Genomic DNA, 57671 nt, shown 5'->3' on the forward strand with positions numbered 1-57671 from the left:
GGATGCTGCGGGTACACGGGCTTCGCCGGGTACTCAGGCTTCATCGGATAGGCAGGCTTCACCGGGCGTTGCGGGTACACGGGCTTCGCCGGATAGGCAGGCTTCACCGGATGCTGCGGGTACACGGGCTTCGCCGGGTACTCAGGCTTCATCGGATAGGCAGGCTTCACCGGGCGTTGCGGGTACACGGGCTTCGCCGGATAGACAGGCTTCACCGGATGCTGCGGATACGCAGGCTTCACCGGATACGCAGGCTTCACCGGATGCTGCGGATACTCGGGCTTCACCGGCTTCACCGGCTTCATCGGGAACTCGGGCTTCACCGGATGCGCCGGTTTCACCGGGTGCTGCGGATACTCGGGCTTCACCGGGTGCTCAGGCTTCACCGGATGCTGCGGATACGCAGGCTTCACCGGATGCTGCGGATACTCGGGCTTCACCGGCTTCATCGGGAAGTCGGGCTTGACCGGATGTCGCGGGTACTCGGGCCTCACCGGCTTCATCCGGTGTTCGGGCCTCTCCGGCCACACCGGGAAGTCGGGTTTCGTTGCCTTCCACGGGTGCTCGGGTGTCACCGGGTACGGCGGGTGCGGGGTGGTGTGGTCCTGAGCGCAGGCGGTTCCCGCGTTTGCCAGCGCGGCTGCGGCGAGCGCTGCAGCCATGGTGGCTGACACCACAAGAGATCGCCTTCGCGGCGATGTCGTCATTCTCTCCACTCTCCTCGACTCGGTTCAGGGATTCGTGACGGCTGGTCAGAACCTAGAGCTGGACAGTGGAATGAATAGGAAATCGCTTTACATGAATAACGCTGTGGCGGTGATAAGCCACCGGATGGTGTAGCAGAGGAGGCCAGTTGGCCCGAGCGGCGGCGAGAGACCGGGCAAGGACGGTTTCCGCGACGCGGACGAGACAAGCGTGCCGGCTGTGCCCGCCGAGCAGCGGAGGGTCCGGGCACCCGTGCAGGGCAGCCCGGACCCGGACCCGTGTCTCACGCGGCGAGGGCGTGACCGGGGTGCAGTACCACCTTGGTGTAGCCCTCGATCCGCTTGTCGAACTTCTCGTAGGCCTGCGGCGCCTGCTCCAGCGGGAATTCGTGGGAGACCACGAAGCTGGGCTTGGCCCGCCCTGCGATGATCATGTCGCGCAGCTGGCGGTTGTACCGCTTGACGTTGCACTGACCGGTGCCCATCTGCTGGCCCTTCTCGAACATCCTGCCGATGGAGACCAGCAGCTGGCCGTGCTTGGCGTGCTCATCGGGTCCGCCCGGGTCCGAGGGCACGTACAGACCGGGTACGCCGAGCATGCCGGTCGGCCGTACCGTCTCGACCAGCGTGTTGAGCACGACGGCGGGTTCCTCGTGGCTGGCATCGTGCGCCTGTGCCTGGTACCCGACGGCGTCCACGCCCTTGTCGGTGCCTTCTCTGCCCGTGTGTTCCTTGATCTGCTCGGCCGGGTCGCCCTTGGTGAAGTCGATGGGGATCGCTCCGATCTCCTCCGCCTTGGCAAGCCGCTCGGGCACCCGGTCCACGGAGAACACCTTCGCCGCACCGCGCAGCAGCGCGGAATAGGCGGCCATCAGGCCGACGGGTCCGGCGCCGAACACGGCCACGCTCTCGCCAGGGGACACCTGCGCGAGTTCGCATCCGTGGTAGCCGGTCGGGAAGATGTCGGCGAGCAGCACGAAGTCGGTCTCGAATTCGTTGCCCGGCGGCAGTTTCAGGCAGTTGAAATCGGCGAACGGCACCCGGAGCAGCTCCGCCTGCCCGCCCTTGTAGGGACCCATCGCCACATAGCCGTAGGCTCCGCCGGCGAAGCCGGGGTTGACCGTCAGGCAGAACCCGGTCTTTCCGGCAAGGCAGTTCTTGCAGAATCCGCAGGCGACATTGAACGGCATGACGACCCGGTCGCCCTTGGACAGGGAGGTCACACCGGTGCCGACCTCCTCGACGATGCCCAGGTTCTCGTGCCCGAAGACGATGCCCGCCTCGGCCGCGGTGCGGCCCTCGTACATGTGCAGGTCGGATCCGCAGATCGCGGTCGACGTCACCCGTACCAGGACATCGTTCGGATGCTGGATCCGCGGATCATCGACGTCCCTCACCGTCACGCTGAAGGGCTTCTCGTAGACGACGGCCTTCACCTGGATCACCTCCGCGTCGAGCGCTGGACGACGGCGGCGAGGGAGAGCTGCTGCCGGGGGGACGCACACGAAAACGGAACCTCGGACTGTGCCGTGGCCCTCGCGCTCGCTTCACCGCCGGTACTTCCAGGTAACGCCCGTACGGCAGGGGTTGCAACCCACCCCCAGGGTGCCCGCCGCCACCCGTGCCTCATCGGTCCGGATCGGGCGAGCCGGCGGTGGCTCGCGTGCCACTCCTCCAGGGCTCGGGCGAGGCCGTCGGGGATGAGCCACTTGGTCCGAGTCAATCATGTGTTCGATTGTCGGCATGGGATCTCCGGGCCGGCGCTCCATGCGGCCACCGGCTGCACTGCACGGCTTCCGGATCTGCGGCTACGGGCTGCACGGCTTCCGGACCTGCGGCTTCCGGCTGCACGGCTCCCGGATCTGGCGGCTTCCGGCTGCACGGCATCCGTGCGGCTCCGCGGTGCGTTCCGTGCGGCAGCACGTCGTACAGGGGCGCTGCCCGGCCGCCGTGGGCGTGATCGTCGGCGGCCGGGGAGGCGGCCGCCCGTCAGGCCGTCCGGCGCGTGCGTGCGGCCTGCGCCGCCGTGCGGGCCGCGGCACGGTGGCGTCGTCCGCGACGGGTGGGCCCCCAGGGCTTGAGGATCGATATCGCTGTCATGAAGACGTAGGCGGACAGCGAGACGACCGGGCCTGCCAGAACCACGCCGGTGTCGGGCAGCGGTCCGCCCGCGGCCACGGCCGCCACCGAGGAGTTCAGGCCCGGACGCAGCGCGAACGCCGTGGCGGCGGTCGTGGCCAGCGTCAGCCAGAACTTCGTCCAGACCCATCGATGCCGCGCCAGTCCCCACGGCGTACCCACGGACAGCAGCACACCGCTGGAGAGCGTGAGGAACGCGACGGGGAGCAGCAGCCAGTCGGCGAAGAGCTTCATGGCCCGGACGGAGGCTTCCACGGTCACCGGCGATCCGGTGGTGGCGGCGGTGATCCCCAGTGCGAGCAGGCCGAGCGTGAGCCCGAGCCAGCTCGCGGAGGCGGCCACATGGACGACGAGAAAGGCCCGGCGCGCGGGTCGGCTCAGCATCATGTGCGACAAGGTGCCGGATGGGATCAGCCATGGCGTCTGACGGCCGGAGTAACCCCGTGTACTCGCCACGGCGTACGGGACCCGGCCCGGCGGTCGGCCCATTGGTCATGGCCTGTTGCCAGAATGGGAACCGGCTGGCGGTGAGGACGTCGAGCGGGGTGAAGAAGACCGCGAAAGGCAGTGGGACACCCGATCGAGGCCCCGCCGGTCCGGCTCGAGGAGACGCCGGGGCATCCCCTCGGATCAGGTCGAACCCGTGCACCACCTCTCTGGACGCGGCCCCGGACCTGGCCGGAGGAGGCGTTCGTTCAGCGGAGGCAGGGCGCGAGGAAAGGAGTGAGAGCCTCGGCCAGTTCCTCTGGTTTTTCGTCCATGAGGAAGTGGCCGGAACCGGGGATGACCGCACCGGTGACGTTGTCGGCGACGGTTTGCATCTCTGTCGCCACGAGGGCGCCGGCGCCGTGCTCACCTCCGACGGCCAGTACCGGCATCCGGAGTCTGGTCTTCTTCCGTTCGGTGTTCTGGGCGATGATCTCGTCGATGGCGCGGTAGAACTCGAAGCTGCTTCGCAGTGCTGCGGGGCTTGCCTTGATCATGTCGACGTACACCTGGACGGCTTGGGCCGGCACTGCGGTGGGTGTGGCGGCTTTGGTGGTGAATTGGTATCCGAAGTAGAGGTCTTCCCGGCCCTGGACCATCTGCTCGTTGATGCCTTCCACGCGGTTGAAGGGGAAGTGCCACAGGAGTTTGTTGAGCGGTCCTGGGAGCAGCAGTGGTCCGATGTCGGTGAGGCCGGGAGTGACCGTCTCCATGACGGCGAACCGTGCCACGGCGGTGGAGTGGTCCGAGGCGAGCGCGTAGCCGGTCCACGAGCCGACGTCGTGGGTCACCAGGGCGAAGCGGTCGTGTCCCAGAGCCCTCATGACCTGGACCGAGTCGTCGGCGAGGGTGCGTGAGTCGTATCCGGTGGGCGGCTTGTCCGACAGGCCCACGCCGCGGGGGTCGATGGCGACGACGGTGAAGTTGCGCGCGAGGACGGGCATCAGATGCCGCCAGGCGTACCAGAACTGGGGCCAGCCGGATATGAGCAGCAGGGCTGGGCCGTTCCCGCCGGTCACCGCGTGCAGTCGCACGCCGCCGACGTTGACGTATCTGCTGGTGAAGGTCTTCCAGAAGCCCTTCGGCAGGCCGGGCAGCTTCTGGACCGGACGTCGGGAGGCCGCGTGCGCCGCCCCCTCGATGAGCCACGGCGCGGGGGCGATGACGGCGCCGACGGCCGCCGCGCGCAGCAAGCCCCGCCGGTCGATCTTTGCGGTGTCGGCCGGCTCGTCGAACTCTGTGCCGTTGTCGTCGTTCACGAAAGGGGTTCCCTTCTCCAGCGGATCGGACGAGTCCGGGGTCAAGTGGCCGCCGCCGCCCGGACCGGTGGCTGCCCGGGCGGCGGCCATGGGGCGGCCGGGCTCAGATCTGGTTCTGGCCGCCGTCGGCGAACAGTTCGGTGCCGGTGATGAAGCTGCTCTGGTCGGAGGCGAGGAAGAGCACGGCATGGGCGATCTCGTCCGGGTCCGCGAGGCGGCCGAGCGGGACGCCGGCGGCGATGGCCTGCAGGAGTCCGGGGCCCTGGTCACCGAGTGCGGCCAGATTGGCGAGCAGGCCGGTGGTCTCGGTCGGGCCGGGTGCGATGGCGTTCACGCGGATGCCGCGAGCGACGAGTTCGCCCGCCCAGGTGCGGGCGAAGGAACGGATCGCAGCCTTGGACGCGGCGTAGACACTGAACGCCGGGGGCTGGCCGCTGCTGCCCGAGGTGGAACCGGTGAGGATGACCGAGGCGCCCGTGTTGAGGAGCGGCAGCGCCTTCTGCACGGTGAACAGGGTGCCCCGGACATTGGTGCCGAAGGTCTCGTCGAACTGCTCGGGTGTGATCTGTCCCAGCGGGGCCATGCTGCCGCCGCCCGCGTTGGCGAAGACCACGTCCAGGCCGTGGCCGTGGTCGGCGATGACGCTCATCACGCGGTCGAGGTGGGCGAGGTCGGCGACGTCGCCGCGGATACCGGTGGCGTTGTCGCCGACGGCCTTGACCGCCTCGTCGAGTTCGGGTCCGCGCCGGCCGGTGAGGAAGACCTGCGCGCCTTCGGCCGCGAAGCGCTTGGCAGCCGCCAGGCCGATACCGGAGGTGCCGCCGGTGACCAGCGTGGTCTTGCCGTCGAGCTGTCCCATGATCTTTTCTCCTGTGTGTGATGTGGTGGTGTCGGTGAGGGATTGAGGGCGGGTCGGCCGGTCAGGTGAGAGCAGGTGCCAGGTCGGCCAGTTCCCGCCACTGCCGGGTCGGCAGTTCGCTGTCACCGCTCAGCACGTGCACGGCGACGTGGTCGGCGCCGGCGTCCAGATGCGCCTGGATGCGGGCGGCGATGTCGGCGGCGGTGCCGTGGGCGACGACGGCGTCGATGAGCCGATCGCTGCCGCCGGGCACCAGGTCGGCGTCGTTGAAACCGATGCGCCGCAGGTTGCGGCGGTAGGCCCCGAAGCCGACGACTGCGCCGAGCTTGTCTCTGGCGAGGGCGCGGGCACGGCCCGGGTCGGCGTCGAAGACCACGGCCTGGTGCGGTGCGATCAACGCGGCCGGGCCGAGCCGGGCCCTCATGGTCGCGCTGTGTTCGGGGGTGACCAGGAACGGATGCAGCCCGGCCGTACGGGATGCGGCCAGCTCCGCCATCTTCGGCCCGAGCGCCCCCAGCAGACGCCGCCCCACCGCGACAGGACGGGCGGCACTGTCCAGGCCGTCGAGGAAAGTGCCCATCGCGTCGATCGGGTCACCGTAGGCCTGGCCCGCTCCGGCCGCGGCGTGCCGGTCGCTCACTCCCAAGCCGAGGAGAGTGCGCGGCCCGTGGTCGCCGTCCAGAGCGTGGAGGCGGTCCGCGACGTCCGCCGGAACCTGCCCCCAGATCCCCAGGACGCCCAGCGCGAGCGTGGCCTGCGGCGCCGCCGTGAGCAGATGCCCGGCATCCCCGAAGACGCCCCGGCCGTCCAGGCCGGGGATCCACAGCGTGCGCACGCCTTGTGCGTCCAGTGCTGCTACGGCCCGCTGGACCTCTGGGCGGCCCGCATCGCGCAGCTCCGAGCTCCACACCCCGAGTCGCCCGAGCATCGTCCGGACATCGTGGTCAGGCATGACGGACTCCCTCCGATCGAGTTTTGTACCGAGCGGTTCTAAACTCGAAGGTAGCGTGCCGACGCGCCGAGCGCAAAATTTTTGACCGAACGGTTCTAAACGCCGTAGCCTGGGACGACCGGACAGAACGGGGAGACACTCATGCCAGGCGGACGGCCCCGCACGTTCCAGGAGGAAGAGGCTCTCGACCGCGCGGTCGAGGTCTTCTGGCTGCACGGGTACGAGGGCACGTCCCTGACCGACCTCACCGAGGCGATGGGCGTCAACAAGCCCAGCCTCTATGCGGTGTTCGGGTCCAAGGAGGAGCTGTTCCACCGGGCGATCCACCGCTACGCCGAGCGGGACATGGCCTATGCGCGCGCCGCCCTGGCCGAACCGACGGCCTTCGAGGTAGCGCAGACGTTCCTGCGCGAAAACGCCAAGGCCCTGACCCGGAAAGACCGGCCCGCCGGATGCCTCACCATCCAGGGCGGCCTGGCCGGCGGTCGTGAGAACAGGGCTGTCTCCGACTTTCTGGCCGCCGGCCGCATGGCCGGCGAGGCCGCCCTGGCCGACCGGTTCCGTACCGCCCTGGCCGAGGGCGACCTGCCCGCCGGCACCGATCCCGACGCCCTCGCCCGCTACATCATGGTCTTCTCCGAGGGGCAGGCCGTCCACGCGGCCGCCGGCACCGCCCTCCCGCAACTCCTGCAGACCGCCGAGATCGCTCTGCGCGCCTTCCCGACCACCGGCGCCCCGGCCCCGGCCGAGGGACGCAGCGGCTCCCGAGGGTGAGCGCGGGCGCCCTCGAAGTTCGCAGTCCGGGAGCCGGTGCGGCTGCCCCAGCCGGAGGGCACTTCGGGCCGAGTGCGCCGGCGATCCACCCCAACGCGACTACGACCAGCGGGACGAACCGGGTTCTCAGTGGGCGCCGGCGGCGACGCGCTCCACGACGGGCCGCCAGGACTCCAGCGCCGCCACCTTCAGTCCCACCACCTTGCCCGCGTCGTCGGCGCGGCGCAGGGCGACCGCCGCCGCGAAGTCGGGGTCCGCCTCGAAGGCCGCCGCCTCCTGCCGCGTCATCGGGCCGCCCTGGCAGCCGAGCGTGCGGGCGCTCTCCGGCGACAGCGCCAGGTCCGGATCGGCGGCGGCGAGATAGCGCTTGGCCGGAATGTGCAGGGCGACCAGACGCGCGACCCGCGTCCCCAGCAGGCCCTCGACCGCCTCCGCGGCGTGCGTGCCGTGGCCCGCTTCGTCGTCGGGAACGAGGTAGTGGCCGATGTCGTGGACGAGCCCGGCCACCTGCAGCTCCTCGTCGTACGGGTGGCGCCCGGCCAGTACGGAGGCGACCTGGAGGCCATGGTCGAGGATGGCCACCGGGTCGCCGGAGCGGTCCGGGCGGTCCCAGACGTCCTCACACCCGGCCAGCAGCGCCATCAGCTCGTCGACAGCGGGGATGCCGGCAGAGGCAATACGGTCGTGCGTCATGCCGCCACCGTGCCTCAACCGGGGATACGGCAGGTGACGACAGGATGTCCTTTTCTCCCTGCTGCGGGTCTCGTACGTCATCGGCCCCGCCATACATCGGATGAGTTACCGACTCCGATGGGACCATTCCTGCAGGACGAGGTCCGAATCACCGACCGTACATAGATAAAACGGCCTCCCCTGCTCACGGCTGGAGTCGTTGACAGGTGTACGGAGCATCCCTAGGTTCCCCCATACACCCGATGTCTCGACGAACCGTCAGCTCTGGAGGACGATGATGACCTCGCAGCCGGGGAAGCGCTCACCGGTGGCCCGCCGAGCCGTGCTCGGCACCGCACTGGGCGGAGCGGCAGCGGCGGCCCTGCCCGGGACGGCCCACGCCGAACAGCCCGCGCAGGCAGTGGCGTCCGACGGTCCCGGTCCGGCGGCCGAGGGCGGCAGAGGCCCCTGGAGACTCCGTGACACCATGACCACCGAGGGCGCCTGGGAACGGTTCCTGCGCGGTCAGGACCTGCTGTGGGCCAAGCTGCCCGCTCTCTGGTACGAGGGTCCCTTCCTCGGCGACGGGCTGCTCGGCAGCATGATCTACCGGGAGCCGGGCACCGACCAGGTCCGCTTCACCGTCCAGCACGGCCGTGTCCAGGACCACCGGCCCGAGTTCGGCAGCGGCTGGGGCACCTGCCGTCTGCCGGTCGGGCATCTCACGCTCGAACCGGCCGGCACCATCACCGCCGTCAACTGGCGGCTGAGCCTGTGGAACGCCGAACTCACCGGCACCGTCACCACCACCGTCGGCACGCTCACCCTGTCCGCCCTCATCCATGACGAGGTCCTGGCCGTCCGCGTGACGGCCGACGGCGGCGAGCGGGTCGTCTGGACGTTCCATCCCGAGGAGGCCGTCAGCCCCCGGCGCATCAGCGAAGCCCCGCCCTCCGGTTACACGGCCAACCCGCCCTGGACCACGCACATCGCCCCCGACGGCACCGAGCAGGTGCTGCAGCCCCTCACCGGCGGCGGCCAGACCGCCACCGCATACCGCCGCACCGGCACCGACCTGCTGCTCAGCGTCGGACACAGTTCGCCCTCCGGCACCGCCGCGGAGGCCGCCTCGCTCCGCAATCTGCGGCACGCGCCGTCGTACGAAGTCCTGCGCCGCCGGCACACCCGCTGGTGGCACGACTTCTACCGCAAGAGCTTCGTCTCGTTCCCCGACCAACGGCTGCAGAGCTTCCACTGGATCCAGCTCTACAAGGTCGCCTCCGCCAGCCGCGCGGGCGGGCCCGTCATGGCCACCTCCGGACCATGGCTGGAGCCCACGCCCTGGCCCGCCGTGTGGTGGAACCTCAATGTCCAGCTGGAGTACTGGCTCATCCACGGCTTCAACCACCCGGAGCTCGACTCGCTCGCGAGCACCCTGCGGCAGAGCCAGGAACAGCTCATGGCCAACGTTCCCGCTCCCTACCGCACGGACAGCTCCGGCATCGGCCGCAGCAGCGACATGTTCGCCGACCGCGGGGTGGGCGAGCCGGGCACCGGCGCCGAGACCGGAGACCTCACCTGGGCCCTGCACAACGTGTGGCTGTCCTACCGGCACTCCATGGACAAAGCCCTGCTGCGCGACACGATCTTCCCGGTGCTGCGCCGGGCGATCGCCTACTACCTGCACTTCCTCACCCCGGGCAGCGACGGCAAGCTCCATCTGCCGAGCACGCTCTCGCCCGAATACCCCGTCGTGCCACCGCAGGACACCAACTACGACCTGGCCCTGATCCGCTGGGGCTGCCGGACGCTCATCGAGTCGGCCCGGCTCCTCGGCATCGACGACGAGTCGCTCCCGCGCTGGCAGGAGGTCCTGGCCAGGCTCACGCCGTACCCGGTCGACGAGAACGGCTTCATGATCGGCGCCGGCACCCCGTACGCGCAGTCCCACCGCCACTACTCGCACCTGCTGATGGTGTACCCCCTGTACCTCGTCAACTGGGACCAGCCCGGCAGCCGCGATCTGATCTCCAGGTCGGTGGCCCACTGGCACGCGCTGACCGGCGCCCACCGGGGCTACAGTTACACGGGGGCCGCCTCCATGTACGCGATGACCGGTGACGGCGACACCGCGGTCACCTATCTGCGGAAGTTCTTCGACCCCGCCTCCCGCTTCCCGTGCCGGGCCAACACGCACTACACCGAGGCCGGTCCGGTCATCGAGACGCCGTTGTCCGCCTCACAGTCCCTGCACGACATGTTCTGCCAGAGCTGGGGCGGCGTGATCCGCGTCTTCCCTGCCGTCCCGGCCGCCTGGGCGGACGTCACCCTGCACAACTTCCGTACCCAGGGCGCCTTCCTGGTCAGCGCCGTCCGACGGGCGGGGAAAACCCGGTTCGTTCGGATCAGGAGCCTGGCGGGCGAGCCGCTCAGGCTCCGGCACGGGCTCGGCGGGACCCCGACCGTGGTGCTGGACGACGGCACCCCGGCCCGCACCCGGGACCTGGGCGACGGCACCCTCGCCGTCGAGCTGGCACGGGACCGCGAGGTACTCGTCCACTCCGGTCCCCGGCCCGACCTCGTCGTCGCACCCGTGGCCATCACCGAGCCGGGGCCGCCCTGGGGACTGCCGTAGGCCCTGCCCCCGCCGCGTCGACAGGGAGGGTCCCGAGGATGGGCGTCGGGAACCCCGACGGCAGCGGGCCCCGCCGGTACGAGACCGACGGGGCCCGCTGGTCAGGCAGGGACGACCGCCGACCAGGTATGGATGAGCGCTGACCGGGTTCAGTCCGTGCCGGACTCCATCGCGGCGCGGTCCAGCAACGCCTCCTCGTCCGCGGCCTCGCCGCGCGAGGCGATCGCCTCGGCGCCGCCTCCGTCCATCGCGCCGATCAGACCGGTCGAGGCGGCCTGTGCGGCCCCGATCAGCGTCGGGTGGTCGGTGCCGACCATGCCCAGCAGTGCGTACTGCTCGAGCCGCGCACGGGAGTCGGCGATGTCGAGGTTGCGCATGGTGAGCTGGCCGATCCGGTCCGAGGGGCCGAACGCCGAGTCCTCGGTCCGCTCCATGGAGAGCTTGTCCGGGTGGTAGCTGAACGCCGGGCCCGACGTGTCGAGGACCGAGTAGTCCTCACCGCGCCGCAGCCGCAGGGTCACCTCGCCGGTGACCGCCGCGCCGACCCAGCGCTGCAGCGACTCGCGCACCATCAGCGCCTGCGGGTCCAGCCAGCGGCCCTCGTAGAGCAGCCGGCCGAGGCGCCGGCCCTCGTTGTGGTACTGGGCGACGGTGTCCTCGTTGTGGATCGCGTTGACCAGGCGCTCGTAGGCCGCGTGCAGCAGGGCCATGCCCGGCGCTTCGTAGATGCCGCGGCTCTTGGCCTCGATGATGCGGTTCTCGATCTGGTCCGACATGCCCAGGCCGTGGCGGCCGCCGATGGCGTTCGCCTCCATCACCAGGTCGACCGGGGAGACGAACTCCTTGCCGTTGACCGTCACCGGGCGGCCCTGCTCGAAGCCGATCGTCACGTCCTCGGTGAGGATCTCGACGTCCGGGTCCCAGAACCGCACACCCATGATCGGCTCGACGGTCTCGACGCCGGTGTCCAGGTGCTCCAGGGTCTTGGCCTCGTGGGTGGCGCCCCAGATGTTGGCGTCGGTGGAGTACGCCTTCTCCGTGCTGTCGCGGTACGGCAGCTCGTGGGCGAGGAGCCACTCCGACATCTCCTTGCGGCCGCCGAGTTCGGTGACGAAGTCCGCGTCCAGCCAGGGCTTGTAGATCCGCAGGTGCGGATTGGCGAGCAGACCGTACCGGTAGAACCGCTCGATGTCGTTGCCCTTGAAGGTGGAGCCGTCGCCCCAGATCTGTACGTCGTCCTCGAGCATCGCCCGGACCAGGAGGGTGCCGGTGACGGCGCGGCCGAGCGGCGTGGTGTTGAAGTAGGCACGCCCGCCGGAGCGGATGTGGAAGGCGCCGCAGGCGAGTGCGGCCAGGCCCTCCTCGACCAGCGCCGCGCGGCAGTCGACCAGGCGCGCGACCTCGGCGCCGTAGGCCTTCGCGCGGCCGGGCACCGAGTCGATGTCGGGCTCGTCGTACTGGCCGATGTCGGCGGTGTACGTGCACGGGACGGCGCCCTTGTCGCGCATCCAGGCGACGGCGACCGACGTGTCGAGGCCGCCCGAGAACGCGATGCCGATGCGCTCGCCGACGGGGAGGGAGGTGAGGACCTTGGACATAGGAAGACTATACTGCTCGATGCATCATTATGCAAAGCCGCACGGGCCATGTTGCAGTGACCCGCGTCACACCGCCCGGAGGCCCGGGGACCCCGCCGGCTGCCAGAGCTTCCGCTGGATCCACCAGAAGACCGGGCCGACGACTTCCGCACCGGACGCGCAGGCGGCGCCTCGCAGAGCGCTGGAGAGCAGCGCGCCCGAACGGCGGCGGCTCCAGGCCCAGGCCTGCCGCCGCACGTCCACGCCAGGGGCTTGGGATACCCGACACTTATACGGGTGGGCACACCTACCAGCGACGACAAAGACCTGCCGTTCGATGCCGCCCTGGCCGACATGGCCGACATGGCCGACATGGCCGACATGGCCGACATGGCCGACAACGTCTGCGGCATCACCGAAGAGGGCATCGATCCCGCCCTGGTGGCATCCCGCTCGGGCTCGCATGGCTGGAGGACATGGTCGGCCTCCTGGGTTTCCTACGAAGCGACCGCCGTTACCTTCGGCGACGCCGGATTCGGCGCACGATCCCCGAGCGCCGGAACCAGCGTGCCAACCGTCAACGGCGTGGCAGCCGGGGCGGTCGCCCACCGGCTTCGGCCAGGGCCGGTATGCCCGCAGGAAGGCTCTAGGGGTGCGATCACTGCCCGGTGGCGGTTTCCCGCTGTGCCAGGTGGTAGCCGAGGGGTGTTGCGACGTGCGCGACGGCCTGCCCTCTCCGCAGGGTCCGAATCAGGCCGGCGCGCCGCAGCACCGCGGCGTGCCGACTGGCTGCGGCGTCTGACACGCCGAGCAGGCAGGCCAGTTGCCGGCCGGTGACTCCCCCGGACATCACAATGCTCGCGAGTGCTTCCGCCCTGCCGGTGCCGAGCAGGGATTGAAGCGCTGCCTTGTGTCCCGGTTCGGTTCGTGAGGCAGTTCCGGCGGGGATCCGGATGGTCAGGAGATCGCCGGCGGGCTCGGCCAAAGTGACCTGTCGGCTGAGAGCCACCGCCTGGATCTGAAGGGATCCCTGGCCGAGTTCGAGGTCCGCTTCGAAGGCCGTCGGTAGTTCCAGTACTCCTCTGCGGAGCCTGATCCCGTGCCCGAGTTGCTGGAGCATCGCCGAGGCTCCGCTGCCGACGTAGACATGGGACAGGGCCACGGCCCGGGCCGCGACCGCGGATCGGATCCTCGAGTGATGCGGCTCGACGACGGTCGTGCGCAGCTGGTCGACGGCGTGGGCCAGGACCCCTTCCGCTCGCTCGTCGCCCTCGGCGAGGGCTTTGGTGAAAGGCGTGGGGCTGCGGCAGGCGAACAAGTGGGAGAGGTACAGGCAGCTGACGCCCGCAGCAAGATCTGGAGAGGTGCTGCGCGAGTAGAGCTGCGCCAGAGGGTCCTGGGGTTGCCCGGCGCGGGCGTGCGCACGGCCGGCCGCCGTCAGCTCGGCATCGAAGTCCGGAAGGGTGCGGACACCGACCCTGCCCAAGCCCTGGGACCCGAGATGAATCCGTATCAAGGTTGCCCCCTGCGCACTTGACGCCATCATCAGGACTTTTGCGCGTACATGGCGAAAGCTACCTGAGAGCGCGCGCAACCGAAACGATGCGTACACGCCACGGGGCGGCGCTGCAGGGGCAATGCGAACTGGTCACGGTGCGCCGCCCAGCCATCGCCCGTCGTAGCGCGCGGAGTCCATCACGCGGCCGAACGAGCCCACTGGAACGGCAACTCCGCGTGCCGTCACCGACACCCGAGAGAACGAGAGAAGGGGACAGTTTCATGAACACGACAGTCGGGAGATCCACTCGCCGGCGAGCCCGGCGAGTCTCGGCCACGCTCGCCGTTGTCGGCACTCTCTTTGCCGCCGGTGCCACGATGGCGCAGAGCGCGTCCGCCAACACGGGTGGCGGTGGCTGCCGGGACAAGGGCTATGTCTCTGAGACCTACGGCATAACCGAGCTGCCCTGCTCCTATGGAGACGGGAGCCGCGGGGTGCGAGGGGCGACCAACTACAGGAACCCGAACAGCGTCAGCATCTTCCCCTGCGCCCAACTGCTCAAGGTCAACCCCGACCATTCCACCACCCAGGTCGGCGACTTCGGCTGCCTGGGCCAGTGGGTGAAGTCGACTGAGCGCGACGGGTCGATCCAGTTCAATACGAGCACCATCGGTGTCTCGAACGGTACCTACGTCGTACAGGCCGGCTACTGGGAGTACGACGAGAAGGGCAACCTGGTGTACATCGTGGGAGCTCAGGGCACCCCGGTCCAGGTCTACGGATAGTCGCTCCTCGGCCGCCCCTTGCCGGCCGAGCCGAAAGGGTGAGGCGAAGCGGGCGTGAAATCCGGCCGTAGCAGCGGTGCCGCACGAGCAGTGGTCGTGCGGCACCGCACGTGGCCAACCCACGCGGCATGGCGACGTATCCGGCTAATGTCCGGTCGAATTCCTTCCCGTACTGATCGTGGGCAGGCACGCCGCTGTGCGGACGAACAACGGCCCAACCAGGGCCACCATCAGAGGAGGAAGCACACCCATGCTCAAACTCGGAATGTCCAGGCGTGCCATCGCCATGGCTGCCGCCACCGTCGCCCTCGCCGGCGTCACCACCGTCAGCCTCGGCGGCATCGCCAACGCCGGCGTAGCCGCCCCGCCCCCAGCGACCACGGACTGGTTCTCGCTCTACCTGCAAAACGACTCCGGGGGTCGCTATTTCCTGGTCTGCAACAAACAGTCGACCGGCACCACGGTGATTCTCAGCGCCTTCGACTACCAGGGGAACAAGCTGACGTTGCGGGATGTCAACACCGGCTGGAATCCCGGTGGCAAGAGCGTCAACTTCAACCCCGGCGGCTGCGAGGAATTCAACGTACTCGGCGGCGTCACCGGCCCGATCGAAGCGAGCATCCAGTCGGGCAAGTCGGTCTACTGGACGGGCTGGGCGTCCTACAACTGACCTCGTCCGCTTGTCTGAAACTGAGATGACGACGCCCTCCCCGGCAGGCGTCGAGAAGGACTCTTTTCATGCCCCGATCATGTGACTGTCGGCGGCCCTTGTCGTCGCTCCGAGCATGGGGCGGGACGAACACGGTGATCCGCCGGATGCCGAGTGGGAGCGGCTGCTGCCGTTCCTGCCGGTCAGCAACAGGCGTTGTGGCCGGTGGCGGGATCACCGGCAGGTGATCGACGGGATTCTGCACCGGGTACGGACCGGTGTGCAGTGGCGGGCGGCTGCACCATGACCAACGAGCAGCCGGGCAGTGAGCCGCTGGTCCTGGAACTCCTCGGCCCTTCACGGGATGCCCACGCTCTACGGGCCGCGTTTCAGCCGGTCAGTGAATTCCGTCGGTCGGCCCACACGGCATTCCGGGTCGGGAGCCGGATCCGGCTCCACCCGGCGAACAGGGACCGGTGGACCGGGTGGTGGCTCATCTTTCCACGCACGAGCGGAGGCCGGGACCCGTGGGTCCTGGCCTTCGTCCATGAGCAACACTGGTGCACCCCACCGCCGCGGTAGAACTCGGCACTCCCTATGACACCCATAGCGCCCCGGGGGGCGTGTCGGCGAGGTCCTGTCCTTGGCTCGGCCCGGGGACCGGCTCCGTCCTGCGGCCACTTCTGCCGTGCCGTCAGCAGGTACACACCGCCCTTCGTGCCGGGCGCAATTGTGCTCCGGCACGCGCCCGTGCCGGAGGCCGGGCGGAGCCGGGTGCCCGAGCGCGCCGTGTGGGCTGCCCGTTCGGTCAGATGTAGCCTTCCCTCACGGCATGGGCCACGGCGTGTGCGCGGTTACGCAGGTGCAACCGGGTGGTCAGCCCATGGATGACGTTCTTGACCGTGCGTTCGGAGTAGGACAGCTTGCCGGCGATCTCCCCGGTGTCGAGGCCTTCGGCGACCAGCCGCAGCACATCCACCTCGCGTGGTGTCAGTCCCGAGGAGGGCGTGCCGGAGCGGCCCGCGCCGTCGCCATGGAGCGTGCCCACCCGGTGGATGAGCCGGCCGAGCAGGTCGGCGGGCAGGTCACCGTCGCCGCGGGCGGCCGCGAGCACGGCCTGGACCAGCCGGTGCGCCGTGGCCTCGTGGCGCCACACGATGGCACCGACCCCGCACTCGATGACGTCCAGGAGTTCGCTCTCGCGCAGCGCGCCCACCACGAGGACGGCGCGCACCCCCTCGCCGCGCACCAGCCGGCGCAGCCGGGTGAGCACGGGCCCGTCCAGTGCGTCGGCGACGAGCAGGGCCACCGTGCCGGGACCGGCGGCGGACTCGTCGCGCAGGTCGATCTCCGGGTGCGGGCGCAGCTGGCCGGTCGCCCCCTCGCGGGAGATCGGGTCAGTGGCGTGCACCGCCACGGGAATCCGGGCCGCCGGTCCGGCCGGACCGGCGGTCGTACCGAAGCCGGTGATCCTCGATGAGCTGAACACCCGTGTCCCCTCTGTCCGCACGCCCGCCACGGCTGCGGGTCCGGTGACGGGCGGGTCTTGTCCACATTCCTGCGGCGCCGGGGGCGGGCGCAATCGTGGAGCACCACGAACCGCACCACGAGATCGGCCGTACGACAACCACGAGGGCAGGGGTGCCTTCGGTTCCGCCGTAGGGGCGCCGGAGTCTCGTGGTTCTTCTCACGCCGCGGGCAGGGCCACCGTTGCCCGGCGCCAGCCATCCTCGTACGTGAGGGCCGTCACATCCGCGCAAGGAGGCAGGGATGTCCCAACCGGTACGTGAGCTGCGGGAAGCCGTCGGACTGCTGGCTGCCGAGGCCGCACGTGCCCGGTCCGGCACCGGCCGTCTGGTCCTGCTGCGCGGCGCCACCGGCACGGGCCGCACCACGGTCCTGGAGGCCGCCGCCGAGGACGCCGCCGCGCACGGCATGCGGGTGCTGCGCGCCCGCTGCTCCCCCGGCGGCGCCACGATCCCCTTCGCCACCGTCCTCGAACTCCTCGGCTCGGCCTGCGGGTTCGCGGACGTGACGACGGACGGCGACGAGCGCACGACCGGGGGCAGGCTGTGGCAGGTGCTGCGCTCCCGCGCCGGACAGGGACCGCTGCTGGTCGCCGTGGACGACGCGCACCTGGCCGACGGGGCCTCGCGCCGCTGGCTGGTGGAGGCCGCCCGGCACATCGACCGCCTGCCGATCGTCCTGGCCGTCACCGAACGCAGCCAGTACGACGTCGACCCGCCCGCCAACGGCATCGCCCACTCCCTCTCCCCGACTCTGCTCAGCACCCACACCCTTCCCCCGCTGACCGCCGACTCCGCTGCGGCGCTGGTGCGTTCGGCGTTCCCCGGTGTCTCCGCCGGCTGGGTCGCCGACTGTGTGCGGGCCGGGGCGGGCAGCCCGCTGCTGCTGCGCGCCCTCCTCGACGACCTGGCCGGGGGCAGCCACCCGCTCGTGCCGGACACGTCGGCCGCGCTGTACCCGGGGGCGTATCCGGCGGCGGTGCAGTGGTGGCTGGACAGCGCCGGGCCCGGCACCACCGAGGTGGCGCGGGCGCTGGCGGTACTCGACGAGGGCCTGGACAACCGGCCCGCGCCGTGTGCCGGCAAGCCCGCGATCGGTCTGCCCACGCTGCTCGCCCGGCTCTCCGGCGCCGACCCGGCCCGGGTCGCGGGCTGGGTCACCGCCATGACCGGCTTCGGTCTGCTGCACCGCGACGCAACCGGCCACACCCGCTACGCCCACCCCCTGCTGCGGGACGCGATACTCACCGGTGTTCCCGCGGACCGGCGGCGGGCCGCGCACCGGGCGACCGCGGAGGCGATGCTGTACCACGGCGCCCCCGCCGAGATGGTGGCCCGTCAGCTGCTGCTCGCCGATGCGGTGGACGCGTCCTGGACGGTGCCGGTGCTGCAGGACGCCGCCTCCCTGGCGCTGCGTGCCGGGCGCGCCGACGAAGCGGTCGCGTTCCTGCGCCGGGCCCTGGACGAACCCCTCTCCGACGACCGCAGACAGCGGGTGCTGACCGAGCTGGGCTCGCTGGAGTACGCGGCGTCCGGCTCCTCGGCCGGCATTCCGCGGCTCACCGAGGCGCTGCGGCTGCCGGGGGCACCGCAGGACCGGGTGCGCGCGGCGGTCGCCCTCGGCACGGCGCTGACCGGCCGCGGCAAGACCCGCGCCGCCGTCGAGGTGCTGCGCTCGGTGGACCAGGTCGGCGACCGTCCCGAACTGGTGCGGGCCCTGCACACGGCCTCTCTCCAGCTGGCCGACAAGGAACAGGAGTTACGCCAGGAGGAGTACCGACGGCTGCTCGCCGCCGCCGGGCGCTCGCCGGAGCTGGTCGGCACGGCCGGACAGGCGTTCCTGGTCAAGTACGCGGCCACCGCGGGCCTGACTTCGGCGAAGGACGCGATGGAACGCATCCGCGGCCTGCTCGCCGAACCCGCCGACATACTGGCCGAGCCCTTCCTGCTGGGGACGACCGCCGCGGTCGCCCAGTGGGCCGACCAGCTCGACGAGGCCGAACGGCTCGTGGACCGCGGCCTGGCCGGCCAGCGCCCGGACGTCCTGCACCCCATGCAGGAGTCGCTGCTCAACACCCGTACGGACATCGCGGCGGCGCGGGCCGACTACACGCGTCTGCTGGCCGCTGCGCCACCGGCCACCGCGACCCCCACCAACACTCATGGCCACGTCCTGATCGCGCTCGTGGAGACGGGCCGCACGGCCGAGGCCGAACGCCTGGCCGCGGCCTTCGACCTGCGCACGGCGCCCGAGTCCTGGGAGCTGAACCGCTTCCTGTACGCGCGCGGTGTCCTGCGCGCCGCGACCGGCGACCCGGCCGGCGCCCTGCACGACTTCCTGGAGTGCGGCCGCCGCCAGTCGGCCCGCGAGGTGGTCAGCCCGGTCGTCACCCCGTGGCGCACCGCCGCAGCCGAGTGCCGCCTGGCCCTGGGCCTGCCGCGGGAGGCGCTCGCCCTGGCCGAGGAGGAGCTGCGGCTGGCCCGGGTGTGGGACACCCCCCGCACGGTGGGCCGGGCGCTGCGCGTCCTCGGCACCGCGACCGGCGGCCGCCGCGGCCTGGACCTGACCGAGGAGGCGGTACGACTCCTGCGGGGCGGCCCGGCCGCCACGGAACTGGCGGCGGCGCTGCTCGCCCTGGGCCGCAGGCTGACGGTCTCCGGGGAGTTGTCCCGCGCCCGCGACAGCCTGCGCGAGGCGGCGGAGCTGGCCGAACGCCTGGGCGCCGTACGGCTGCAGGGGCTGGTCGAGCAGGCGCTGCGGGCGGGCGGTGCGCGCCGTACCGCCGCCCGCACCGGCACCGCCTCGCTCACCGACAGCGAACGCCGCATCGCCGAACTGGCCGCCGAGGGGCGCACCAACACGGAGATCGCGGAGCTGCTGCACCTGGCCCGCCGCACCGTGGAGACCCACCTGACGCACACCTACCGCAAGCTGGGCATCCGCCGCCGCGGCGCCCTGAGGACGGCACTGGCCGGGGACACGGCCGGCGGCCGGGCCTCGTGAGCCGGAGGATGTCCCCGTCCCCGGGCGCACAGCCGGAGGATGTCCCCGTCCTCGGGCAGGCGGCGGACGCGGCGGACGCGGCGGGCGTGCGGCAGCAGTGGTGCACCGCAACGTGCCGTGCTCAGGACCGGCGCACGGCCGCGGCGGGCGGGCGTTCCCGCAGGGCGCCGTACCCGATGAAGTAGGCGGGGAGGCGGCGCGCCCAGCGCGAACCGGTGAGCAGGTGCGCGACGCGCTCGGCCCGCTTCGCGCTGCCGAAGGGCGGCCGGCCCTGCAGGACGGGAGCGATGACGCGGGCGTGGGCGAGCCGCTGGAACGCCTGGGTGGCGACCGTCGTGGGCCGGCGCCGGCGCTGCACACCGCGTACGTCGTGCAGGCGTACGGTCCCGCGGCGCAGCGGCTCGGCCAGATGGCGGGCGGTGGCCACGGCGTCCTGGACCGCGAGGTTGATCCCGATGCCGAAGACCGGGGACATCGCGTGCGCGGCGTCGCCGATGCACAGCAGGCCGGGGCGGTGCCAGCGGCGCAGGCGGTCCAGGCGTACGTCGAGGAACTTGATCTCGTCCCAGGAATCCAGGGTGTGGACGCGGTCGGCGATCCAGGGGACGGCGGCGGCGAGGTCGGCCAGGAAGCGGTCGAGGCCGGCGGCGCGGCGCTGCGTGTCGGTGCCCTTGGGGATGAGTACGGCGCACTGCCAGTAGTCGCCGCGGTCGATCATCGCGATCAGGAAGCGGTCGCCGGCTTCGCCGACGAGTCCGCGCGGGTCGCCCTCGTGGCGGGGCAGTCGCAACCACCAGGCGTCCATCGGGCAGGGGAAGCTGCGCAGTCCCAGCTCCGGCAGGAAGCGGGCCAGTGACGCCCGGCCGTCGCAGGCGACGGTGAGGACGGCGTGCAGCTCACCGGTGCGGCCGTCGCGGGTGCGGTAGCGCACCCCGGTCACCCGTCCGGATTCGACGAGGAAGGAGGTCGCTTCGGTGTTCATCCGCAGCTGGAAGCAGGGTTCGCGCCGGGCCTCGTCCGCAAGCAGGTCCAGCAGGTCCCACTGGGGCACCATCGCCACGTAGTTGTAGGGGCCGCGCAGCACGGTGAGGTCCCCGACCGTGGCCATGGAGCGGCCGGCGCCGACCGGCAGCTGGACGGTGCGCACCCGGCGCTGCGGCAGCCGGGCGAAGCGCTCGGCCAGACCCAGGTCGTCCAGCAGGGCCAGGGTCGAGGGGTGGACGGTGTCACCGCGGAAGTCACGCAGGAAATCGGCGTGCTTCTCCAGCACGGTCACCTCGACGCCGGCCCGGGCCAGCAGCAGGGCGAGCACCATGCCCGCGGGGCCGCCGCCCACCACACAGCACGTGGTCCGTTCCATGGCCGTTCCGCCCTTCGCGAGACCATTAATTCATCAATCGATGAATATTATACTCCTCGCGCTGCGCCGACCGCGGTTCCCGGCGGGCTCCGCGCGCCGGGCCGCCCGCCTCCCGGGTGCACGAGGACGGTGCGACGGAACATGCCGCCAGGTGGAGCAATCACCGGCGTGCCGCGGCCGGGCACAGCAGGCTGGACCTCTTGCCGGGGTCGTGTGACAGGAGTCCGCAGTGCGAAGGCCGCGTAAGCCGAACCGCCGGGCATGTCGTCCGCCGGCACGTCACGCCTCCCGGGCCGCCCAGGCAGCTGCCACGGCGTGCGCGCACAGGAGCGAGGGGTGAAGCACGCGCGCACCGGACGCGTGGGCCGGGCCCCGGAGGCCGCCACGGCCGTACAGCCCCGGCTGCCCGCACCCCCGGCATGGATGCGCTGGCTTCCGGTCCTGTACGTCGTGGCCGTTCTGGCGCTCGAACCCCTCACCCCCGTGGACTGGCCGGTGAGTTTCGTGCTGATCGCGGTGCCTCTGGTGACCGCGTTCGCCCACGGACCCGTGACGGTGGCCGGTGCGACGGTGTTCGCCCTGCTCCTCGAAGGGGTGCTGGCCGGCACTCCGTGCTGCGCGGGCCGGGCCGTCGGGTATCTGTGGGACCGCCACTACGTGGCCTCGTACATCTGCACCGCGCTGGTGGGCGCCCTCGGCACGATCCTGGCCGCCCACCGGACCCGCCGTGAGCGCATGCTGGCCGATGTCCGCTTCGTGGCCGAGATCGCGCAGCGCGTGCTGCTCCGACCGGTTCCGCACCGGATCGGCAACCTCGTCCTGGAGAGCCTGTACCTCTCCGCCGACGCGGAAGCGCGCATCGGCGGCGACCTCTACGAGGCCGTCCCCACGGCGTACGGAGTCCGGCTGCTCATCGGCGACGTGCGCGGAAAGGGCCTGCTCGCGGTCGAGACCGCCGCCGCCCTGCTCGGCGCGTTCCGCGAGGCCGCGCACGACGAAGCCGATCTTCCCGCCCTGGTGGGCCGTGTGGAGACGAGCATGGACCGCAGGGCGACACAACTGGGCGGAAGCGAGCTGGGCGAACGGTTCGTGACCGCGGTCTTCGCCGAGGTCCCCACCGAGGGCCAGGTCGTCCGCGTCGTCAACTGCGGGCACCCGCCGCCCGTTCTGATGCGCCACGACGAGGTGCGTGAGCTGGACCGTGGACGGTCGGCCCCGCCGTTGAACCTCGGCATGCTCGTCGAGGACCCGTACCAGGTCGACGTCTACGACTTCCGGCCCGGCGACCGGCTCCTGCTGTACACCGACGGCATCACGGAGACCCGCGACTCGGACGGCACCTTCTACCCCCTTCTCCAGCGCCTGCGCGACTGGGGTCCGCTCCCGCCCCGCGAGCTGCTGGAGCAGCTCCACAACGACCTGCTGGCCTACAGCCACAACCAGTTGCAGGACGACACCGCAGCGCTCACCGCCTGTCTGCTGGCCGACGAGCGCGGCGCGCCGGCTCCGCCCGTGGACAGGGCGGGCGGGAGCGGCGGGCCGCGTTGACGCCGGCCGGCCCCACGGCGCGCACGGCGGCGGCCCGGACGTGCCGGCCGCGTCGACGCAGCCGGGCGCCCCGGCCCGCGGCGCCGGTCCCGACGAGCCGGTGATCGCCGGATCTCCTGGATGCGCGGACGGGCTTCCCCGGTCTCACCCCGGACCGCGTGGTAGCGTCCCGTCCCGGGCCCGGCCGTGGCCGCCCGAACGAGGTGTGCGCCGTACCCGGCCCGCCAGGACGAGGCACGCACGGAGACATCGTGGACACCGGCACACACCTGATCGACTTCGCCCACGCCGCCCCTCGGGCACGCCCGTTGGACGTGAGGTGGATCCACGGCTCGCCGTCGGCCAAGCACAACACCGACCCCGACATCCAGGTCCACGCCTACGACGAGCACACGTTCGTCCTGCGGCAGAACATGGCGGTCCACTACGAGGCGCCGTTCCTGTTCCTGCTGTGCGGCAACGAACGGGCGGTGCTCATCGACACGGGCGCCACCGGGTCCGCCGCGTTCTTCCCGCTGCGCCGGGTTATCGACGGGCTCCTCGCCGACTGGCTCGCCCGCCATCCCCGGGACGGGTACGAGCTGCTCGTGCTGCACACCCACGGGCACGGTGACCACGTCGCCGGCGACGGCCAGTTCACGGGCCGCCCCGACACCACGGTGGTGGGCGCCGACCGCGCCGCCGCATGGCCGTACTTCGGGTTCGACACGGACCCGGACTCCGTCGCCCGCGTCGACCTGGGCGGCCGGGTACTGGAGTGCCTGGCCACCCCGGGCCACCACGAGGCGGCCGTGACGTACTACGACCCCGCCACCGGCCTCCTGCTCACCGGTGACAGCGTCTATCCCGGCCGGCTGTACATCGAGGACGTCACCGCTTTCGCCCGCAGCATCGACCGCCTGATCGAGTTCGCCGACCGGCGGCCGGTCACCCATGTGCTCGGCTGTCACATCGAGATGACCACCGAGCCGGGCGTGGACTACCCGGTCCGCACCACCTACCAGCCCGCCGAGCCCCCGCTCCAGCTGGCCCCCGGCCACCTTCGCCGGATCCGTGAGGCGCTCACCGAACTCGGCGACGATCCCTCCTGGCGCGCCTACGACGACTTCGTGCTCTGCCCCCACGGCTGAGCGGCCGGGAATCACCGCCTCCGGCCGCTCAGGCACGTGCTCAAGCGGCCGTCGCCCCGCCGCGTTCCTCCCCGTCGCGCTCCTCCCCGCCGTGTTCCTTCCCGTCGTGTTCCTTCCCGTCGCGGTGGATCGGCCTCCTCGAGCCGGTCAGGGGAACGCCCGTGCCGCCCCGCCCGGCGGCGACGATCTCCGCCGCGATCGACAGGGCGGTCTCCTCCGGTGTGCGGGCGCCGAGGTCGAGACCGATCGGCGAGCGCAGCCGGGCCAGCTCGCGCTCGCTCACGCCTTCTTCCCGCAGCCGCCGGTTGCGTTCCTCGTGGGTGCGGCGCGAGCCCATCGCGCCGACGAAGGACACCGGCATCCCGAGGGCCGCCTTCAGCAGTGGTACGTCGAACTTCGCGTCGTGGGTGAGCACGCAGAGCACCGTGCGGGCGTCGGTCCCGGTGCGCCGCAGATAGCGGTGCGGCCAGTCGACGACGACCTCGTCGGCGTCGGGGAAGCGGGCCCGCGTGGCGAAGACCGGGCGGGCGTCGCAGACGGTCACGTGGTACCCGAGGAACTTGCCGGCCCGCGCCAGTGCCGAGGCGAAGTCCACCGCGCCGAAGACGATCATGCGCGGAGGCGGCACGTTCGACTCGACCAGCAGGGTCAGACCGCCGGGACAGTGCGAGCCGTCCTCGGCGATGTCCACCGTGCCGGTCCGCCCGGCCTCCAGCAGGGCCCGGGCCTCGGCCGCCGCCCTCGGGTCCAGCTCCGCGTGACCGCCGAGACCGCCCTCGTAGCTGCCGTCCTGTCGCACCAGCAGGGCGTGGCCGACGAGTTCGGCCGGGCCGCGGGCGACCCGGACGAGAGCCGCCGGTTCGCCCCGGCCCGCGGCCTCCAGAGCCGATGCCAGGACCGGCCGGCCGGGCGTTTGCCCACCGACCGGCGTGATCAGCACCTCGATCGTGCCGCCGCAGGTCAGTCCTACCGCGAAGGCGTCCTCGTCGCTGTAGCCGAACCGCTCCGTCACGCTCTCGCCCGTCCGCAGCGTCTGCAGGCACAGGTCGTACACCGCGCCCTCCACGCAGCCGCCGGAGACCGAGCCGACTACGGTGCCCGCACTGTCCACGGCGAGGGCCGCGCCGGGCCCGCGCGGTGCGCTGCCGCCCACCGCCAGCACGGTCGCGACGGCGAAGTCCCGGCCCTCTTCGACCCACCGGAGCAGTTCCCCTGCGATGTCAAGCACGTGGTTCCCCCGCCAGGATGACGCGGTCCGGCCTGATCGGCAGCTTCCGGTGCCGTACGCCGGTCGCGTGCCAGAGGGCGTTGGCGATGGCGGCCGCGGCGCCCACGATGCCGATCTCGCCGATGCCCTTGATCCCGACCGGGTCCTCCGGGTCCTCGTCGTCGATCCAGTCGGCCTCGAGATGCGGTACGTCGGCGTGCGTGGCCACGTGGTAGCCCGCGAGGTCGGCACCGACGACGCCGCCGAACGCGCGGTCCCGCACCGCCTCCTCGTGCAGGGCCATGGAGATGCCCCAGATCATCCCGCCCAGGAACTGACCGCGCGCGGTCAGCGGGTTGACGATGCGGCCCGCCGCGAACATGCCGAGCATGCGCCGCACGCGTACCTCGCCGGTGCCGACGTCCACGGCCACCTCGGCGAACTGCGCCCCGAAGGAGTGGCGTTCGGCGGGCGCGAGGGCGCCGATGGCCGCGGTGGTGTCCGACCGCACGGTGATCCCCTCCGGGGGGATGTCACCGGTCAGGGCCAGCCGGTCGCGCAGTTCTTCGGCCGCGGCCGTGACCGCCCAGGCCCACGAACGGGTGCCCATGGAACCGCCGGCGATCATCGCCGGTCCGAAGTCGCTGTCCCCGATACGCACATGGACGCGCTCCGGCGGCACGCGGAGTGCGTCCGCGGCGACCAGGGTGATGGCCGTACGGGCGCCGGTGCCGATGTCGGCCGCGGCGATCCGGACGGTGAAGGTGCCGTCCGCGGCGGCGCTCACGGCAGCCGTGGACGGTCCGGCGCCCGCCTGGAAGGAGGCCGCCGCCGTGCCGGTGCCCAGCAGCCAGCGGCCGTCCCGGCGCACACCGGGGCGCGGGTCCCGGTCGGCCCAGCCGAACCGGCGGGCGCCCTCGCGGAAACAGGCGGTCAGGTTGCGGCCGGCGAACGGCAGGCCGGAGACCGGTCCCTTGTCGGGTTCGTTGCGCAGCCGCAGCTCGATCGGGTCGATGCCGCACTTCTCGGCGAGTTCGTCGAGCGCCGCCTCCAGCGCGAACGATCCCGGTGCCTCACCGGGGGCACGCATCCAGGTCGGGGTCGGGACGTCGAGCCGTACGACGCGGTTGGCGGTGTGGTGCGCATCGGCGTCGTACATCACCCGTGCCACCCCGGCGCTCGGTTCGACGAACTCGTGCACGGTGGAGGTGAGGCTGAGCGAGCTGTGCTCCAGTGCGCGCAGCCGTCCGCCGGTGTCGGCGCCGAGCCTGACGCGCTGGACGGTGGGGCTGCGGTAGCCGGCCAGGGAGAACATCTGCCGGCGGGTCAGCACGACCCGCACGGGGCGCTGCAGGACGGTCGCGGCCATCACGGCGGCCACCTGGTGGACGCGGACGCCCTTGCTGCCGAAGCCTCCGCCGACGTGTTCGGAGCGCACCCGCACCGAGGCCGGGTCGAGCGAGAAGAGGCTCGCGAGTTCGCCGACGACCCAGGTGGCGCCCTGGTTGGAGTCGACCACCTCGAGCCTGCCGCCGTCCCAGCGGGCGGTCGCCGCATGCGGTTCCATGGGGCTGTGGTGCTCTTCGGGGGTGGTGTACTCGGCGTCCACGACGACGGCCGACGCGGCCAGCCCGGCGTCGAGGTCCCCCTTCTGCGTGACGGCCGGCACATGGCCGTCCAGCGTGTAGGCGTCCGGGTGCTCGCCGGTGAAGCCGACGTCGTGGGGCTCCTGCTCGTAGTGCACCACGAGGGCCTCGGCGGCCTCCCTGGCCTGCTCGGAGGTCTCCGCGACGACCAGCGCCACCGGCCAGCCGAGGTGCGGCACCCGGTCGTGCTGGAAGACGGCGCAGGTCGGGTCGGGCTTCGATCCCATCAGGCCGGCGTAGTCGGTCTCCAGGCGCAGGGCGTTGCGGTGGTCCAGGACGGCGAGGACGCCGGGCATGGCGAGGACGGGAGCGGTCTCCACGGCGCGGATGCGGCCGCGGGCGACCGTGGACAGCACCAGCCAGCCGTGCGCGAGGCCGGCGAAGGGTATCTCTCCCGCGTAGCGGGCCGCTCCGGTGACCTTGTCCCTGCCCTCGACGCGCGTGTGCGCGGTGCCGACGGCGGACACCGGCGTGCGGGTGCCGGTGGTGACGGTGGTCATCGGGCGGCCTCCTCGGCGAGTTCGGTCAGTACGGCCACCATGAGGTTGCGCATCAGGGTCACCTTGTATCCGTTGTGCGGCAGCGGCCGCGCCGCGCTCAGCTCGGCGTCCGCCGCCGCGGCGTAGGTCCCGGGTCCGGCCGGCGCGCCGCGCAGGACGCGTTCGGCCGCGACGGCCCGCCACGGACGGGAGGCGACCGCGCCGAGGGCGAGGCGGACGTCCCGGACCATGCCGTCGCGGACGTCGAGCGCGGCCGCGACCGAGCCGATGGCGAAGGCGTACGAGGCGCGTTCGCGGACCTTGCGGTAGCGGGAGTTGGCGGCTGCGGGCGCGGGCGGCAGGGTGACGCCGGTGATCAGCGCGCCCGGCGGCAGGGCGGTCTCACGGTGCGGGGTGTCGCCGACGGGCAGGTAGAACTCCCGGAGCGGCAGCTCGCCCGGCCCGTCCGCGGTCTCGAAGCGGACGACGGCGTCGAAGGCGGTGAGGGCGACGGCCATGTCCGAGGGGTGTACGGCCACGCAGTGGTCGGACGCGCCCAGGATGGCGTGCTGGTGGTGTTCGCCCCCGACGGCGGGGCAGCCGCTGCCGGGGACCCGCTTGTTGCAGGGCTTGGTGACGTCGGTGAAGTAGCCGCAGCGGGTGCGCTGGAGCAGGTTCCCGCCGACCGTGGCCATGTTGCGCAGTTGCCCGGACGCGCCGGCCAGCACCGCCTGCGCCAGCGCCGGGTAGCGGCGCCGGACGTCGGGGTGGGCGGCCAGGTCGGCGTTGGTGACGGTGGCGCCGATGCGCAGGCCGCCGTCCGGCGTCGGCTCGATCTCGTCGAGCGGGAGTTCACGGATGTCGATGAGCCGGGCGGGCCGTTCGACTCCGGCCTTCATGAGGTCGACGAGGTTGGTGCCGCCGCCGAGGAGGCGTGCGTCCGGATCGGCGCCGAGCAGCGCGACGGCGCCGGCCACGTCGCTCGCCCGCTGATAGCCGAACTCCCTCATGCCACGGCCTCCTTCACCGCTTCGCCGGTGGTGTGCGCCGCGGCGGCCGGGTCCGCGTGCGTCCCGGCCTCGGCGGCCCGGGCCACCGCCTCGACGATCGAGACGTACGCGCCGCAGCGGCACAGGTTGCCGCTCATCCGCTCCCGGATCTCTTCGGCGGTCAGGGGTGGTGGTCCCGCTTCGGGCCTGATGTCGTCGGTGACGGCGCTCGGCCAGCCCGCCGAGTGCTCCCGGATCACCCCGATCGCGGAGCAGATCTGTCCCGGAGTGCAGTAGCCGCACTGGTAGCCGTCCAGGTCGAGGAAGGCCTGCTGCACGGGGTGCAGCTGCTCACCGTCCGCCAGACCTTCGACGGTGGTGATCTCGCGCCCTTCGGCGGCTACGGCCAGTTGCAGGCAGGCCACGGCCCGCCGCCCGTCCAACAGCACCGTGCAGGCACCGCATTGGCCCTGGTCGCAGCCCTTCTTGGGGCCGGTCAGATCGAGCCGTTCGCGCAGTGCGTCGAGCAGAGTGGTGCGGTGGTCGACGGGCAGTGTGTACGTCTCGCCGTTGATCTTCAGGGTGATGACACTGGACGTCGATAGGGCCATGGGAAGCTTCTTTCGCGTTTCCAGGACAGAGGTGAGTCCGGGACGGTTCCAGGACAGAGGTGATTCCGGGTCGGAGGGTGCGGCGGCCGGGCACCGGACGCCGCGGACGGCGCCTGGGACAGCCCGTTGGGCAGGGGCGGTCCGAGCTTCGTGACGCCCGGTCCGAAGGTGCCGGCCGCCGACTGCTGCGGGGCCGCGGCCACAGCTATCGTGGACGTGACCGGACAGCTGTCCGCTACGTGAAAACTTAACGGACACTTGTCCGCTTAGCAAGGGCGGGGTTCAGCCACGAACCCTCTAGGAGGACGAGTGCAAGAGAAGAAGGACGCACCCCTGCGCTCGGACGCACAGCGCAACCGCGAGCGCATCCTGGACGTGGCGCTCGCCGAGCTGACGGCCTGCGCGGACACCCCGCTGAGCGCGATCGCCAAGAAGGCGTGCGTCGGGCAGGGCACGTTCTACCGCAACTTCCCCAACCGCGAGGCACTCGTCCTGGAGATCTACCGCCACGAGATGCAGCAGGTCGCCGACAGCGCGGCCCAACTGCTCAAGACCCTGGCGCCCGAGCAGGCTCTGCGCGCCTGGATGGACCGGCTCGCCGAGTTCGCCATGGCCAAGGCCGGCCTGGCCGACGCGATACGGCAGGCCACCAGCACGCCGGGAAGCCCGGCAAAGCCGGCCCACACGCCGGTGACCGCCGCGGCGGAGCTCCTGCTCCGCGCCAACGAGGAGGCCGGCGTCATCCGGCCCGGGGTCACCGGGGAGGACTTCCTCCTCGCCATCGCGGGCCTCTGGCAGCTCGACCCGCGCGACGACTGGCAACCACGCGCCGCCTGGCTCCTCGACCTCGTCATGATCGGCCTGCGAGCGGGGGCGGCGCCGGGACGGTGAGCGGCGCGCCGTGGGCCAAGGGCCGACGGGCACGGTGAAGCGCGGGGGCGCCCGGCCGGCGGGTGCCGCAGGGTTGCCCCGCCGGTGCGCACCGCACTGCCGGCGGTGGGACGGCCGAGGCGGAGAACCGAGAGTGCTGCACGCACACCTCTCGGCCGTTTCGCATTCCGGGACGGAGAGACCGTCGCCCCGTGCACCTACGATGGCTACCAGTGCCACATGCAGTTCCTGCTGCACGCTCGCCGACCGGGTGGGACCGGGACCCCGTGGCGGCGCGGCGACAGCCACCGAGTGCCCCGGCAGCGGCCGGCCGGCAGAAGGAGGGCGGCATGCCCGTGGCGGACATCGACGCGGACACCGAGGTGGAGGTCCTGATCGTCGGCGGCGGGCCGGTCGGGCTCACCGCCCGCGTCCTGCTGGAACGCTGGGGCGTACGGTCGTTACTGGTCGACAAGCGCCGGAAGCTGTCGCCCTTCCCCCGGTCCCGGCTGGTCAACGTGCGCTCGATGGAGATCTACCGCCGGCTCGGGCTCGCCGCCGGGATCACGGCCCACGCGTTCGCACCGGAGTACGGCCGGGTACGCTTCCGCGACACCCTGTACGACCGCGACTTCGCCACGGCGGCGATGACCGGGGTGAACGCGCCGGTGCCGGAGAGCCCCGTGACCGGTGTGGTCACCTCGCAGGACCGGCTGGAACCCACCCTGCTCGCCGCGGCACGGGCCCCGGTGCGGTTCGGGGTCGAGCTGATCCGGCTGGCCGAAGAGGCCGACGGTGTCCTGGCGCTCCTCGCCGACCACGAGCGCGGCGTACGGACCCGGATCCGTGCCCGCTGTGTACTCGCCGCCGACGGCGCCAACTCCACCGTCCGGGACCTGCTCGGCATCGGCACCACAGGCCCGGGAGCGATGGGGGGTTTCACCACCGTCGTGTTCGACGCCGACCTCGACCGCTGGTGCGCCCACCGGCCTGCCGGGGTGTACTTCACCGCGCACGGATCGTTCGCCCCGCTCTACCCCGAAGGCGGCTGGGCCTGGTTCGGTCCCACGCCCGAGGACGTGGCGGACGCCGACTGGCCCGGCCTCGTCGCGCGTGCCCTCGGTCCCGGCGCCGGCGTGCAGGCCGAGGTGGTGCGGGTGCAGCACTGGGTCATGAACGCGTTCGTCGCCGAACGCCTTCGCCGGGGCCGGGTCCTGCTGGCAGGCGATGCCGCGCACGCGGTACCCATCTTCGGCGGCCTGGGCATGAACACCGGCCTCGCCGATGTGCACAACCTGTGCTGGAAACTGGCCGGCGTGCTGCGCGGATGGGCCGGCCCGGGCCTCCTGGAGACCTACGGGGCGGAACGGCAGCCCGTCGCCCACGAGACTCTCCGTCAGACGGTCGCCAACACGCAGCTCATGCTCCGTGTCCAGAGCCGGCGCCGCGAACAGCTCCGATCCGGCCAGGGAGCGTCGGCCCGGGTCGAACTTCCCTGGTCCGAGCGGTACTTCGCCCAGCTCAATCTCGTACTCGGCGTCACCTACCGGTCCGAGGCCGTCCTCACCGACGACGACGCCTCACCCGACCCGTCCGGCACCGGCACCGGCACCGGCAGCACCAGCACCAGCACCAGCACCAGCACCAGCACGGACTACGTCCCGACCGCGGAGCCGGGCCGTCGCATGCCGCACCTCTGGCTCACCCGCGACCGCTCCACGCTCGACGCCTTCGGCGAATGGTTCACGCTGCTCTGCCCGGACCCCGCTCCATGGGCGGCGGACACCACCGCACCCTGGCCGCTGCGCATCGAGACCCTGCCCGGGGAGCACGCCGACCGCTGCGGCATCGGCCCGCGCGGAGCGCTGCTCGTCCGACCCGACGGTCACATCGGCGCCCGCTGGCGCGACCGGCCACCGGACGGCACCGCCCTTCACCAGGCCCTCGCCGCGCTCACCTGCTCACTCCCCTCCTGATCCCACGGCCCCTCGGGGCGCCGTCCCCAGCCCGGGCCCCGGCGGCCTGCCGGCGGTAGCCTGCTCGTGAGGGCAGCCATGGCCGATGAGGTGCGCATCCGGCTCCTCGGCGGTTTCACCGTGGCGGTCGAGGACCGTCCCGTCGCCGCCGGGGCGTGGCGGCTGCGCAAGGCCCGGAGCCTGCTGAAACTGCTGTGCCTGGCACCGGGCCACCGGATGCACCGCGAGCGGCTCTACGACCTGCTGTGGCCGGGCCTCGACCGGACGGCGGCGTCCAACAACCTGCACCAGGTGCTGCACGCCGTACGGCGGGCGCTGGCCTCCACGGGCGCGCCGGGCGATGTCGTCGTGCTCCGCGACGACCTGGTCCTGCTCGGCCCCGACGGCGGTGTGCGGATCGACCTCGACGCGTTCGCCGAGGCGGCACAGCGGGCCTGCGACGGCGGCCGGGCCGCGGACTACCGTGCCGCGCTCGCCCTGGCCGCCGCCGGACTGCTGCCCGAGGACCGGTACGAGCCCTGGGCGAGCGAGGCGGCCGAGGCCCTCCAGACGCGGCGCACGGCACTGCGGCTGGGGCTCGGCGAGGCGCTCGAGCACGATCACCACAGCGCCGAGGCCATCGACGTCCTGCACACCCTGATCGCCGAGGAACCTCTGCACGAGCCCGGCCACCGGGCGCTGATGCGGGTCCTGGCCGACGCCGGGCGACGCCGCGAAGCGCTGGCCGCCTACGAGCGGCTGCGGGAGGCGCTCCGCCGTGACACCGGGGCCGACCCCGACCCGCAGACCCGCCGCCTCTACCGCGAGCTGCTCGCCGGCTCGGTCGAGGAGCCGGTCGGGGAGCGGGAGCACCGGCCGCGGGCCCCACGGCACAATCTGCCGGCACCGGCAACGGCTCTCATCGGCCGGGAACGCGAGATGGCCGAGGTGGCCAGGCTGCTCGGGCGGAGCAGGCTGCTGACGCTCACCGGGGCCGGCGGCTGCGGCAAGACCCGGCTCGCGCTCGCCGTGGCGGCCCGCCGGCGCGACGGTTTCCGGGACGGTGCGTGGTTCGTGGATCTCGCCGGGCTGGCGGAACCGCACCTCGTGCCCGAGGCGGTCGCGGCGGCGCTGGGTCTGCAGCTTCCCCAGTCCGGCGGGGGCCGTCAAGCACTGATCGCCCAGCTCCGCGGCCGGGAGATGCTGCTGGTGCTGGACAACTGCGAGCACCTGGTCGATGCGTGTGCCGCCCTGGCCTCGGAGGTCCTGGCCCGCTGCCCGGACGTCTTCGTACTGGCGACCAGCCGGGAGCCGTTGCGCAGCTATGGAGAGCGGACCTTCAGGGTGCCCTCCCTGGGTCTGCCGGATCCGCGCCGGCTGCCGTCGGTGGACGAGACGGGCCGCTTCGCCTCGGTGCGGCTGTTCGTGGAGCGGGCGGCCGAAGCGGCCCCGGGATTCCGGCTGACTCCGGCGAACGCCGAGGCCGTGGCGCAGATCTGCTTCCGGCTCGACGGAATGCCCCTGGCCCTGGAGCTTGCGGCGGCCCGGGTGCATGTGCTGGCCCCGCGTCAGATCGCCGAGCGGCTGGACGACGCGCTGGCCCTGCTGGGCCGGGGCAGCCGGCGTGGCGCGACCCGCCAGGAGACGCTGCTGGCCACCCTGGAGTGGAGCCACCGGCTGCTCGACGACGACGAACGGCGCCTGCTGCGCCGGCTGGCGGTCTTCGCGGGCGGGTTCTCGCTGGCCGCGGCCGAGAAGGTGTGCGCGGACGGTGCGCGCGGCACCTCGGTGCTGGACCTCCTCGGCCGGCTGGCCGACAAGTCCCTGGTGTGCGTGGAGCCCCGGCAGGAAGAGGTCCGCTACCGGCTGCTGGAGACGATCCGGCAGTACGCCGCCGACCGTCTGCGGGCCGCCGGGGAACAGGAGGCCACCGAGGCCCGGCACCGGCGTTTCTATCTGGCGCTCGCCGAGGCGCAGGACCACGAGCCGCCCACCGGGGTCTGCGGCTCCACGTCGCTGGAACTGGAGGCCGACTACGGCAACCTGCGGGCCGCCCTGCGCTCCTTCCTGCGCCACGAACCGGACAGTGCGCTGCGGCTGGCCGTCGCCCTGCGCTCGTTCTGGGCCGAGCGCGGGCGCCTCGCCGAGGGCCGGCGCTGGCTGGAGGACACCCTGGCCGCCGCTCCGGCGCCCACCCCGCAGCGGGCGAGCGCGCTGATGGGGCGCGCCGTGCTGGCCATCCGCCTCGGCGACGTCTCCCCGCTGGACGACATCGCCGAGCAGATCGTCGGGATCCAGCAGCGCCGGCAGGACCCGGCGGCGCTGGCGTCCGCCCACTGCCGGCAGGCGATCCTGCTGTCGATGTGCGGCACATGGGACCGCGCCCGCAGCGCCCTCGGCCGGGCCCGCGCCCTCGCCCGCGACGCAGGCGCCCCCTCGGTCCTCGCCGTCGCCGCGTACCTCGACGGTGTCTGGGCCGTCTGCCGCGGCGAGGGCCCGGTGGCGCGCGGGGCCTGCGAGGAGAGTCTGCGGCTGCTCGACGACGTCGAGGCGGCGAGCAGGCCGTTCTTCCCGGTCATGACGCCGGGTTACGCGGTCGAGGACGACGCGGCGGAACAGGTGTCGCTGTTCTTCGAGGAGACGGTGCTCCCCGGTCGTACGGTCGGCCCGTCCCGGGCCCGGGGCTATGTTCTGGCGAATCTCTCGTGGGCGAGCCGGCTGGAGGGCGACACCGGCGCCGCCGCCGAGGCGGCCGGGCGGAGTGCCGACTGCTTCCGCGCGCTGGCCGACCCGCACGGGGAATCCTTCGCCCTCAACGCGCTCGGCAACATCCACCGCAGCCGGGGCGACCACGAGGCGGCACGGAAGTACCTCGATGCGGCACTGGCGATCAGGCGCCGCGTCGGCGACCGCCGGGAGGAAGGGATCACCCTGGGTTGCCTCGGCCTGCTCCAGCTGGCCGAGGGGGACACCGCGGGCGCGCTGGCGACCATCGCCCGCGTTCTCGCGGGCTTCGAGGAGACGGACGACATCCCGGGCAGCACCAGCAGCCTGCTGCATCTCGGGCTCGTCGCCCGCGCGGCGGGCGACGCGGCGCGGGCCCGCGCCCTGCTGACCCGCGCCCTGCGCCTGGAGCGCATCGCCGGGTCGGCCTCCGCCGCCGGCTGGGTCGCCGTCATGCTGGCGCGGCTGCAGTGGCAGGAGGGCGACCGGGCCGCCGCCGAGGCGACCGCGGTCCGGGCCGGTGACCTGTTCGCGCGCCTCGGCGACACCCACGGCCCCGCCGTCCTGCGCCGGTTGCTGTCGCCGGCCCGCACCGGCCGGAGCCGTTGCTGAGTGAGCCGTTGCTGAGTGAGTGCTAAGAGGCACTGCCTACGGTCCTGAACATCAGCGCAAGCACTCGTACCGAGGAGCCGACCATGTCGATCGACACGGCAAAGGGCGTCCTGGGGGACGCCACCGTCGCCGAACTGGAGGCGGCCCTGCGCGGCACCGTCGTCCGCCCCGACGATGCCGGCTACGACCAGGCCCGCGCGGTCTGGAACGGGGCCCACGACAAACACCCGGCGCTGGTCGTGCGGTGCGCCGGGACCGCGGACGTGGTCCGTGCCGTCGAGTTCGCACGCAGCGAGGATCTGCTCGTCGCCGTGCGCGGCGGCGCCCACAGCATCGCCGGGTTCTCGACCTGCGACGACGGCATCGTCATCGACCTGTCGCCGATGAAGGGCGCCGTGGTCGATCCCGAACGGCGCCGGGTCGTCGCCCAGGCCGGGATGACCTGGGGCGACCTCGACCACGAGACCCAGGTCTTCGGTCTCGCCGTGACCGGCGGTCTGATCTCCACCACGGGTATCGCCGGCTTCACGCTCGGCGGCGGGGTGGGCTGGCTGCTGCGCAGCCATGGTCTGACCTCCGACAACCTCACGGCGGCCCAGGTCGTCACCGCGGACGGCCGGGTGGTACGGGCGGACCCGCAGGAGCACCCCGAGCTGTTCTGGGCGTTGCGGGGCGGCGGAGGCAACTTCGGTGTGGTGACCTCGCTCGAGTACCAGCTGCATCCGGTCGGGCCGCAGGTCCTGGCCGGCCTGATCGTCTACCCCCTGGAACAGGCACGGCAGGTGGTCACCGGCTGGCGTGAGCTGACCGGCCGCATGCCCGACGAACTGACGACGGTGGTGAACCTGACGACGGCCCCTCCCCTGCCGTTCCTGCCGGAGGAGGTCCACGGGACCCGCGTCGCCGTGCTGGTCGCCATGTACGCGGGCGATCCCGCGGCCGGAGAGGCGGCGGTGGCTCCGCTGCGGACGCTCGGGACACCCATCGCCGACCTCATGGGCCCCATGTCGTACACGAGCATGCAGTCACTGCTGGACCCGTTGTGGACGGCGGGTGCCCACAACTACTTCACGTCGGCGTTCATCGAGCCGTCCGACGCCGCGCTGGAGGCCGTGCTGCGACGCCACCTGACCACGCCCACGCCCACGAGCGAGATGCACATGCACCAGCTGGGCGGCGCCTTCGCCCGGGTGCCCGCCGAGTCCACGGCGTTCAGCCAGCGGGATGCGAGCGTGCTGTGCAATGTGATCGCGCGCTCCCCCGACGCCACGGACTTCGATGCGCATGTCGCGTGGGCCCGTGCCACCCGTGAGGAGATCGCGCGGCACGGCCACGGGGCCATGTACGTCAACTTCACCGGTGACGCGGCCGAGGACAAGGTGCGTGCCTCGTATCCGGGCGCGGTGTACGAACGGCTGGTGAGGGTCAAGGACACCTACGATCCGACGAACCTGTTCCGCCTCAACCAGAACATTCGCCCTTCGAGCGCCGCCTGACCGGGTTCCCGGGGCCCGGCACTGCGGTGCAGCGGTCCCGGCCGGTGCGTGCGGGAACGGGACCGTTCGTCCGTGGTGCCGAAGGTCCGCAGCCCGGCCCTGCTTCCCCTTCCCGCTCCTACGGCGTCGGCGGGGCCGGCACCGCGGCCGCCAGGTGGTCGCGGAACCAGCGGTGCCCGGGATCGTTCGAGTTGCGGGGATGCCAGGCCATTCCGATGTCGAGGGGTGCCAGGTCGAGCGGGACGGGGAAGGTGCGCAGTCCCAGTGCGGTGATGGTGTCGGGGATCCAGTCGGCCAGCGTGAGCGCGACGAGATCGGTGTCCCGGGCGAGCATCATCGCACTCGTGTGACTGGGTACCACGACCGCGATCCGGCGCCGGAGCCCGCGTTCCGCGAGCGCGCTGTCGATGGGTCCGAGACGCTTGCCGTGCCGGGAGATGCCGATGTGGTCGGCCGCGGCGAAGCGCCGCGCGGTGATCCGCCCCTCGAAGAGGGGATGCCCGCCGCGGGCGACGCCGACCAGCGTCATCCGGGTGAGGTGCCGGGTCCGGATCTCCGGGTCGAGGTGTCCGAGGACGCCCAGTTCGACGTCCACCGTGCCCTGCCGCAGCGCGGGGCCGCCCTCCACCGCCTCCGGCAGGAAGACCACGTCCACGTGCGGCGCCCGGGTGTGCAGGCGTGCGGTCAGGGTCCCGGACAGGCCGACCAGGAGCAGGTCCGTGGTCTGCACGGTGAACGTGCGCTGGAGGTGCACGGCGTCGAAACCGGCTCCGGGCCGCAGGACGTTGTCGCAGCCGCGCAGCAACGCACCCACCTCCTCCCTCAGTTCCAGGGCACGCGGGGTCGGGACCATCCCCTGGCCCGCGCGGACCAGCAGAGGGTCTCCGACGGCACGGCGGAGCCGGGCCAGGGTGCGGCTGACGGCCGCGGGTGAGGTGCCGAGTCGCTCCGCGGCGCGGGTCACGCTGTTCTCCTGGAGCAGGGCGTCCAGGACGCGCAGCAGGTTGAGATCCATTGACGGCGCTCCTGAGCTGCATTTTTACGTCTGAGTCAATGATTGGGTGCCTATCTTTGCATTGTTGCGGAATCTTCTGACGCGGAGAGTTGGCCGTGCCGGCGAGAACGCCGGGCAACCCCTCCACCGTGTTCAAGGAACCCTCCATGAAACAGTCCCCCCGCGCAGGCCGAGAGGGCGACGTCCTGGCCGTGGTCGGCCAGAGCGGACCGTCGGTCTCGTTCTTCGACGCCGCCTTCGACCGCCACCTGGGTTCGGTCGAAACCCTCGCCGAGCCGCACGAGTTGTGCTTCGACCCGACCCGGCGACTGCTGTGGTGCACGATGACGTACCGCTCGGGCTATTACCACGCGAACAGCGGCCGGCGCACCGAACTGACCGTCATCGACCCCGACTCCCGCCGCATCGTCGAAGTCGTCGATCTCGCCCCGGAACACGCGCCGCACGGGCTCGCGCTCGACCCCGTGCGCGGCCGCCTCTACGTCACCGTGGAGGGCGCGGCGGACCGGCCCGGCGGTGTGGTGGTGATCGACACAGGGACCCGCCGGCCTCTGGGCCGGATCGACACGGACGCGCCCGGTTCGCACTGGGTCGCCGTGGACGCGGCCGGACGGACCGCGTGCGTCGCCAACAAGGAGGCGCCGTTCGTGTCGGTCCTCGACCTGGAACGGGAGACGCTCACCGCGAAGGCGCAGGTGCCCGGCAGCGAGGGGCTCGCCGTCTCCGCCGACGGCACGCGCGCCTATGCCGCCGCGCCCTACCGGGGCTCGTTCACCTCCGACGGCGGACCGGCCCCCGGAATCCAGGTCATCGACACCCGGACGGGATCCGTCGTCGCCACCCTGCCCACCGAGGACTCCGTCATGCCGGTGCACCTGACCTCCACGGGCCGGCTGCTCGCGGGCGAGGTGTGCGTGGACCGTGACCCCTCGGGCCGGGTCACGGGCATGGCGCCGGGGCGCCTCACGGTGTTCTCGGCGGACACCCACCAGCAGTCGGGCGAACTGGAGGTGGGCCTGGTCCCGCTGACCATCACCTCGTCGCCCGACGGCCGGATCGCCTATGTGGCCTGCTACGCCTCCGCCACCGTCGACATCGTCGACCTGGAGACGCTGCGGCGCCTGAACCGGCTGGACATCGCCGCGCTCGGCGAGTCCGGCGCCCACGGCCTTGCCTACATCCCGCGCACGTCCTGAGCCACGGCACGCACGGACACGCAGAGAAAGGGAAACGAACCCACATGATCGTCATCACCGCACCCACCAGCACCATCGGCCGGCTGCTCGTCGACGACCTGCTCGAACGCGGGGCGCGGCTGCGCCTCGTCGCCCGGGACCCCTCGCGGCTGGCACCGCAGGTGCGTGAGCGGGCCGAGGTCGTCGAGGGCTCGCACGGCGACGCCACCGTCGTCGACCGGGCGTGCCAGGGTGCCGAGGCCGTCTTCTGGCTCGCCCCGGACGACGGGGACGCACCGAACACCGACGCCTCCTACGTCGATTTCACCCGCCCTGCGGCCGCGGCGTTCGCCCGGCACGGCGTCGAGCGCGTCGTCGCCGTCACCGCGCTGGGCCGCGGGACTCGACTGGCCGCCCACGCCGGCGTGGTGACCTCGTCCCTGGCGATGTGCGACCTGATCGCCGCCTCGGGCGTGGCCCTGCGGGCGGTGGCCTGCCCCTCCTTCATGCACAACCTGCTCAACCATGTCCGCACGATCGCGGAGCAGGGCATGTTCTTCATGATGATCGACCCTGATCTGAAGGCCCCCGTCGTCGCCGCCCGTGACATCGCCGCCACCGCCGCACGGCTGTTGCTCGACGACTCGTGGACCGGGTCCGGCCAGGTCGCCTGTCTGGGACCCGAGGACCTGTCGCCCGACGACATGGCGCGGATCGTCTCCGAGGTCCTCGGCACCGGGATCGGCTACCGGCAGATCACGGGCGCTGCGTTCAAGGAGCGCATGACCGGCTTCGGGATGAGCGACGGGATGGCCCAGGGACTGGCCGACATGTTCGAGGCGAAGAACAGGGGCCTCGACAACGCCGAGCCGCGCACCGCGGAGTCGACGACTGCGACGACGTTCCGGCAGTGGTGCGAGGAGGTCCTCAAGCCGGCCGTCCTCGCCTGATTCCGCGGCCCGGCGCCCTTGCGCCCATGGTCACTGCGCGCCGGTGCCGTCCGCCGGCGCGGAGCCGTCGGGCGGGACCCGGCCCTTCACTCCGTCGGCAGCGCGTCCGGCAGGCCCAGCGCGGCGGACACCTGACGCCAGATGGAGGTGAGGGCCGAGTCCAGGGTGACCGTCGGATCGCGCAGCATGAGGCGGATGCCGTAGCCGTCGCTCAGCGACAGGACGAGTGTGCTGAGGCCGTCGACGTCGGTCGGCGTGAACTCACCGGACGTGATGCCCCGCCGTACGGCGTCGGCGACCCAGGCGTGCAGCTGTGCGTACAGGTCCACGGCGAAGGAGCGGGTCGTCTCGTCGCGCAGGGCCCGGGCCCACAGTTCCTGCCACAGCCGCCAGTCCTGCTGCAGTTCGGGATCGGTCGGCAGCAGGCTGCGCAGGATGCGGGAAAGGATGACCGCCGCCGGTGCCGTCTCCGCGTCGCGGTCGAGGCCGACGGCGGTGTGGGCGAAGGAGTGGGTCATCGCCTCGGTGAACAGCTTCTCGCGCGTGTCGAAGTGGTAGTGCAGCAACGCCGTCGACACGCCGGCCCGCTCCGCGACCATGCGCATCCGGATCTTCTCGAAGCCGATCTCGGCGATGACCTCGCACGCCGCGGTCAGGATGCGCTCGCGTGTGTCTGCCGTGCGCACCTTGGTGGACACCCTGCCGCTCCCCTCGTCCGGTGGTCGTACGCCATGACCATCTTCCCTCACCGCAGCCTCGCCGGTGCCGCCGCCGCACGCTGCGGCTGTGCGTCGTAGGCGTGGAAGCCCCGCCCGGACTTGCGCCCCAGCAGACCGGCCTCCACCATCCGGGACAGCAGCGGGGGCGGCGCGTACTGGGGCTCGCGGAACTCGGCGTACAGCGATTCGGCGATGGCCCGCGTGGTGTCCAGGCCGATCAGGTCCGTCAGGGCCAGTGGACCGAGCGGGTGCGCACAGCCGAGGACCATGCCGCGGTCGACGTCCTCGACGCTCGCGCTGCCCGACTCCACCATGCGTATGGCGGCCAGGAGGTACGGGACGAGCAGCGCGTTCACGACGAACCCGGCCTTGTCCCGGGTCCGTACGACCTCCTTGCCCAGGGTGTCGGTCACGAAGCTCTCGGCCCGTGCCGCGGTGGCGGGCGAGGTGAGCAGCGACGGGACGAGTTCGACGAGCGGCAGGACCGGTACGGGGTTGAAGAAGTGGACGCCCACGACGCGGTCGGGGCGGCCGGTCGCGGCGGCGAGGCGGATGACCGGGATGGAGGAGGTGTTGGTCGCGAGGATGGTGTGCTCGCCGGTGACCACGGAGTCGAGGCGGGTGAACACATCGAGTTTCAGCGCCTCGTTCTCCGCCACGGCCTCCACCACCAGGTCGTGGTCGCCCAGCGCCTCGATGCGGTCGGCCACGGTGATCCGGGCCGCGGCGGCCTCGCGCAGCCCGGCGTCGATCCTGCCGTGCGCGGTGGCCCGGTCCAGCGAACGGGTGATGCGCAGCAGTCCCGCACGGGCCGCCTCCGCATCGCGTTCCACGACCGTGACCTGCAGTCCGGCGCGTGCGCAGACCTCGGCGATGCCGGCGCCCATCAGGCCGCAACCGACCACTCCCACCCGCTCGATGTCGGTCATCCGTCATCCTCTCCGTCGTATGGCGATCTGTACCGGCCGGGTCCGCTGCCCGTCCGGACGGAGCCGGACGGGCAGCGGACCGGGGCACGTGGGGACCCGGCCTCAGGCACGTGTCAGGCGACCGGCAGGTCCAGGACCCCCGAGCCGCGCCTGATCAGTTCGTTGGCGATGATCAGCCGCTGGATCTCGGAGGTGCCCTCCCAGATCCGGTCCACGCGCAGCTCGCGGTAGAGCCGCTCGACGGCGTAGGAGCGGTCGTATCCGCGGCCGCCGTGGATCTGCAGACAGCGGTCGATCACCCGGCCCGAGGCCTCGCTCGCCGAGAGCTTGGCGATGGCCGCCTTGGCGTGCAGCGTCTTGCGGTCCTCGGCCGAGGCCTGGTCGATCTCCCAGGCGACCTGGTGGGTGTAGGCCCGGTTGACGGCGATGTCGACGGCGCAGTCCGCGAGCATGCCCTGGATCAGCTGGTACGAGGCGATCGGCGCCCCGAACTGCTCGCGCTCCACGGCCCAGTCACGGGCCAGTTCCAGGGCCCGTTCGGCGGCGCCCGTCGTGCGGGCGGCGATCATCAGGCGCTCCTCGGTGAACCAGGAGCGGGTGATGTCGTACCCCTCGCCGATGCCGCCGAGCACGGCGTCGTCGCCGACCTGGACGTCGGTGAAGGTGAACTCGGGGTGCTCGTAGACGAAGGTGTGCATGAAGCGCGGTACGCGCGTCATCTCGATGCCGGGTGTGTCCTTGTCGACGAGGAACAGCGTCGGGGCGCGGTCGGGGCCCGCGGCGGCGAGGACGATCATGAAGTCGGCGTGGTCGCCGACCGTCACGAACCACTTCTCGCCGTTGAGCACCCAGCCCCGGTCGTTCTTGGTGGCGGTGGTGGCGAGGTTCTGCGGGTCGGAGCCCGCGCCGGGCTCGGTGACGGCGTAGCAGTCGCGCCGCTCGCCCCTGATGACCGGGACGAGGAAGCGCTCGCGCTGCTCGGGCGTGCAGAACCGGAGGGCGTTGGCGGGGCGCCACACCATGTCCCACAGGGCGCCGGTGAGCCGTCCCAGTTCCTCCTGCACGGTGGCCTGTTCGGCGATGGTGAGTCCGGCGCCGCCCCATTCGGCCGGCATGTTGACGGCCTGGAGGCCCGCGTCGAGGACCGCGTCGCGGATCTTGGCGTGGGCGCTCGCGGGCAGGCCGTTGTCCTCCTCGCACTGCAGCTCGTAGGCGGCGATGACGTCGGTGAGGGCGCGCGCGTCGGCCTTGAGCTGTGCCTGGCGCGGAGTGAGGCGGAAGTCCATGGAAGTCCTCGCTGTGGGGTGATGGGTGGAAGGGGCGCGGGGCGGTTTCAGTGCGTGGGCAGGGCCAGGGCGCGGGTGCCGCGCTTGATCAGTTCGTTGGCGATGATCAGCCGCTGGATCTCGGAGGTGCCCTCCCAGATCCGGTCCACGCGCAGCTCCCGGTACATGCGCTCGACGGGGTAGGTGCGGTCGTATCCGCGGCCGCCGAAGATCTGCAGGCAGCGGTCGGCGACCCGGCCGGCGGCCTCGCTGGCGGCGAGCTTCGCGGTGGAGGCCTTGGCGTGCAGCGTCTTGCGGTCGGTGTGCGGCTGGTCGGCCTCCCAGGCGACCTGGTGGGTGTAGGCCCGGTTGACGGCGATGTCGACGGCGCAGTCCGCGAGCATGCCCTGGATCAGCTGGTACGAGGCGATCGGCGCCCCGAACTGCTCGCGCTCCACGGCCCAGTCACGGGCGAGTTGCAGCGCACGCTCCGCCGCGCCGACGGTGCGGGCCGCGATCATCAGGCGTTCGTCGGTGAACCATTCCTTGGTCAGTTCGTAGCCGTTGCCGACGCCGCCGAGCACGTCCTCGTCGGCGACGAAGACGTCGGTGAAGGTGAACTCGGGGTGCCCGTTGACCGCGGAGTGCATGAAGTGCGGGACCCGGGTCATCTCGACGCCGGGCGCGGCCCGGTCCACGAAGAACAGCGTGGGCAGCCGCTCGGGCCCGGCGTCCGCCTGCACCAGCAGGAAGTCGGCGATGTCGCCGCAGGTGACGAACCACTTCTCCCCGCTCAGCAGCCAGCCGCCGTCGGCACGGGTGGCCGTGGAGGTGCCCGAGGACGGGTCGGATCCGGCGCCCGGCTCGGTGACGGCGAACGCGTCGAACTTCTCCGCCCGGATGACGGGCAGCAGGTACTTCTCGCGCTGCCGCTCGTCGCCGTAGGCAAGGACGTTGGCGGGCCGCCAGGGGATGTCCCACAGGCAGTTGGTGACCTTGCCGAACTCCTCCTCGACGATGACCTGGTCGAGGAGGCCGAGGCCGGCTCCGCCCCACTCGGCGGGCATGTTGATGGCGTAGACGCCGGCGTCCATGGCGGCCCGGGTCAGTTCGGTGACGAGGGGCTGGGGCAGGGGGCCGCCGGCCTGCTCGGACTGGTCCTCGTAACGCATCAGCAGGCGTGCGTAGTCGGCGGCGCGCCGCTTGAGGTCGGCCTGCTCGGGGGTGTAGCGCATGTCCATGGGGGCCTCTTGGGTCGGCTGTGGAGGGCGGGGGCAGAACGGCCGGCGGGAGGACGGCCGGGTGGGGCGAGGGCGGATCCCGGGTCGGGGCGGGGGCGGACGGCCCGTGCGGAGCCGGGACTGGGGGCTGGGGCTCGGAGCCGGGGCTCGGGGCCGGGTCAGGCGAGCACGGCTCGGGAGTCGAGGGCGAGGACGCCGTGGGGGCCGACGAGGAGGGGGTTGACCTCGATCTCGGCGATCTCCGGGTGGGCGGCGGCGAAGGCCGTGATCGTCTCGACGGCCGCCGCCGCGCCGGCGACGTCCACCGGCGGGCGGCCGCGCACACCGTCGAGCAGGGCGGCAGTGCGCAGTGCGCGCAACAGCCGCTCGGCCCGGTCGGCGGGCACGGGTGCCAGGGTGAAGGCGACGTCGTGCAGTGCCTCGGCGAGCACTCCGCCCAGGCCCACCATGGCGACGGGGCCGAAACGGGGGTCGCGGTTGACGCCGACGATCAGCTCGATGCCGTCGGTCAGGTCCGCCATGGCCTCCACGGAGTAGGAGGGGGCGCCGAGCCGGGCGTGCATCGCGCGGAAGGCAGCGAGCAGTTCGCCGGGTCCGGCCAGGCCCAGTGCCACACCGCCGGCGTCGGACTTGTGCAGCAGATGAAGGGCTTTGAGCACGTACGGTCCGGTGAACTCCCCCGTCACGGCGAGCAGTCCGGCCTCGTCGCGGATCTCCCGGGCGGCGGGGAAGGCCAGTCCGGCCGCTTCCAGGGCTCGGCGGGTCTCCAGGTAGCCGCTCTCGGTCAGCGGGGACGCGGGCCGGGGAAGCGGCGGGACACCGGTGCGCAGGGCGCGGGGTGCCGTGGCGGCCAGGGCGCGAGCGGCGTCCTCGGTGGCGGCGAAGACCGGGATGCCGGCCGCGGCGAGGGTGCGGCAGCTGGGTGACTCGGGATACATCGACTGCACCACGAGGGGTTTCGCGGTGGCGCGGTGCCGGGCGGCGATGAGGCGGGCGGCCGCCTGTTCGCCGTCCGCGAGGACCGTACCTCCCCCGCCGAGCCCGCCGTCGGCGGCCGCATAGCCGCCGAAGTAGCCGGTCATCAGGACGGCGTCGGCCTCCTCGGCGGCCAGCAGCGTGGCGACCGTCTCCGCGTACGAGCCGGGGTCCTGCTCGCCCATCCCGGCGAGGTCCACCGGGTTGGCGAGGGCCGACTGCTCCCACAGGGCCGCCCGCAGACGGTGCCGTGTGGGTTCACGGAGCTCGGGCACGTGCAGACCGGCCGCCTCGACGGCGTCGGCGGCGACGACGCCGTGGCCGCCGCCGTCCGTGAGGACGGCGACCCGGCGGCCGGCCGCCCGTCGCGTGTCGTTCAACGCGGCCAGGACGACAGTCAGTTCGCGAGGGGTGGTGACCAGCTCCACGCCGGCGTCGCGGCACGCTGCGGTCACCACGTCGGCCGAGGTGGTCAGCGCGCCGGTGTGCGACTGGGCGCTGCGAGCGGATGCGTCGCCGCGTCCGGCGGTGAGCAGCACGACGGGTTTTCCGGCGTCCGCGGCCGCCTCGGCGAAGGCACGGCCGTCGGCGAAGTCCTCCGCGTAGACCGCGATGGCCCGGGTCCCCTCGTGGCGGGCGCAGTCGGCGAGCAGGTCGACGAGGGTGACGTCGGCCTGGTTGCCGAGCGAGACGAACCGGGAGAAGCCGAGGCCGTGCGGGCCGAAGCGGAGCTGGAGTTCGAGGGCGAGGTTGCCGCTCTGGCTGAGGAGCGCGACGCCGCCGGGTGCGAAGGTGTCGGAGGCCAGGAAGAGGTCGGTGGTGTTGTCGGCGATGCCGAGGCAGTTGGGGCCGACCATGACGGCACCGGCGGCCCGTACCCGTTCGGCGACGGCGTGCTGGCGTGCCCGCCCCGCGTCGCCGGTCTCGGCGAAACCGGCGGTGATCGCCACGATGGCCCGGGCCCCGCATTGCAGCGCCTCCTCGACGGCGTCCTCGAAGCCGGGGGCGGGCACGGAGACCACCGCGAGATCGACGGGTTCGCCGATCGCGCTCAGGCTGGGCGCGGCGCTGCGGCCGAGCACCGTGCCGGCACGGCGGTTGACCAGGTGCACGGGGCGGCGGCCGTTCGCGCGCAGCGCCTGTGCGGCGATGGCGTGGCCGTACTTGGCCGGGTCGTCGCTCGCTCCGACGACGGCGACGGAGATGGGGTCGAAGAGGGCCGACAGGTCACGTCCCATGTCACTTCACCAGCCGCAGCGCGGAGTTGGGGCAGGCGGCGACGGCGGCCGCGGCGGCTTCCTCGGCGCCCTGGGGGACGGTGTTCTCGCGCACCTGCGCATAGCCCCACTCGTCGAGGTCGACCAGCTCGGGCGCGGGTTCCTGGCAGAGGCCGTAGCCCTGGCAGCGGGTGGAGTCCAGCAGGAGTTTCATGGGGCGGTCCTTTCGGTGCGGCGGGTGCGGGCGCGGAGGCGGGTTGTGCACGGGTACGGGTGCGGGCGCGGAGGCGGGTTGTGCACGGGTACGGAGGCGGGGGTGGGCGTGGGGGCGGCCGGGATGCGGCTCAGGGCACCGGCACCGTGAAGCGGCGGCCGTCGTGGGGTGCCGGCCCGGTGCAGGCGGGGCAGGCGGGGCAGGCGGCGTCGCGGTGGGCGTCGACCCGGGCGGGGAAGTGGGCGAGAAGGGTGGCGGCGATCCGGGCGGCGGCGTCGAGCAGTCCGCAGGCCCCGCGGCCGGGCAGCTGCCGCGACCAGCGGTGCAGCTTGCCGACCGCCTCGTCGTCCGCCTCGCCGCGGGCCACGGCCGTGAGGGTGCCGGCCAGGGCCCCGGTCCCGGAGACGCACACCCCGCACTGCCGGGCGCTCTGCGCCGCGAGGTAGGCGGCCGCCTCGGCGGCCACCGCGACGGGGCAGTCCTCGGGGTGCAGGAAGTGCAGCGCCCCGCAGCCGAGTGCTCCGCCGGCCGATCTCAGCCGGTCGTGGTCGAGCTGGAGGTCCGTCCAGCCCGGGCCGTGCAGACCGCCGAACAGGCCGCCCAGCAGGACCGCGTCGGCCCTGCCGTGCCCGCACAGGTCGGCGAGGGCCTTCAGGTGCGTACCGGCGGGTACCTCGGCCAGTGCGGCCGCGCCGTCGGCACCCGCACCGGCCCGGTCCCCGGCACCCGAGAGGGTCACCAGGTGGGTGCCGGCGATCTCGGCCGCGGCATCGGGGCGTGTGTGCATCAGTGCCACGCGGGCCAGCGTCTCCACGTTGGCGACGAGGGTGGGCGCGCCGCCGACACCGCTCTCGAAGGGACGCGGGGGTTTCGCCGTGGGCAGGGCCGGGCCGCCGTCGATGCGCCGTACGACCGCGGTCTCCTCCCCCGCGACGTAGGTGTGCTCCGTCGACACGACGTCCAGGCCGAGGTCGAAGGGACAGTCGGCGAGCGCCCGCCGTACGGCCCGTTCGGCGGGGGCGTCGGAGAGGTACACGCAGCCGCGCCCGGCGCCGGTCATGGCCGCCACGAGCCTGATGCCGTCCAGGACCACGTGGGGGCGGTGACGCAGCAGCCAGCGGTCCTTCACCGAGCCCGGCTCGCCCTCCTCGCCGTTGGCCACGACGACGGACGGGCCCGGCGCGTCACGGACGGCACGGAGCTTGACGGCGGCGGGGAAGCCGGCTCCGCCCCGGCCGCGCAGCCCCGCGGCGGCGATCCGGTCGAGCAACCGGCCGGGTGCGGGCAGCGGCGCGTATCCGCCTGCGGCGAGGTAGCGGGCGTGGTCCTCGCTGCCACCGGTCAGCCAGGCCCCGGACAGCAGCGGGGCGAGGAGGCCGGGCCGCCCTTCGGGCAGGAGGGAGAAGACGCCGGTCATACAGGGCTCCTGGGCTCGGAGGGACCGAAGAGGCCGAGGGGGCCGCGAGGGGCAGTGGGGCCGAGGGGGACAGTGGGGGCGACGGGGCCAGTTGTTCTGGCGGGATCAAGGGAGGCAACGGGACCGAAGGGGTCAGCTGATCTGACGTGATCGAGGGAGGCAGCGGGGCCGGCGGAGGCAGCGAGCCCGGCGGGATCACTGAGTCCGGTCGGCCCGGAGAGCCCGATCAGGACAGCGGGCCCGGTCGGCCCCGAAGATCCAGAGGGACCAGAAGGCCCGGATGGACCGGATGGACCGGATGGACCGGAGGGGCCGGAGGGGCCAGAAGGTCCAGAAGGGCCGGAGGGACCAGAAGGGCCGGGGCCGCCGCCGTAGCGGGATCTCAGGCGTGCCAGTGCCCCTTCCAGGTCCCGCCGCTGTGTGGCGGTGCGCATGTAGCCGGCGCCGGGCAGGCCGATCAGCATGCGGTGGTGATCGAGGACGACCTCGCCGGCCACCAGCGCCGCCCGTGGATCGGCGCTCGCGGATCCCGCCGCGGCCCCGACGACCAGCTCGGTGACTTCGCGGAGGTAGCGCAGCCAGCCGCGCTGCGTGCCGCGCAGCACCAGCCGCTCGACGCGGTGCCGCTCCGCGGCGACGAGGGCGGCCGGCGGGCGGTCGTGCGCCGGGGACCGCAGGGCGGCCACCGCTGCGGGCAGTTCCTGTTCGGGCTCCGGTGTGAGACCGAGCCATACGAGACTTCGGCGAGCGCTCATGCGTGCCTCCGGGGTCGCACCGTTCCCGGGTCTCCGGGGTCGCACCGTTCCCGGGTGCTCCGGAGACGGATGGCGCGGCGATGGCATGGACGGGGAGGGTTGCTCCGGCGCCGTGTCGGGAAGGGCGGGGAGCCGGCTGTACGGGGGTGCCCGGCCGGAACCGTGCATCGCCCGGGGACCGGGGCGTCCGGATCCGGACGCCCCGGTGTGGCGCGGACGGGGTGGTCCGCGGGCGGCTTGCGGAAGGCGCCCGGGCGGCCGATTGCGGGCCGGGCCATCCGCCTGCCACGAGACTAACTAACTAATTAGTCAGCCCACAAGTCTTGACTTGCCTCCGCACCGGGCTCACTCTGACTAACCAATTAGTCAGCCGGATCGCGGCAGGTCCGGGCACCGTACTCGGCCGCACCTGCCGCCCCTTCCGGGCACAGCCTCACCGCCCATCGCCGCCCCCGCGGCGCGGAGGAGGACCCCATGCACCCCCTGACCACCCGGGCTGCCGACCCCGTCTCCCCGGCCCCGCCGCAGCCTTCACCGGAGCACCAGGAGCACCCGGAGCAAGCGCTGTCCGCGCGCTACTACACCGATCCGGCCCTCGCCGAGGCCGAGACCGACCGCATCTTCGCCAAGTCCTGGCAGCTGGTCTGCCACGAGTCCGACCTCCCCGGCCCCGGCGCACGGCTGACCGCCACCGCCGCCGGCCGGGAGGTGCTGGTGGTCCGCACCGAGGACGGCGGCCTCGCCGCCCACCTCAATGTCTGCCGGCACCGCGGTACCCGCCTGGTCACCGCGCCCGAACCGGCGGGCAAGGCGATCCGCTGCCCGTACCACGGCTGGACCTACAAGCTGGACGGACGGCTCGTCGGCGCCCCCGAGGCGCGCCGCATCCCCTGCCTCGACAAGCCCCGGCTCGGACTGCACCCGGTCAACGTGGAGTCCTTCCTCGGGTTCGTCTTCGTCAACCTCGACCTGGAGGCGACCCCGCTCGCCGAAAGCTGTGCCGGTCTGGCCGAGGCCATGGGCCGCTACGCGGGGCCCGACCTCGTCCCCGTGGGCAAGCACCGCATCCACGACGCGGCGGGCGGCGAGGAGCAGAACGCCAACTGGAAGGTGATCGTCGACAACTACCTGGAGGGTTACCACGTTCCCGTGGCCCACCCCGCTCTCATGCGACTGCTCGACTACCAGGCGTACACGGTGGACGTGCAGGAGAACTACGTCCTGTTCGAGTCCCCGCTGCGCGACAAGCCGTCCTCGAACTGGACCGAGCGGCTCTACCAGCGCCTCGCGACCCCGATGCCGGGACTGACCGAGGCCGACCGGCGTGTGTGGCGCTACGCCGTGATCTATCCGAACACACTCATCGACTTCTACCCTGACCACGTGCTCGCGTGGACAGCCCTCCCCACCGCCCAGGACCGGGCGGCGATCCCCGGTGGCTTCTACACCCGGCACGGGGAGAGCGTCCGCACCAGGCTGGCCCGACGGCTCAACATCCACATCGGCTGGGTCACCAACGACGAGGACGCCGAGCTGGTGGAGCGCGTGCAGGCAGGACTGACCACGCCCGGCTTCGAGCCCGGGCCGCTGTCGCAGCGCGAGGCCGCCGTAGGGTGGTTCGCCCGCCGGGTCCGGGACGACCTGGAGGGGAGCGGCCGGTGACGACCTCCCGCACGGCTCCCCGGCCGCACCCGCGGGCCGTACCTCTTCCGTCGGGCTTACCCCGCGCCCGCTGACGCACGACGCACGCACCCTCCCCAGACCGGTCTTCACTACGGAGTCAGGGCCTCCGTGAGCCGACCAGCCGGTCCCGCCCTGGAGTTGTGCCGTTCCTCGACGGAGAGGACGTTCCATGTCCCCCGAGGTACCACCACCGACCCGACGCGCCGTACTGCGGGCAGGTGCCTGCGGGCTGCTGGGCGCCGCGGCCGGCGGCTGCGGGTTCATGCCCGCGAAGGCGCCCGACGCCCAGCAGCTCGCCCCGGTCAAGGCCCGCGTCGACGGTGATCTCGTCTACTTCAACTGGGCCGACTACGTCGACCCGTCCGTGTTCAAGGGCTTCGAGAAGGAGTACGGCGTCAAGGTCGTCCAGTCGAACTTCGACTCGATGGAGGGCATGGTCGCCAAGCTCAACGCCGGCAACCGCTACGACATCGTCTTTCCCACCGCCAAATGGGCCCAGCGCCTGGTCCGCGGTGGCCGGCTGCGCCGGATCGACCACTCCCAGCTCCCCCACACGCACGCCATATTCGGCACCTACGCCTACTTCGCCGACCCCTGGTACGACCCCGGCTCCGCGCACACCGTCCCCTTCACCGCCTACAAGACCGGCATCGGCTGGCGCCGGGACCGGATCGGCGAACTGACCGGTTCCTGGAAGGACCTGTGGAGCGACAGGGCACGGGGCAAGGTCTTCCTGCTGGACGACCGCGACGAGGTCCTCGGCATGGGCGCCCTCGAACTCGGCCTGGACGTCAGCACCGGGCACACCGGCGACCTGGACCGCATCACCTCCCTGCTGGGCACCCTGCGCCCGCGGCTGCGCGGCTTCTCCAGCGACAGCTACAACAACCTCCTCAACGGCAACGCGGTCATGACGCAGGCGTGGAGCGGCGACATGGCCGCCATGCTCAACCAGGCCAAGGACCCCTCGGTGTTCGGCTTCGAGGCCCCCCGGGAGGGCACGCCGATCAACTCCGACTGCTACGCCATCCCCTGGAACGCGCCCCACCCCGGCACCGCGATGCTGTTCATCGACTACATGCTGCGGCCGGAGAACGTGAAGAAGAACATCGAGTACATCGGCTACCCGATGCCGGTGGCCGGCACCGAGAAGACCTACGCCGACCTGGTCAAACCCTTCCCCGAGTGCCTGGTCACCGAGGACGACCTGAAGGCGGACCTCTTCTTCCGCAACGGCAGCCGCGCGGCGGAGGACGCCCGCGACACCGCCTGGACCCATGTGAAGGCGGGCTGACATGGCACTGCTGCGCCACTCCTCGCGCTCCCGCCGCCGCGGTCCGGACGCCACCGGCACCCGCATGTGGACCTGGTTCATGCTGCCCGGCACCCTGTGGATGACGGGCTTCCTGATCGCGTCGCTGGTGCTCGTCGCCGTCCTCGCGGTCGGCACCACCGACGACCTCGGCAACCCGCGCTTCGGCTTCGACCTGTCCGGCGTGCGCGCCCTCGCCGATCCGGCCTACACCGAGGTCCTGGCCCGCTCCCTCGGCTACGCCGTGCTGACCTGCGCGATCTGCCTGCTGATCGCCTACCCGGTGGCGTACACCATCGCCCTGCACGGCGGACGGTACAAGCACGCGCTGATCGCCGCGATCGTCGTGCCGTTCTTCGCCAACTACCTGGTCCGGATGTACGGCTGGTCGGTGGTCCTCTCCGACGACGGCCCCGTGCTGCGCGCCCTGCGTGCCGTCGGACTCGCCGACGGGAACACGAAGATCCTCAACACCGGCGTCGGTGTGGTCGCCGGACTCGTCTACGGCTTCGTCGTCTTCATGATCATCCCGCTCTACGCGGCCCTGGAACGGCTGGACGTCTCCCTCATCGAGGCCGGCCGCGACCTGTACGGCGGCCCGGTCCGCACCTTCTTCCACGTCACCGTGCCCGCGACGCGGCAGGGCGCGGCGGCCGGACTCGTGCTGGTCTTCCTGCCCTCCATGGGCGACTTCGTCAGCGCACAGCTCATGGGAGGCCCGGACCAGATCATGATCGGCAATCTCATCCAGGACAAGTTCTTCCAGGGGCAGAACTGGCCGCTGGGCTCCGCGCTCACCATGCTGCTGATGCTGGTCCTGCTGATCGGGATGCTGGGTTATCTGCGGCGCACCCGCAAGGACGAGGCGGAGGCCCGCCGATGACCATGGTCAGGCCGCCCTCCGTCACCGCCCCGTCCCGTCCGGCCGCGCGGACCCGCGCACGCCGCGGGCGCGGACGCGCCGACCGCAGGCCCCGCATCCTCATCGCCGTCACCGCGCTCTTCTTCGCACTGCTCTACCTGCCCATCGGCGTCGTCGCCCTGTTCTCCTTCAACTCGAAGAAGTCCCTGACCGTCTTCGGCGGGTTCAGCCTGCGCTGGTACCGGGCCTTCGCCCACGACGACGTCCTCATCTCCTCCCTGGGGACCAGCCTGCGGATCTCCCTGGTGGCGATGGCCGGTTCGGTCGTCCTCGGGGTGGCGCTCGCGCTCGGCCTGGTCCGCTGCCGCACCCGGCTCGGCTCGCTGGCCGGCCTGATCATGCTGGTGCCGCTGATCACGCCGGAGATCGTCACGGGTGTCGCGTCGATGCTGCTGTTCAAGGGGCTGGGCGTGGCCCTGTCCACCGGCACGGTGATGCTCGCCGAGATCACCTTCTCGATCTCGTACGTCACGGTCGTGCTGCGGTCCCGGGTCGCCGCGCTGAACCCCGAGGTGGAGGAGGCCGCGATGGACCTCGGTGCCACCCGCTGGCAGGCGGTCCGCCTGGTGACCCTGCCGGCCCTGCTGCCCGCGGTCCTCGCCAGCGCCGTACTGATCTTCGCGCTGGTCTTCGACGACTTCGTCCTCGCCTACTTCACCACCGGCGTCGATCCGCAGCCGCTGTCCGTGCGGATCTACTCGGCCATCCGTTTCGGGGTACAGCCGACCATCAACGCCGTCGGCACGCTGATGCTCGCGGGATCCATCTGCCTGATCGCCCTCGCCCTGTTCATCCCGCGCCTCTTCGGCCGCCGCGGCGGCCTCGACATCCTCTCCGGAGAGTGATCCATGGACGCGACCCCCGCCGTCCGGCTCGACGGCGTCTCCAAGCAGTTCGCGGACTCCTACGCCGTCCACCGTCTCGACCTCGACATCGAGGCCGGCCACTTCTTCTCGCTGCTGGGCCCCTCCGGCTGCGGGAAGACCACCTCGCTGCGCATGATCGGCGGGTTCAGCGACCCCACCGAGGGGTCGGTGCTGCTCGCCGGTGAGGACGTGACCGCGCTGCCGCCGAACCGGCGCAACGTCAACACGGTCTTCCAGAGCTACGCGCTGTTCGACCATCTCAGCGTCGCCGACAACGTGGCCTTCGGCCTCAAGCGCAAGGGTGTCGCCAAGGCCGAGACTCGCCGGCGTGCCGGTGAGATGCTGGAGCTGGTCCAGCTCGCCGGTCTCGCCGACCGCAAGCCCCGTACGCTCTCCGGCGGCCAGCGCCAGCGTGTCGCCCTCGCCCGGGCGCTCGTCAACCGTCCGGCCGTGCTGCTCCTGGACGAGCCGCTGGCCGCCCTCGACCTGAAGCTGCGCCGGCAGATGCAGGTCGAGCTGAAGCAGATCCAGCGCGAGGTGGGCATCACCTTCGTCTTCGTCACCCATGACCAGGACGAGGCGCTGACCATGTCCGACCGGATCGCGGTGATGAACGCGGGACGCGTCGAGCAGTGCGGCACCCCCGAGGACATCTACGAACACCCCGCCACCCGCTTCGTCGCGTCCTTCATGGGCACCTCCAACCTGATGACCGGCACCTACCGGGACGGTGCGGTCGCCCTGGACCAGGGTCCCGCCCTGCCCGTCGGTCCCCGGACCGGTATCGCGGACGGCACCGCCGTGAGCGTGTCCGTGCGCCCCGAGAAGATCTGGCTGTCGGACTTCGAACCGGGCATGTCGATGCTGAGCGGAGTGATCCGCGAGACCGTCTACAGCGGCCCTACGACGACCTACCTCATCGACCTCGCCCCCGGCGTCACGCTGTCGGTGCTGGAGCAGAACACGGCCCGCGCGCGCATGGAGGACCGCTGGAACGGCGGCGAGAGGGTGGAGTTCGGCTGGCGGCCCGAGCACTGCCTGGTCCTGGCCTGATCCCACCCCAGAACGGAAGCGAAGCTGATGCATCACGACGTGATCGTGCTCGGCGCCGGTCTCGCCGGGCTCTGCGCCGCCCGGGACCTGGCGGCCGCCGGCACCGACGTGCTCGTCCTGGAGGCCCGGGACCGCGTCGGCGGGCGGGTCGAGCAGACCCGGACGCCGGACGGCCGCACCGTCCAGCTGGGCGGTGAGGTGGTCGGCCACGGGCACACCGCCTACCTCCGACTTGCCAAGGAACTCGGCCTGGAGCTGGTCCCCAGCTATGTCGAGGAGCCCGGCCGGATCACCCGTGCCACCCCCGAGGGCCGCTCGGCCGGCGAGCCGCCGCACTGGTTCGGACCCGGGGACGCCGCCCTGCACGAGGGGCTCGGCGCGGAGTTCGGCGCCCTGGCCGCCACGGTCGACCCCGACGATCCCTGGTCGCATCCGGACGCGGCCGTCCTGGACCGGCTGTCCGTGGCCGACTGGCTGCGTTCCCGGCACGCCACGCCGGCCGTGGTCCGTCTGTGGGACATCGGCCAGCTCGCCCTGGCCGGCGGTTCCTATGAGCGGATCTCCCTGCTGGCCGCCCTCCGCAAGAGCGCGGCCGTCCCCGGCGCGGGCACGGGCGACTACGACTACGCCGACTGGGAGGGGCTGCGGCTGTCGGAGGGGTCGGCGACCCTCGCCGAGGTCATGGGGCGCGAGCTGGGGGCGCGCGTCCGGCTCGGCTCCCCCGTCGCGGCCCTGACGATACGTCCGGGGCGCAGCGCGGTGCGGCTGGTGACCGGCGAGGTGCTCACCGCGGGGGCCGTGGTCAGCGCCCTTCCGGTGGGGCCCCTGCGGTCCGTGGCCGTCAGCGGCGTGAGCGAGGCCCGGCTGGCCTCACTGCACCGGCAGCGCCACGCGACGGCCGCGAAGTTCGCCGCCGTCTACGACCGTCCCTTCTGGCGGGAGGCCGGTCTGAACGGCCTGTCCGAGTCCGAGGGTGTGCTGGGCAGCACCTGGCCGCAGAACGAGGGCGTCCTTTCGGCACTGATCCCGCCGGAGCGGTACGGCGTCCTGCTCGGCACCCCGCCCCAGCTGCGCACCCCCGAACTGCTCGCCGAGGCGGCCGCCATGTTCGGTGCCGAGGCGCTGCGCCCGTCCGCCTGTCACCTGCGGCTGTGGGGCACCGACCCGTGGACGCAGGGCTACGTCACCCAGTGGCCGCCGGGCGAGGTCATGGCGGTCGGTCCGCTGCACGGCACCCATGAACCGCCGTTCTACGTCTGCGGCTCCGACCAGTGGGTCGCCGGATACATGGAGGGCGCCGTCCGCACCGGCCGGGCCGCCGCCGAGGAGGCCCTGCGCCGTGGCTGACACCGACCGCCTCACCACCGTCCTCAACCACATCGACGGCAAGGACCGGCCGGCCGTCTCGGGTGCCACCCTGCGGCTGGTCGACCCGGCCACCGGTCTCGCCCACGGCACGGCCCCGCTGTCCGGTCCCGAGGACGTGGACGCGGCCTGCGGGGCCGCGCAGGAGGCCCTGCACGTCTGGGCGGCCACGACCCCGGCACAGCGGCAGTCCGCGCTGCTGCGCATCGCCGACGCGATGGAGCGGGAGGCGGCGGCGCTGGCGAGCGCCGAGGTGGCCGACACGGGCAAGCCGCGTGCCCTGTTCCTGGCGGACGAACTGCCCGCGATCGTGGACGTGCTGCGGTACTTCGCCGGAGCCGCCCGCAATCTGCCGGGCGCCGCGGCGGCTGAGTACACGCCGGGCCGCACCTCGGTGCTGCGGCGCGAGCCGGTCGGCGTCTGTGCCCAGATCACGCCGTGGAACTACCCGCTCATGATGGCGGTGTGGAAGCTCGCTCCCGCACTCGCCGCCGGCAACACGGTCGTGCTGAAGCCGTCCGACACCACGCCGTCGTCGGCAGCGCTCCTGGCCCGGCTGGCCGCCGGGCATCTGCCGTCCGGGGTGCTGAACGTGGTGTGCGGCGACCGTGGCACCGGGCGCCGCCTCGTCGCCCACCCGTGCGTGCGGCTGGTGGCGGTCACGGGCAGTGTCCGCGCGGGGCAGGAGATCGCCGCCGCGGCGGCCGGCGACCTCAAGCGGCTCCACCTGGAACTCGGCGGCAACGCCCCGGTTCTGGTCCACGAGGACGCCGATCTCGACGACGCGGTCGAGCAGTTGTCGTCGCTGGCCTACTACAACGCGGGGCAGGACTGCACGGCCCCCGCCAGGATCCTGGTGGACCGCAGGATCCACGACACCTTCCTGGACCGCTTCGCCGACCGGGCCGCCCGGCGGAGGCCCGGAGCCCCGGACGACGCTCGCGCCGATTTCGGCCCGCTCGCCAACGCCGCCCAACTAGCGGCGGTACAGGGCCTGTTGGACCGTCTCCCGGATCACGGCGAGGTCGTCGTCGGGGGCGCGGCCGTGGACCGTCCCGGCTACTTCCACCAGGCCACGGTGATCGCCGGAGTGCGGCAGGAGGACGAGATCGTACAGAGCGAGGTGTTCGGTCCGGTCGTCACCGTGCAGCCGTTCACCGACGAGGCGGAGGCCGTCCGGATGGCGAACGGCGTCGTCCAGGGGCTCGCGGCGAGCGTCTGGACCCGTGACCACGACCGTGCCATGCGTGCGAGCCGTACGCTGCGCACCGGCATCGTCTGGGTCAACACCCACGGCACGACGGTGTCGGAGATGCCGCACGGCGGCGTCCGCCACTCCGGCTACGGCAGTGACCTCTCGCTCACCGGCCTGCTCGACTACACACAGGTCAAACACGTCATGCTGTGACGGCCGCCCCGGACGCCGAAGCGCACGCATGACGGCCGCCTCCACCACCGGACCGGCCCGGACGGTCACGCTCCGCTCGGGCCGGTTCGGTGGTGCAGGCGGCCGGACAGGTGGTGCCGGCCGGCGCCGCCCCGCACGGCGACGGGCGTCCGCGGCGTGGCCACCTGGAGGCGGTCGGTCACTCCCGGCCGGTCTCCAGCACCTTCTTGAGGGTGGCCAGTTCGATGTCGACCAGGTCGGTCTGCTCCCTGAAGACGGCTTCGCTCAGGGTCGGCGGCTGGTAGAAGGTCATCATGAATTCGGCGCCGTCGCCGTTGGGGACGGCGCGCGCCGGGACGCGCCAGGCGGCGGTGTCGTCCACGAAGTCGTGGTCGAGGACGCCGGACTCGGCGTTGGCGTGCAGACGCAGCCTGGCCGGGCCCTGCGGGGTGGACATGCGCCACCAGTCCGGGTCGTCGGTGGGCTCGATGGACTGGACGTTCACCACCGCCCACCGGGTCCAGTTCGCGGGGTCGGCCAGGAAGGCGTAGACCTGCTCGTAGGGGCGGTCGATGCTGACGGTCTTGGTGACGGAGGTCGCGAGGCTCATCGTGCGCTCCTTTCAGGGGGCGTCGTGCTGTGCTGCGGAATGGGTCTCGCCCACCAGATGCCGGATCCAGTCCTCCAGCTGACGACGCCGGCCGGCGTCGAGCGAGCCGAAGTAGTGGGCGTCGTTGCGGTCGGCGAGCTCGGCCAGGACCGGTACGAGGTCCTGGCCCTCGCGGGTCAGTACGAGCCGGACCGTGCGCCGTGAGGCGGGGTCGGGCTCGCGGCGCATCAGGGCCTTGGCCGCGAGACGGTCGACCAGGCGGGAGACCGCCCCGGGGTCGATGTCCATGTGTGCGGCCACGGCCTTGGTGGTGTCGTGGCCGTGGAAGACGCTGATCATCACGCCCCACTGGGAGACGGTGACGTCGTGCCTGCCGAGTTCGGCCTCGAACCGGCTGTGGACCTCGTCGGACAGGCGACGAAGCCAGTAGCCGAGGTGATCGTGGAGTCCGCTTG

At 72.3% G+C, this 57671-nt stretch carries 44 protein-coding genes and 2 pseudogenes (1 of these 46 cut by a window edge); 21 read left to right on the forward strand and 25 right to left on the reverse strand.

The annotated features are described in order from the left end of the window. The 6 genes and pseudogenes from ACZ7P3_RS13930 to ACZ7P3_RS13955 all read right to left on the reverse strand — a co-directional run. Nucleotides 1-662, reverse strand: a pseudogene (locus ACZ7P3_RS13930) (hypothetical protein); the annotation flags it as partial. Between the two features lie 326 nt (nucleotides 663-988). Then, the gene (locus ACZ7P3_RS13935) at nucleotides 989-2140 is read right to left on the reverse strand and encodes a glutathione-independent formaldehyde dehydrogenase (protein WP_472081174.1); all 1152 of its coding nucleotides are present in this window, start codon (nucleotides 2138-2140) and stop codon (nucleotides 989-991) included. A gap of 553 nt (nucleotides 2141-2693) precedes the next feature. Continuing rightward, nucleotides 2694-3230 (reverse strand): DUF2269 domain-containing protein, encoded by a 537-nt coding sequence (locus tag ACZ7P3_RS13940; protein WP_472081176.1) that lies wholly within the window; start codon nucleotides 3228-3230, stop codon nucleotides 2694-2696. Nucleotides 3231-3538: 308 nt separating this feature from the next. Continuing rightward, entirely contained in the window at nucleotides 3539-4588 is a 1050-nt protein-coding gene (locus ACZ7P3_RS13945; protein ID WP_472081178.1) for an alpha/beta fold hydrolase, read from the reverse strand. A gap of 103 nt (nucleotides 4589-4691) precedes the next feature. After that, nucleotides 4692-5447, reverse strand: coding sequence for an SDR family oxidoreductase (locus ACZ7P3_RS13950; RefSeq protein ID WP_472081180.1), 756 nt, complete (start codon nucleotides 5445-5447; stop codon nucleotides 4692-4694). Between the two features lie 61 nt (nucleotides 5448-5508). Then, nucleotides 5509-6399, reverse strand: a complete 891-nt coding sequence (locus ACZ7P3_RS13955; protein ID WP_472081182.1) for a TIGR03620 family F420-dependent LLM class oxidoreductase — start codon at nucleotides 6397-6399, stop codon at nucleotides 5509-5511. Between the two features lie 141 nt (nucleotides 6400-6540). On the opposite strand from ACZ7P3_RS13955, the gene ACZ7P3_RS13960 reads away from it, so the two are divergent. After that, complete coding sequence (locus tag ACZ7P3_RS13960; protein WP_472081184.1) at nucleotides 6541-7173, forward strand: TetR/AcrR family transcriptional regulator; 633 nt, start codon at nucleotides 6541-6543, stop codon at nucleotides 7171-7173. A 126-nt stretch (nucleotides 7174-7299) separates the two neighbouring features. On the opposite strand, the gene ACZ7P3_RS13965 is transcribed toward ACZ7P3_RS13960, so the two are convergent. Continuing rightward, on the reverse strand, nucleotides 7300-7866 hold the full coding sequence (locus ACZ7P3_RS13965; protein WP_472081186.1) for an HD domain-containing protein: 567 nt from the start codon (nucleotides 7864-7866) through the stop codon (nucleotides 7300-7302). Between the two features lie 277 nt (nucleotides 7867-8143). On the opposite strand from ACZ7P3_RS13965, the gene ACZ7P3_RS13970 reads away from it, so the two are divergent. Continuing rightward, a complete protein-coding gene (locus ACZ7P3_RS13970) occupies nucleotides 8144-10480 on the forward strand; it encodes a glycosyl hydrolase family 95 catalytic domain-containing protein (protein WP_472081957.1) in 2337 nt (778 codons plus the stop codon). A gap of 149 nt (nucleotides 10481-10629) precedes the next feature. Here the strand turns inward: ACZ7P3_RS13970 and argG are convergent, their stop codons facing one another. Together argG and ACZ7P3_RS13980 are read right to left on the reverse strand one after the other, a co-directional pair. After that, nucleotides 10630-12078 carry an argininosuccinate synthase gene (gene argG, locus ACZ7P3_RS13975; RefSeq protein WP_472081188.1) on the reverse strand — a complete coding sequence of 483 codons (1449 nt, stop codon included), beginning with the start codon at nucleotides 12076-12078 and terminating at the stop codon, nucleotides 10630-10632. A 637-nt stretch (nucleotides 12079-12715) separates the two neighbouring features. Further along, nucleotides 12716-13669: an ArsR family transcriptional regulator gene (locus tag ACZ7P3_RS13980; protein ID WP_472081190.1), complete on the reverse strand. Its 954-nt coding sequence runs from the start codon at nucleotides 13667-13669 to the stop codon at nucleotides 12716-12718. Between the two features lie 263 nt (nucleotides 13670-13932). Between ACZ7P3_RS13980 and ACZ7P3_RS13985 the strand changes: the two genes are divergently transcribed. From ACZ7P3_RS13985 to ACZ7P3_RS13995, 3 genes and pseudogenes are all read left to right on the forward strand, one after another. Then, nucleotides 13933-14340, forward strand: coding sequence for a hypothetical protein (locus tag ACZ7P3_RS13985; RefSeq protein ID WP_472081192.1), 408 nt, complete (start codon nucleotides 13933-13935; stop codon nucleotides 14338-14340). A gap of 250 nt (nucleotides 14341-14590) precedes the next feature. After that, complete coding sequence (locus tag ACZ7P3_RS13990; protein WP_472081194.1) at nucleotides 14591-15010, forward strand: hypothetical protein; 420 nt, start codon at nucleotides 14591-14593, stop codon at nucleotides 15008-15010. 115 nt (nucleotides 15011-15125) lie between these two features. Continuing rightward, nucleotides 15126-15281: pseudogene (locus tag ACZ7P3_RS13995) on the forward strand (transposase); the annotation flags it as partial. 516 nt (nucleotides 15282-15797) lie between these two features. Here the strand turns inward: ACZ7P3_RS13995 and ACZ7P3_RS14000 are convergent. After that, entirely contained in the window at nucleotides 15798-16478 is a 681-nt protein-coding gene (locus ACZ7P3_RS14000) for a helix-turn-helix transcriptional regulator (protein WP_472081195.1), read from the reverse strand. A gap of 281 nt (nucleotides 16479-16759) precedes the next feature. Here ACZ7P3_RS14000 and ACZ7P3_RS14005 point away from each other — a divergent pair, with 281 nt between their 5' ends. Beyond that, on the forward strand, nucleotides 16760-19519 hold the full coding sequence (locus ACZ7P3_RS14005) for a LuxR C-terminal-related transcriptional regulator (RefSeq protein ID WP_472081197.1): 2760 nt from the start codon (nucleotides 16760-16762) through the stop codon (nucleotides 19517-19519). A gap of 121 nt (nucleotides 19520-19640) precedes the next feature. Here the strand turns inward: ACZ7P3_RS14005 and ACZ7P3_RS14010 are convergent, their stop codons facing one another. Beyond that, nucleotides 19641-20879, reverse strand: coding sequence for an FAD-dependent oxidoreductase (locus ACZ7P3_RS14010; protein ID WP_472081199.1), 1239 nt, complete (start codon nucleotides 20877-20879; stop codon nucleotides 19641-19643). Nucleotides 20880-21302: 423 nt separating this feature from the next. On the opposite strand from ACZ7P3_RS14010, the gene ACZ7P3_RS14015 reads away from it, so the two are divergent. Both ACZ7P3_RS14015 and ACZ7P3_RS14020 read left to right on the forward strand, forming a co-directional pair. Further along, complete coding sequence (locus ACZ7P3_RS14015) at nucleotides 21303-22427, forward strand: PP2C family protein-serine/threonine phosphatase (protein WP_472081959.1); 1125 nt, start codon at nucleotides 21303-21305, stop codon at nucleotides 22425-22427. A 251-nt stretch (nucleotides 22428-22678) separates the two neighbouring features. Next, entirely contained in the window at nucleotides 22679-23557 is an 879-nt protein-coding gene (locus ACZ7P3_RS14020) for an MBL fold metallo-hydrolase (protein WP_472081201.1), read from the forward strand. Nucleotides 23558-23597: 40 nt separating this feature from the next. On the opposite strand, the gene ACZ7P3_RS14025 is transcribed toward ACZ7P3_RS14020, so the two are convergent. From ACZ7P3_RS14025 to ACZ7P3_RS14040, 4 genes are read right to left on the reverse strand one after another with little or no spacing between them, the layout of a single operon-like run. After that, the gene (locus tag ACZ7P3_RS14025; RefSeq protein ID WP_472081203.1) at nucleotides 23598-24785 is read right to left on the reverse strand and encodes an XdhC family protein; all 1188 of its coding nucleotides are present in this window, start codon (nucleotides 24783-24785) and stop codon (nucleotides 23598-23600) included. Continuing rightward, nucleotides 24778-26910 carry a xanthine dehydrogenase family protein molybdopterin-binding subunit gene (locus tag ACZ7P3_RS14030; RefSeq protein ID WP_472081205.1) on the reverse strand — a complete coding sequence of 711 codons (2133 nt, stop codon included), beginning with the start codon at nucleotides 26908-26910 and terminating at the stop codon, nucleotides 24778-24780. Before ACZ7P3_RS14030 ends, ACZ7P3_RS14025 begins: the two co-directional genes overlap by 8 nt. Continuing rightward, nucleotides 26907-27899, reverse strand: coding sequence for an FAD binding domain-containing protein (locus ACZ7P3_RS14035; RefSeq protein ID WP_472081207.1), 993 nt, complete (start codon nucleotides 27897-27899; stop codon nucleotides 26907-26909). The genes ACZ7P3_RS14030 and ACZ7P3_RS14035 overlap by 4 nt, the downstream gene beginning before the upstream one ends. Beyond that, nucleotides 27896-28489, reverse strand: a complete 594-nt coding sequence (locus ACZ7P3_RS14040; protein ID WP_472081209.1) for a (2Fe-2S)-binding protein — start codon at nucleotides 28487-28489, stop codon at nucleotides 27896-27898. Before ACZ7P3_RS14040 ends, ACZ7P3_RS14035 begins: the two co-directional genes overlap by 4 nt. A 309-nt stretch (nucleotides 28490-28798) precedes the next feature. Between ACZ7P3_RS14040 and ACZ7P3_RS14045 the strand changes: the two genes are divergently transcribed. The 4 genes from ACZ7P3_RS14045 (at nucleotide 28799) to ACZ7P3_RS14060 (ending at nucleotide 36146) form a co-directional block, all read left to right on the forward strand. Next, nucleotides 28799-29380, forward strand: a complete 582-nt coding sequence (locus ACZ7P3_RS14045; protein WP_472081211.1) for a TetR/AcrR family transcriptional regulator — start codon at nucleotides 28799-28801, stop codon at nucleotides 29378-29380. A 329-nt stretch (nucleotides 29381-29709) separates the two neighbouring features. After that, a complete protein-coding gene (locus ACZ7P3_RS14050; protein ID WP_472081213.1) occupies nucleotides 29710-31335 on the forward strand; it encodes an FAD-dependent monooxygenase in 1626 nt (541 codons plus the stop codon). Between the two features lie 78 nt (nucleotides 31336-31413). After that, nucleotides 31414-34650: a BTAD domain-containing putative transcriptional regulator gene (locus ACZ7P3_RS14055; protein ID WP_472081215.1), complete on the forward strand. Its 3237-nt coding sequence runs from the start codon at nucleotides 31414-31416 to the stop codon at nucleotides 34648-34650. Between the two features lie 83 nt (nucleotides 34651-34733). Next, nucleotides 34734-36146, forward strand: coding sequence for an FAD-binding oxidoreductase (locus tag ACZ7P3_RS14060; protein WP_472081217.1), 1413 nt, complete (start codon nucleotides 34734-34736; stop codon nucleotides 36144-36146). Nucleotides 36147-36264: 118 nt separating this feature from the next. Here ACZ7P3_RS14060 and ACZ7P3_RS14065 read toward each other — a convergent pair whose 3' ends face one another. After that, nucleotides 36265-37161: a LysR family transcriptional regulator gene (locus ACZ7P3_RS14065; protein ID WP_472081219.1), complete on the reverse strand. Its 897-nt coding sequence runs from the start codon at nucleotides 37159-37161 to the stop codon at nucleotides 36265-36267. Nucleotides 37162-37307: 146 nt separating this feature from the next. Between ACZ7P3_RS14065 and ACZ7P3_RS14070 the strand changes: the two genes are divergently transcribed. Both ACZ7P3_RS14070 and ACZ7P3_RS14075 read left to right on the forward strand, forming a co-directional pair. Further along, nucleotides 37308-38357 carry a YncE family protein gene (locus ACZ7P3_RS14070; RefSeq protein ID WP_472081221.1) on the forward strand — a complete coding sequence of 350 codons (1050 nt, stop codon included), beginning with the start codon at nucleotides 37308-37310 and terminating at the stop codon, nucleotides 38355-38357. 44 nt (nucleotides 38358-38401) lie between these two features. Beyond that, nucleotides 38402-39286, forward strand: coding sequence for an NAD(P)H-binding protein (locus ACZ7P3_RS14075; RefSeq protein WP_472081223.1), 885 nt, complete (start codon nucleotides 38402-38404; stop codon nucleotides 39284-39286). 86 nt (nucleotides 39287-39372) lie between these two features. Here ACZ7P3_RS14075 and ACZ7P3_RS14080 read toward each other — a convergent pair whose 3' ends face one another. The 7 genes from ACZ7P3_RS14080 to ACZ7P3_RS14110 all read right to left on the reverse strand — a co-directional run bounded on the left by ACZ7P3_RS14080 (nucleotide 39373) and on the right by ACZ7P3_RS14110 (nucleotide 47263). Continuing rightward, complete coding sequence (locus ACZ7P3_RS14080; protein WP_472081224.1) at nucleotides 39373-39984, reverse strand: TetR/AcrR family transcriptional regulator; 612 nt, start codon at nucleotides 39982-39984, stop codon at nucleotides 39373-39375. 47 nt (nucleotides 39985-40031) lie between these two features. Beyond that, a complete protein-coding gene (locus ACZ7P3_RS14085) occupies nucleotides 40032-40934 on the reverse strand; it encodes a 3-hydroxybutyryl-CoA dehydrogenase (protein WP_472081226.1) in 903 nt (300 codons plus the stop codon). A gap of 113 nt (nucleotides 40935-41047) precedes the next feature. Further along, nucleotides 41048-42220, reverse strand: coding sequence for an acyl-CoA dehydrogenase family protein (locus ACZ7P3_RS14090; RefSeq protein ID WP_472081228.1), 1173 nt, complete (start codon nucleotides 42218-42220; stop codon nucleotides 41048-41050). Nucleotides 42221-42267: 47 nt separating this feature from the next. Beyond that, entirely contained in the window at nucleotides 42268-43440 is a 1173-nt protein-coding gene (locus ACZ7P3_RS14095; protein ID WP_472081230.1) for an acyl-CoA dehydrogenase family protein, read from the reverse strand. A 158-nt stretch (nucleotides 43441-43598) separates the two neighbouring features. After that, on the reverse strand, nucleotides 43599-45653 hold the full coding sequence (locus ACZ7P3_RS14100; protein WP_472081232.1) for an acetate--CoA ligase family protein: 2055 nt from the start codon (nucleotides 45651-45653) through the stop codon (nucleotides 43599-43601). 1 nt (nucleotide 45654) lies between these two features. Then, nucleotides 45655-45846 carry a ferredoxin gene (locus ACZ7P3_RS14105; RefSeq protein ID WP_472081234.1) on the reverse strand — a complete coding sequence of 64 codons (192 nt, stop codon included), beginning with the start codon at nucleotides 45844-45846 and terminating at the stop codon, nucleotides 45655-45657. 130 nt (nucleotides 45847-45976) lie between these two features. Continuing rightward, a complete protein-coding gene (locus ACZ7P3_RS14110; RefSeq protein WP_472081236.1) occupies nucleotides 45977-47263 on the reverse strand; it encodes an NADH-ubiquinone oxidoreductase-F iron-sulfur binding region domain-containing protein in 1287 nt (428 codons plus the stop codon). 1229 nt (nucleotides 47264-48492) lie between these two features. Here ACZ7P3_RS14110 and ACZ7P3_RS14115 point away from each other — a divergent pair. From ACZ7P3_RS14115 to ACZ7P3_RS14145, 7 genes are all read left to right on the forward strand, one after another. Continuing rightward, complete coding sequence (locus ACZ7P3_RS14115; protein WP_472081238.1) at nucleotides 48493-49680, forward strand: aromatic ring-hydroxylating oxygenase subunit alpha; 1188 nt, start codon at nucleotides 48493-48495, stop codon at nucleotides 49678-49680. A 190-nt stretch (nucleotides 49681-49870) separates the two neighbouring features. After that, entirely contained in the window at nucleotides 49871-50995 is a 1125-nt protein-coding gene (locus ACZ7P3_RS14120) for a polyamine ABC transporter substrate-binding protein (RefSeq protein ID WP_472081240.1), read from the forward strand. A gap of 1 nt (nucleotide 50996) precedes the next feature. After that, nucleotides 50997-51896, forward strand: coding sequence for an ABC transporter permease (locus tag ACZ7P3_RS14125; protein WP_472081242.1), 900 nt, complete (start codon nucleotides 50997-50999; stop codon nucleotides 51894-51896). Then, nucleotides 51893-52780, forward strand: coding sequence for an ABC transporter permease (locus ACZ7P3_RS14130; protein WP_472081244.1), 888 nt, complete (start codon nucleotides 51893-51895; stop codon nucleotides 52778-52780). Before ACZ7P3_RS14125 ends, ACZ7P3_RS14130 begins: the two co-directional genes overlap by 4 nt. A gap of 3 nt (nucleotides 52781-52783) precedes the next feature. Beyond that, nucleotides 52784-53854: an ABC transporter ATP-binding protein gene (locus ACZ7P3_RS14135; protein WP_472081245.1), complete on the forward strand. Its 1071-nt coding sequence runs from the start codon at nucleotides 52784-52786 to the stop codon at nucleotides 53852-53854. 27 nt (nucleotides 53855-53881) lie between these two features. Further along, a complete protein-coding gene (locus ACZ7P3_RS14140) occupies nucleotides 53882-55201 on the forward strand; it encodes a flavin monoamine oxidase family protein (protein WP_472081247.1) in 1320 nt (439 codons plus the stop codon). Then, on the forward strand, nucleotides 55194-56627 hold the full coding sequence (locus tag ACZ7P3_RS14145; RefSeq protein WP_472081249.1) for an aminobutyraldehyde dehydrogenase: 1434 nt from the start codon (nucleotides 55194-55196) through the stop codon (nucleotides 56625-56627). The genes ACZ7P3_RS14140 and ACZ7P3_RS14145 overlap by 8 nt, the downstream gene beginning before the upstream one ends. 178 nt (nucleotides 56628-56805) lie before the next feature. Here the strand turns inward: ACZ7P3_RS14145 and ACZ7P3_RS14150 are convergent, their stop codons facing one another. Continuing rightward, the gene (locus ACZ7P3_RS14150) at nucleotides 56806-57216 is read right to left on the reverse strand and encodes an SRPBCC family protein (RefSeq protein ID WP_472081251.1); all 411 of its coding nucleotides are present in this window, start codon (nucleotides 57214-57216) and stop codon (nucleotides 56806-56808) included. Nucleotides 57217-57228: 12 nt separating this feature from the next. Beyond that, nucleotides 57229-57671, reverse strand: partial view of a MarR family winged helix-turn-helix transcriptional regulator gene (locus ACZ7P3_RS14155; RefSeq protein WP_472081253.1) — the 3' portion only. Its footprint extends 10 nt past the window's final position; only the last 443 of its 453 coding nucleotides appear in the window; its start codon lies beyond the right edge, outside the window — the gene reads right to left on this strand; it ends in the stop codon at nucleotides 57229-57231.

This window comes from Streptomyces sp. NPDC107581 (assembly GCF_055657175.1).

What these genes read in the sequence shown, in the direction of transcription:
- ACZ7P3_RS14065 (WP_472081219.1), bottom strand. Translation starts at nt 37,161, where the DNA reads ATGGATCTCAACCTGCTGCGCGTCCTGGACGCCCTGCTCCAGGAGAAC.
- ACZ7P3_RS14105 (WP_472081234.1), bottom strand. Translation starts at nt 45,846, where the DNA reads ATGAAACTCCTGCTGGACTCCACCCGCTGCCAGGGCTACGGCCTCTGC.
- ACZ7P3_RS14070 (WP_472081221.1), top strand. Translation starts at nt 37,308, where the DNA reads ATGAAACAGTCCCCCCGCGCAGGCCGAGAGGGCGACGTCCTGGCCGTG.
- ACZ7P3_RS14120 (WP_472081240.1), top strand. Translation starts at nt 49,871, where the DNA reads ATGTCCCCCGAGGTACCACCACCGACCCGACGCGCCGTACTGCGGGCA.
- ACZ7P3_RS14095 (WP_472081230.1), bottom strand. Translation starts at nt 43,440, where the DNA reads ATGGACATGCGCTACACCCCCGAGCAGGCCGACCTCAAGCGGCGCGCC.
- argG (WP_472081188.1), bottom strand. Translation starts at nt 12,078, where the DNA reads ATGTCCAAGGTCCTCACCTCCCTCCCCGTCGGCGAGCGCATCGGCATC.
- ACZ7P3_RS14040 (WP_472081209.1), bottom strand. Translation starts at nt 28,489, where the DNA reads ATGGCCCTATCGACGTCCAGTGTCATCACCCTGAAGATCAACGGCGAG.
- ACZ7P3_RS14085 (WP_472081226.1), bottom strand. Translation starts at nt 40,934, where the DNA reads ATGACCGACATCGAGCGGGTGGGAGTGGTCGGTTGCGGCCTGATGGGC.
- ACZ7P3_RS14060 (WP_472081217.1), top strand. Translation starts at nt 34,734, where the DNA reads ATGTCGATCGACACGGCAAAGGGCGTCCTGGGGGACGCCACCGTCGCC.
- ACZ7P3_RS13970 (WP_472081957.1), top strand. Translation starts at nt 8,144, where the DNA reads ATGACCTCGCAGCCGGGGAAGCGCTCACCGGTGGCCCGCCGAGCCGTG.
- ACZ7P3_RS14110 (WP_472081236.1), bottom strand. Translation starts at nt 47,263, where the DNA reads ATGACCGGCGTCTTCTCCCTCCTGCCCGAAGGGCGGCCCGGCCTCCTC.
- ACZ7P3_RS14035 (WP_472081207.1), bottom strand. Translation starts at nt 27,899, where the DNA reads ATGAGGGAGTTCGGCTATCAGCGGGCGAGCGACGTGGCCGGCGCCGTC.
- ACZ7P3_RS14090 (WP_472081228.1), bottom strand. Translation starts at nt 42,220, where the DNA reads ATGGACTTCCGCCTCACTCCGCGCCAGGCACAGCTCAAGGCCGACGCG.
- ACZ7P3_RS13955 (WP_472081182.1), bottom strand. Translation starts at nt 6,399, where the DNA reads ATGCCTGACCACGATGTCCGGACGATGCTCGGGCGACTCGGGGTGTGG.
- ACZ7P3_RS13960 (WP_472081184.1), top strand. Translation starts at nt 6,541, where the DNA reads ATGCCAGGCGGACGGCCCCGCACGTTCCAGGAGGAAGAGGCTCTCGAC.
- ACZ7P3_RS14015 (WP_472081959.1), top strand. Translation starts at nt 21,303, where the DNA reads ATGCGCTGGCTTCCGGTCCTGTACGTCGTGGCCGTTCTGGCGCTCGAA.
- ACZ7P3_RS14030 (WP_472081205.1), bottom strand. Translation starts at nt 26,910, where the DNA reads ATGACCACCGTCACCACCGGCACCCGCACGCCGGTGTCCGCCGTCGGC.
- ACZ7P3_RS14140 (WP_472081247.1), top strand. Translation starts at nt 53,882, where the DNA reads ATGCATCACGACGTGATCGTGCTCGGCGCCGGTCTCGCCGGGCTCTGC.
- ACZ7P3_RS14075 (WP_472081223.1), top strand. Translation starts at nt 38,402, where the DNA reads ATGATCGTCATCACCGCACCCACCAGCACCATCGGCCGGCTGCTCGTC.
- ACZ7P3_RS13940 (WP_472081176.1), bottom strand. Translation starts at nt 3,230, where the DNA reads ATGATGCTGAGCCGACCCGCGCGCCGGGCCTTTCTCGTCGTCCATGTG.
- ACZ7P3_RS13990 (WP_472081194.1), top strand. Translation starts at nt 14,591, where the DNA reads ATGCTCAAACTCGGAATGTCCAGGCGTGCCATCGCCATGGCTGCCGCC.
- ACZ7P3_RS14050 (WP_472081213.1), top strand. Translation starts at nt 29,710, where the DNA reads ATGCCCGTGGCGGACATCGACGCGGACACCGAGGTGGAGGTCCTGATC.
- ACZ7P3_RS14125 (WP_472081242.1), top strand. Translation starts at nt 50,997, where the DNA reads ATGGCACTGCTGCGCCACTCCTCGCGCTCCCGCCGCCGCGGTCCGGAC.
- ACZ7P3_RS13965 (WP_472081186.1), bottom strand. Translation starts at nt 7,866, where the DNA reads ATGACGCACGACCGTATTGCCTCTGCCGGCATCCCCGCTGTCGACGAG.
- ACZ7P3_RS14130 (WP_472081244.1), top strand. Translation starts at nt 51,893, where the DNA reads ATGACCATGGTCAGGCCGCCCTCCGTCACCGCCCCGTCCCGTCCGGCC.
- ACZ7P3_RS14055 (WP_472081215.1), top strand. Translation starts at nt 31,414, where the DNA reads ATGGCCGATGAGGTGCGCATCCGGCTCCTCGGCGGTTTCACCGTGGCG.
- ACZ7P3_RS13950 (WP_472081180.1), bottom strand. Translation starts at nt 5,447, where the DNA reads ATGGGACAGCTCGACGGCAAGACCACGCTGGTCACCGGCGGCACCTCC.
- ACZ7P3_RS14150 (WP_472081251.1), bottom strand. Translation starts at nt 57,216, where the DNA reads ATGAGCCTCGCGACCTCCGTCACCAAGACCGTCAGCATCGACCGCCCC.
- ACZ7P3_RS13985 (WP_472081192.1), top strand. Translation starts at nt 13,933, where the DNA reads ATGGCGCAGAGCGCGTCCGCCAACACGGGTGGCGGTGGCTGCCGGGAC.
- ACZ7P3_RS14010 (WP_472081199.1), bottom strand. Translation starts at nt 20,879, where the DNA reads ATGGAACGGACCACGTGCTGTGTGGTGGGCGGCGGCCCCGCGGGCATG.
- ACZ7P3_RS14115 (WP_472081238.1), top strand. Translation starts at nt 48,493, where the DNA reads ATGCACCCCCTGACCACCCGGGCTGCCGACCCCGTCTCCCCGGCCCCG.
- ACZ7P3_RS14135 (WP_472081245.1), top strand. Translation starts at nt 52,784, where the DNA reads ATGGACGCGACCCCCGCCGTCCGGCTCGACGGCGTCTCCAAGCAGTTC.
- ACZ7P3_RS14100 (WP_472081232.1), bottom strand. Translation starts at nt 45,653, where the DNA reads ATGGGACGTGACCTGTCGGCCCTCTTCGACCCCATCTCCGTCGCCGTC.
- ACZ7P3_RS14005 (WP_472081197.1), top strand. Translation starts at nt 16,760, where the DNA reads ATGTCCCAACCGGTACGTGAGCTGCGGGAAGCCGTCGGACTGCTGGCT.